Origin of the sequence: Bradyrhizobium sp. BRP19, from assembly GCF_020194195.1 — a bacterium.
Lineage (GTDB): Bacteria > Pseudomonadota > Alphaproteobacteria > Rhizobiales > Xanthobacteraceae > Bradyrhizobium > Bradyrhizobium yuanmingense.
Genome location: NZ_JADYVZ010000008.1, coordinates 225337 through 283007, shown reverse-complemented (window position 1 = coordinate 283007; position 57671 = coordinate 225337). Strand labels below are relative to the sequence as shown.

Annotated in this window: 47 protein-coding genes and 1 pseudogene (2 of these 48 only partly in view); 16 read left to right on the top strand and 32 right to left on the bottom strand. The window is 59.8% G+C overall.

Features of this window, described 5'->3' with window-relative positions; genetic code table 11:
* The 6 genes from I6F36_RS24510 to I6F36_RS24485 all read right to left on the bottom strand — a co-directional run.
* Nucleotides 1-1843, bottom strand: partial view of an NAD(P)-binding protein gene (locus tag I6F36_RS24510; RefSeq protein ID WP_225172370.1) — the 5' portion only. The gene continues 1097 nt to the left of window position 1, outside the view; the window shows 1843 of its 2940 coding nt (coding positions 1-1843); the start codon lies at nucleotides 1841-1843; its stop codon lies off the left edge, out of view.
* An 11-nt stretch (nucleotides 1844-1854) separates the two neighbouring features.
* On the bottom strand, nucleotides 1855-4059 hold the full coding sequence (locus I6F36_RS24505) for an NAD(P)-binding protein (protein ID WP_225172369.1): 2205 nt from the start codon (nucleotides 4057-4059) through the stop codon (nucleotides 1855-1857).
* Between the two features lie 27 nt (nucleotides 4060-4086).
* Nucleotides 4087-8115: an AAA family ATPase gene (locus tag I6F36_RS24500; protein ID WP_225172368.1), complete on the bottom strand. Its 4029-nt coding sequence runs from the start codon at nucleotides 8113-8115 to the stop codon at nucleotides 4087-4089.
* 354 nt (nucleotides 8116-8469) lie between these two features.
* The gene (locus I6F36_RS24495; protein WP_225172367.1) at nucleotides 8470-9366 is read right to left on the bottom strand and encodes a plasmid partitioning protein RepB C-terminal domain-containing protein; all 897 of its coding nucleotides are present in this window, start codon (nucleotides 9364-9366) and stop codon (nucleotides 8470-8472) included.
* A 3-nt stretch (nucleotides 9367-9369) separates the two neighbouring features.
* Complete coding sequence (locus I6F36_RS24490; RefSeq protein WP_225172366.1) at nucleotides 9370-10248, bottom strand: ParB/RepB/Spo0J family partition protein; 879 nt, start codon at nucleotides 10246-10248, stop codon at nucleotides 9370-9372.
* Nucleotides 10226-11815: a recombinase family protein gene (locus I6F36_RS24485; protein ID WP_225172365.1), complete on the bottom strand. Its 1590-nt coding sequence runs from the start codon at nucleotides 11813-11815 to the stop codon at nucleotides 10226-10228. The genes I6F36_RS24490 and I6F36_RS24485 overlap by 23 nt, the downstream gene beginning before the upstream one ends.
* Nucleotides 11816-11883: 68 nt before the next feature.
* Here I6F36_RS24485 and I6F36_RS24480 point away from each other — a divergent pair, with 68 nt between their 5' ends.
* Nucleotides 11884-12255 carry a hypothetical protein gene (locus tag I6F36_RS24480; protein ID WP_225172364.1) on the top strand — a complete coding sequence of 124 codons (372 nt, stop codon included), beginning with the start codon at nucleotides 11884-11886 and terminating at the stop codon, nucleotides 12253-12255.
* 293 nt (nucleotides 12256-12548) lie between these two features.
* Here I6F36_RS24480 and I6F36_RS24475 read toward each other — a convergent pair whose 3' ends face one another.
* From I6F36_RS24475 to I6F36_RS24465, 3 genes are all read right to left on the bottom strand, one after another.
* Nucleotides 12549-14204: a recombinase family protein gene (locus I6F36_RS24475; RefSeq protein WP_225172363.1), complete on the bottom strand. Its 1656-nt coding sequence runs from the start codon at nucleotides 14202-14204 to the stop codon at nucleotides 12549-12551.
* Between the two features lie 86 nt (nucleotides 14205-14290).
* The gene (locus tag I6F36_RS24470) at nucleotides 14291-14749 is read right to left on the bottom strand and encodes a hypothetical protein (RefSeq protein ID WP_225172362.1); all 459 of its coding nucleotides are present in this window, start codon (nucleotides 14747-14749) and stop codon (nucleotides 14291-14293) included.
* A gap of 303 nt (nucleotides 14750-15052) precedes the next feature.
* The gene (locus I6F36_RS24465) at nucleotides 15053-15310 is read right to left on the bottom strand and encodes a hypothetical protein (protein ID WP_225172361.1); all 258 of its coding nucleotides are present in this window, start codon (nucleotides 15308-15310) and stop codon (nucleotides 15053-15055) included.
* Nucleotides 15311-16000: 690 nt separating this feature from the next.
* Here I6F36_RS24465 and I6F36_RS24460 point away from each other — a divergent pair.
* Together I6F36_RS24460 and I6F36_RS24455 are read left to right on the top strand one after the other, a co-directional pair.
* On the top strand, nucleotides 16001-16819 hold the full coding sequence (locus I6F36_RS24460; protein WP_225172360.1) for an outer membrane protein: 819 nt from the start codon (nucleotides 16001-16003) through the stop codon (nucleotides 16817-16819).
* A gap of 1017 nt (nucleotides 16820-17836) precedes the next feature.
* Nucleotides 17837-18415, top strand: coding sequence for a hypothetical protein (locus tag I6F36_RS24455; RefSeq protein WP_225172359.1), 579 nt, complete (start codon nucleotides 17837-17839; stop codon nucleotides 18413-18415).
* A 1391-nt stretch (nucleotides 18416-19806) separates the two neighbouring features.
* On the opposite strand, the gene I6F36_RS24450 is transcribed toward I6F36_RS24455, so the two are convergent.
* The 7 genes from I6F36_RS24450 to I6F36_RS24420 form a co-directional block, all read right to left on the bottom strand.
* Nucleotides 19807-20625: a hypothetical protein gene (locus I6F36_RS24450; protein WP_225172358.1), complete on the bottom strand. Its 819-nt coding sequence runs from the start codon at nucleotides 20623-20625 to the stop codon at nucleotides 19807-19809.
* 23 nt (nucleotides 20626-20648) lie between these two features.
* A complete protein-coding gene (locus I6F36_RS24445) occupies nucleotides 20649-22271 on the bottom strand; it encodes a P-loop ATPase, Sll1717 family (protein ID WP_225172357.1) in 1623 nt (540 codons plus the stop codon).
* Between the two features lie 1206 nt (nucleotides 22272-23477).
* Nucleotides 23478-23987, bottom strand: a complete 510-nt coding sequence (locus tag I6F36_RS24440; protein WP_225172356.1) for an Lrp/AsnC family transcriptional regulator — start codon at nucleotides 23985-23987, stop codon at nucleotides 23478-23480.
* A gap of 56 nt (nucleotides 23988-24043) precedes the next feature.
* A complete protein-coding gene (locus I6F36_RS24435; RefSeq protein ID WP_225172355.1) occupies nucleotides 24044-24208 on the bottom strand; it encodes a hypothetical protein in 165 nt (54 codons plus the stop codon).
* A gap of 199 nt (nucleotides 24209-24407) precedes the next feature.
* The gene (locus tag I6F36_RS24430) at nucleotides 24408-24734 is read right to left on the bottom strand and encodes a hypothetical protein (protein WP_225172354.1); all 327 of its coding nucleotides are present in this window, start codon (nucleotides 24732-24734) and stop codon (nucleotides 24408-24410) included.
* A 36-nt stretch (nucleotides 24735-24770) separates the two neighbouring features.
* Complete coding sequence (locus I6F36_RS24425) at nucleotides 24771-25586, bottom strand: MetQ/NlpA family ABC transporter substrate-binding protein (protein ID WP_225172353.1); 816 nt, start codon at nucleotides 25584-25586, stop codon at nucleotides 24771-24773.
* 37 nt (nucleotides 25587-25623) lie between these two features.
* Nucleotides 25624-26967, bottom strand: coding sequence for an LLM class flavin-dependent oxidoreductase (locus I6F36_RS24420; RefSeq protein WP_225172352.1), 1344 nt, complete (start codon nucleotides 26965-26967; stop codon nucleotides 25624-25626).
* Between the two features lie 506 nt (nucleotides 26968-27473).
* Between I6F36_RS24420 and I6F36_RS24415 the strand changes: the two genes are divergently transcribed.
* Genes I6F36_RS24415 through I6F36_RS24400 form a run of 4 tightly spaced genes read left to right on the top strand, consistent with a single transcriptional unit; the run spans nucleotide 27474 to nucleotide 31198 of the window.
* Entirely contained in the window at nucleotides 27474-28400 is a 927-nt protein-coding gene (locus I6F36_RS24415; protein WP_225172351.1) for a TauD/TfdA family dioxygenase, read from the top strand.
* A gap of 23 nt (nucleotides 28401-28423) precedes the next feature.
* Complete coding sequence (locus I6F36_RS24410; RefSeq protein ID WP_225172350.1) at nucleotides 28424-29482, top strand: ABC transporter substrate-binding protein; 1059 nt, start codon at nucleotides 28424-28426, stop codon at nucleotides 29480-29482.
* Nucleotides 29479-30339 (top strand): ABC transporter ATP-binding protein, encoded by an 861-nt coding sequence (locus I6F36_RS24405; RefSeq protein WP_225172349.1) that lies wholly within the window; start codon nucleotides 29479-29481, stop codon nucleotides 30337-30339. Before I6F36_RS24410 ends, I6F36_RS24405 begins: the two co-directional genes overlap by 4 nt.
* Entirely contained in the window at nucleotides 30332-31198 is an 867-nt protein-coding gene (locus I6F36_RS24400) for an ABC transporter permease (protein ID WP_225172348.1), read from the top strand. Before I6F36_RS24405 ends, I6F36_RS24400 begins: the two co-directional genes overlap by 8 nt.
* On the opposite strand, the gene epsC is transcribed toward I6F36_RS24400, so the two are convergent.
* From epsC to I6F36_RS24370, 6 genes are read right to left on the bottom strand one after another with little or no spacing between them, the layout of a single operon-like run.
* Nucleotides 31195-32139, bottom strand: a complete 945-nt coding sequence (gene epsC / locus I6F36_RS24395) for a serine O-acetyltransferase EpsC (protein ID WP_225172347.1) — start codon at nucleotides 32137-32139, stop codon at nucleotides 31195-31197. The two genes, I6F36_RS24400 and epsC, sit on opposite strands and share 4 nt — an antisense overlap.
* A 6-nt stretch (nucleotides 32140-32145) precedes the next feature.
* Nucleotides 32146-32718 carry a flavin reductase family protein gene (locus I6F36_RS24390; protein ID WP_225172346.1) on the bottom strand — a complete coding sequence of 191 codons (573 nt, stop codon included), beginning with the start codon at nucleotides 32716-32718 and terminating at the stop codon, nucleotides 32146-32148.
* Nucleotides 32719-32765: 47 nt separating this feature from the next.
* A complete protein-coding gene (locus tag I6F36_RS24385) occupies nucleotides 32766-33998 on the bottom strand; it encodes an acyl-CoA dehydrogenase family protein (RefSeq protein ID WP_225172345.1) in 1233 nt (410 codons plus the stop codon).
* 15 nt (nucleotides 33999-34013) lie between these two features.
* Nucleotides 34014-35018, bottom strand: a complete 1005-nt coding sequence (locus I6F36_RS24380; RefSeq protein ID WP_225172344.1) for an NrtA/SsuA/CpmA family ABC transporter substrate-binding protein — start codon at nucleotides 35016-35018, stop codon at nucleotides 34014-34016.
* 17 nt (nucleotides 35019-35035) lie between these two features.
* Nucleotides 35036-35764 carry an ABC transporter ATP-binding protein gene (locus tag I6F36_RS24375; protein WP_145639705.1) on the bottom strand — a complete coding sequence of 243 codons (729 nt, stop codon included), beginning with the start codon at nucleotides 35762-35764 and terminating at the stop codon, nucleotides 35036-35038.
* Entirely contained in the window at nucleotides 35761-36633 is an 873-nt protein-coding gene (locus tag I6F36_RS24370) for an ABC transporter permease subunit (RefSeq protein WP_225133412.1), read from the bottom strand. Before I6F36_RS24370 ends, I6F36_RS24375 begins: the two co-directional genes overlap by 4 nt.
* Before the next feature lie 265 nt (nucleotides 36634-36898).
* Here I6F36_RS24370 and I6F36_RS24365 point away from each other — a divergent pair, with 265 nt between their 5' ends.
* The gene (locus tag I6F36_RS24365; protein WP_225172343.1) at nucleotides 36899-37984 is read left to right on the top strand and encodes an LLM class flavin-dependent oxidoreductase; all 1086 of its coding nucleotides are present in this window, start codon (nucleotides 36899-36901) and stop codon (nucleotides 37982-37984) included.
* 15 nt (nucleotides 37985-37999) lie between these two features.
* Here the strand turns inward: I6F36_RS24365 and I6F36_RS24360 are convergent, their stop codons facing one another.
* From I6F36_RS24360 to I6F36_RS24350, 3 genes are all read right to left on the bottom strand, one after another.
* Entirely contained in the window at nucleotides 38000-39340 is a 1341-nt protein-coding gene (locus tag I6F36_RS24360; protein ID WP_225172342.1) for an LLM class flavin-dependent oxidoreductase, read from the bottom strand.
* A gap of 44 nt (nucleotides 39341-39384) precedes the next feature.
* Nucleotides 39385-40350, bottom strand: a complete 966-nt coding sequence (locus I6F36_RS24355; protein WP_225172341.1) for an aliphatic sulfonate ABC transporter substrate-binding protein — start codon at nucleotides 40348-40350, stop codon at nucleotides 39385-39387.
* Between the two features lie 193 nt (nucleotides 40351-40543).
* On the bottom strand, nucleotides 40544-41944 hold the full coding sequence (locus I6F36_RS24350) for an LLM class flavin-dependent oxidoreductase (RefSeq protein WP_225172340.1): 1401 nt from the start codon (nucleotides 41942-41944) through the stop codon (nucleotides 40544-40546).
* Nucleotides 41945-42197: 253 nt separating this feature from the next.
* Between I6F36_RS24350 and I6F36_RS24345 the strand changes: the two genes are divergently transcribed.
* The 6 genes from I6F36_RS24345 (at nucleotide 42198) to I6F36_RS24320 (ending at nucleotide 47009) form a co-directional block, all read left to right on the top strand.
* The gene (locus tag I6F36_RS24345) at nucleotides 42198-43517 is read left to right on the top strand and encodes an O-acetylhomoserine aminocarboxypropyltransferase/cysteine synthase family protein (protein ID WP_225172339.1); all 1320 of its coding nucleotides are present in this window, start codon (nucleotides 42198-42200) and stop codon (nucleotides 43515-43517) included.
* Between the two features lie 35 nt (nucleotides 43518-43552).
* A complete protein-coding gene (locus tag I6F36_RS24340; RefSeq protein WP_225172338.1) occupies nucleotides 43553-44350 on the top strand; it encodes a MetQ/NlpA family ABC transporter substrate-binding protein in 798 nt (265 codons plus the stop codon).
* Nucleotides 44351-44375: 25 nt separating this feature from the next.
* Entirely contained in the window at nucleotides 44376-44627 is a 252-nt protein-coding gene (locus I6F36_RS24335) for a hypothetical protein (RefSeq protein WP_225172337.1), read from the top strand.
* Between the two features lie 61 nt (nucleotides 44628-44688).
* Nucleotides 44689-46317 carry an FAD-dependent oxidoreductase gene (locus I6F36_RS24330; RefSeq protein WP_225172336.1) on the top strand — a complete coding sequence of 543 codons (1629 nt, stop codon included), beginning with the start codon at nucleotides 44689-44691 and terminating at the stop codon, nucleotides 46315-46317.
* Nucleotides 46314-46634 (top strand): ferredoxin family protein, encoded by a 321-nt coding sequence (locus I6F36_RS24325; RefSeq protein WP_225172335.1) that lies wholly within the window; start codon nucleotides 46314-46316, stop codon nucleotides 46632-46634. The genes I6F36_RS24330 and I6F36_RS24325 overlap by 4 nt, the downstream gene beginning before the upstream one ends.
* 27 nt (nucleotides 46635-46661) lie before the next feature.
* On the top strand, nucleotides 46662-47009 hold the full coding sequence (locus I6F36_RS24320; RefSeq protein WP_225172334.1) for a DUF3088 domain-containing protein: 348 nt from the start codon (nucleotides 46662-46664) through the stop codon (nucleotides 47007-47009).
* 21 nt (nucleotides 47010-47030) lie between these two features.
* Here the strand turns inward: I6F36_RS24320 and I6F36_RS24315 are convergent, their stop codons facing one another.
* The 4 genes and pseudogenes from I6F36_RS24315 to I6F36_RS24300 all read right to left on the bottom strand — a co-directional run bounded on the left by I6F36_RS24315 (nucleotide 47031) and on the right by I6F36_RS24300 (nucleotide 51686).
* A complete protein-coding gene (locus I6F36_RS24315; protein WP_225172333.1) occupies nucleotides 47031-47855 on the bottom strand; it encodes an ABC transporter permease in 825 nt (274 codons plus the stop codon).
* Nucleotides 47848-48663, bottom strand: coding sequence for an ABC transporter ATP-binding protein (locus I6F36_RS24310; RefSeq protein WP_225172332.1), 816 nt, complete (start codon nucleotides 48661-48663; stop codon nucleotides 47848-47850). Before I6F36_RS24310 ends, I6F36_RS24315 begins: the two co-directional genes overlap by 8 nt.
* Before the next feature lies 1 nt (nucleotide 48664).
* Nucleotides 48665-49666 carry an ABC transporter substrate-binding protein gene (locus tag I6F36_RS24305; protein ID WP_225172331.1) on the bottom strand — a complete coding sequence of 334 codons (1002 nt, stop codon included), beginning with the start codon at nucleotides 49664-49666 and terminating at the stop codon, nucleotides 48665-48667.
* A 1392-nt stretch (nucleotides 49667-51058) separates the two neighbouring features.
* Nucleotides 51059-51686: pseudogene (locus tag I6F36_RS24300) on the bottom strand (tyrosine-type recombinase/integrase).
* Nucleotides 51687-51909: 223 nt separating this feature from the next.
* Here I6F36_RS24300 and I6F36_RS24295 point away from each other — a divergent pair.
* A complete protein-coding gene (locus I6F36_RS24295) occupies nucleotides 51910-52830 on the top strand; it encodes an alpha/beta hydrolase (RefSeq protein ID WP_225172330.1) in 921 nt (306 codons plus the stop codon).
* Between the two features lie 1171 nt (nucleotides 52831-54001).
* Here the strand turns inward: I6F36_RS24295 and I6F36_RS24290 are convergent.
* A complete protein-coding gene (locus I6F36_RS24290) occupies nucleotides 54002-54298 on the bottom strand; it encodes a hypothetical protein (RefSeq protein ID WP_225172329.1) in 297 nt (98 codons plus the stop codon).
* Between the two features lie 572 nt (nucleotides 54299-54870).
* On the opposite strand from I6F36_RS24290, the gene I6F36_RS24285 reads away from it, so the two are divergent.
* Nucleotides 54871-55146, top strand: a complete 276-nt coding sequence (locus tag I6F36_RS24285) for a helix-turn-helix transcriptional regulator (RefSeq protein WP_225172328.1) — start codon at nucleotides 54871-54873, stop codon at nucleotides 55144-55146.
* A 286-nt stretch (nucleotides 55147-55432) separates the two neighbouring features.
* Here I6F36_RS24285 and I6F36_RS24280 read toward each other — a convergent pair whose 3' ends face one another.
* Nucleotides 55433-56107: a transposase gene (locus tag I6F36_RS24280; RefSeq protein WP_225172327.1), complete on the bottom strand. Its 675-nt coding sequence runs from the start codon at nucleotides 56105-56107 to the stop codon at nucleotides 55433-55435.
* Between the two features lie 618 nt (nucleotides 56108-56725).
* On the bottom strand, nucleotides 56726-57671 hold the 3' end of the coding sequence (locus tag I6F36_RS24275) for a hypothetical protein (RefSeq protein WP_225172326.1). The gene runs 1019 nt beyond the window's last position; 946 of the gene's 1965 nt are visible here — the last part of the coding sequence; the start codon falls outside the window, past its right edge — the gene reads right to left on this strand; it ends in the stop codon at nucleotides 56726-56728.

Below are 57671 nucleotides of genomic sequence, written 5' to 3'. Positions count from 1 at the left end.
GATATTGAGCCGCAAAACGGGCTATGCCTTGCCGGTTCTCTGGATCAAAAAGCAAATTCCATTGGAATGAGCCCTTGCTTGCAGCTCCACTAGGCCACATCTCCGGAAGATTTCGGTGTATCCATTCCAGCGCATATTCTCGTGCGCGTTCGAGCTCCCGCTTCGGGAAGTCAGGATTTGGGCTTGCAGGCGGTGGTGATTTGGGTTCCGGGAAGCTGCCGACGAAGTATGCCAAACCACGAGGTCTCTCCTCGTGCCAACTTTCCATCGAGAGCATCAACGATAGATCACCCCAACTGTCCAAAGGCTTAGCGAATGCGGACAGGATCGTTTGGTCGCCACCCTTCCATCCTAATTGTGGGGTGGAAGCTGTTGTCCATAGCTGGAGCGCCATCGTAGGCGTCGTCCTGATTGCCTCTATCATTCTTCTCCAGGCGGGGAGATGGTGGACGAGTTCTGCGCATATTCGTTCAAGTTCGCCGACCGGAATTCCAAGTACGACGACATCGAAGTCTCTGCCTAATTCGAGGGTCTTACGATCTGCATCCCTCCAATCTGTCCACGCTGACTCAAGGTCGTAGTCCTCCATAGCGTGCCCATTGTTCAGTAGTTCGTATTTCGGATGGGCCGGCCACGTTGGCAGGGTGCCACCTGCGCCGTCCGGCATCGAAACTAAGGGACAATACGGGAAATTTCCGACAGTTGTCGCTTGGACGCCGATATCAATCTCTTCAATAATACTTGCGTCAGCAGAGAGGGTGAGGCGATCGACTCGATGGAAGAACTCGAATTTTACACCTCGCGCCCGCAACAGCTGATAAAGTGGGGCGAAGACGAGTTCTCCCATGGTCGCTTTCATAATATAGAAGAACGATCCCCGATATCCAAACACGAGCTTGAGCAGCACGCGCGTTCCAGTACCGGCGCCGACGTTTCGATTTCCGCGCAAGTATCCGAACACATAGTCATAGCAGCCGCGTACGACGGCGGAGCTGAGGGCGGGTTCGGAGCAAAGATGGGATCGCATCCACTCGGACCATTCCAGGTCGTCGATGTGATCAAAGCCATGCCATATCACTCCGTCGGCCAGCATTCCGAGCGCAATAGTGAACGCCAGTTCGATGAGGATGAACGCGCGTCTCAGGTCGTCTCGGGTGACAGCACTTGTGGCTTGATACTCGCGGAGCGCGCCCAGGGCGCACCTAAGGTTCTGCTGCAGTATCTCACTTTGCGAGAACGAAATGTCCCTGGGATCTTCGGGCAATTTGTCAGCTTCGACCCGCGCGGCTTCAAAGGATGCGACGAGGCGCTTCGTCGTCACCTGGACGGTCGGATCGAGAGGTGAGATGCGAAACTCAGCAGGAAAGTCTGCTCCCATGACATAGTCAGCTGACCTCCGGATCAGCGACTGAAGGTAGTCAACTAACGTGACGAACTTTCCGTCTTCGAACTTACCTGGCGTTCCGCTGTGTCGCGGCAAATCGAAGTGCCAAGGTCCCGCAGACTCTTCCATCAACGTGCAACGGTCGAGCGCACAAAATGCAGCATCTCGCGAACCAAAAGGAATGGCATAGCCAAGACGCCGCAGCCCGTCATAGCAGCGGTCCACAAGATAGAAGGAGTTGTCGTAGAACCCGGTCCATACGTGCAATCCGTGTTCCTCACCACGATAGCCGCAGTCGGGTCCTCGCCTTCCGACGGCGCCTTTTCCGCCAAGCCGCCAGCCCAACGTGTAGACTGTGATGTCGAAGCGCTCTCCGCCAGGGTCAAGTTCGATCAGTTCAAATGCTGCGCTCAGCGCAGCTATGCCTCCCCCAAGAACAGCAACTTTCCGTTTCGCCATGGAGAGCGCTCCTAAAGCGCTCTTAGGGAGAGCATGCCTAAAGTTGCAGCGCGTATGAAATCGCAGGGGCTTATACTCTCCTGTTCCAGGTGCAAAAAGCTCTCGCCTGGCACAGGGACAGCGTCTTGAGAGATCGCTCTCGCAGCCTGCATCCCCGACATAATTGCCGCCTCAATGCATTCCGTGTTTAGTCCACTGTTGATCCAAGAACCGCAGAGAAACAGATGCGAAAAACCCGATTCGTTCGCCCTTAAGCGGAAAGCGGTCGTGCCAGCGGCGGAAGCAACACAGCAATCTGATGGATTTACGTTTGCTCGGACGACTTGGCTGCCTAGTCGCTCTTGCCCTTTCTCGTTGGAAGGCGAGAACAGTACACCCCAGTCAAACTCACCTCGCTCAAGTACCGCATGAGGCCAGACTGACATTGCCTTTTCGAACCACCGGGTAGCGAGAGATGTTGCCAGCCGCTTACCCTGCTCTGGGACGCTGGCATCTGTTGGCGGCCTGCGATAGAGCTGGGTAGCCAAAACGTCACAAAAGTAATGCAGGGACTTGGCTTGTGTCGGCGGCTCATAGGCAAGTACCTGAGACATGTCCCCCCATACAGCAAGTGGTTGTGGAGCGCACACCATTGCAGGCTTCGGCGCGGTCCAACCGAGTTCCGCAAGGGCCCGCTCGCTCCAAACCTGAACTGAAATGCTCGGAACGAGGGGCAATCGCTCCGTCATGGTTCGGAAGCGCTCGTTGGCCTTGAGAAGCTGACAACATGGACCTGCCAAAGGATTCAGCTTCTTGAATGCGCCTAGTGGAATAGCAAGCACGGCCTCATCGAAATCACAGCCCTGTTGGATTGCAATTGAAGAGACGCTCTGGTCGCACCAGTGCGATTCCAGATCTACTCCGGCATCCTTGAGCATCTCTCCATCTTCGATCACAGACCAATCCGGGGCGGCGCTCCAGCTCAACACGCCTTCACATAGCCGCACTGGTTCGTAGTCATCCTGATCAATCCTGAGGTTAACCTGTCGATCGAAATGCAGGCGGACGATGGAAGTCATGTCGCTATCAATATCGATGTTTCTCAACTTGTGAAAAAACCGAAACCGGACCGCTCTACTCTTCAAGACCTGGAATAGCGGTGCCACCAGCACGTCGCCCATGCCCGCCTGCAGCTCCCACGCCAGGGCACCTTGGTAAGTGCCAAGCATACGCAATACCACTTGCACCGCAGTGCCTGCGCCATAGCTGGCGCGCCCTCGCTCTCCATCGGGATACTGAAACATTGTGTCATACAGAGCGAAAAGAGCCGGCGAATCATGGACTGAATCTTCCTTGGCGCCGTGCATTAGTAACCACTGCCGGAAGTCCAGCCGATCTAAATCCGCGATCGAACGCTCTCCTAAGAGAAGGTCGGTTATGAGCCCATTGGCGAGAGCTGAAGCTACATCGAGCGTCTGCGCTAGAACATTTCCTGTGCCGGTCTGCGCAAAGGACGTCCCTACAAGTGCCGAGGCCGACTCTCGAAGGGCATCAGCAATGCCTTGGACCTCTTCAAAATGCGACCAAACACGATCGCCATCGATGTGTTTACTCCACTCGGTCACTGCCCGAAGGTATTGGCCAACGCGCAGAGCCGATTCTGACGATGCAGTTTGCGCCGGGTCTTTGTTCAGTGCTGCCAGCAAAGAATGCTGTCCGATCGTGGCGCGGATCTGAGGTTCTCTTCTTGCGAGGTGTTCGTCCGATTGAAGCGCCCTCTCATAGGAGCTCGTAAAGAGCTGTATTATTCGAACAAGACTGTTCCAAACACTGAGGTTGGCTGTTCCGAAGCCAGGTAATTCGTCGTTTGTTGGAAACGAGACCCGGTGAAAGTAGGGTTCGCCATCTTCAAGAGCCCCGATTGGCGTGAAAGTCTGCGGCCGAACTGCCTCCTCCGCTGACTTTATTTTTTGGCCTTCCGGCGGGTCCCATTCCTGGTAGACATCCCGCAACAATCTAAATGCATTCTCGTAATATCCGAACCATATATGAAGGCCGTGCTCGACGTTGCGGCCGAATTCGTCTCTGCCACTCGCGCACTTTCCCCCCAGCCGCCAGCCCATTTGATAGAGCGTTACCTCGTACCTTTCTCGAAGTTCAGCAGTGCGCGTCAGTTCGAACGCGGCGCTAAGGCCTGCCAGTCCACCACCGACTATGGAGATACGCTGTTTGGCCAAAATAGCCCCCAAATCGGGAGTAAGTCTCTACTGCGATAGAGCGCAGCTGACGTGAGATGCGTCCGCCCTTGCGCCAATTTGTTCGAAAATGGATCTAGCTCGGTTTAAGTATGAGAGTCTCGCCGGATCGGAACTTGCCATCGAGTTTCCGATTTCATAGAGAGCCGTTGCGCGTTCGTGCATCATTCCAAGGCGTTCCGCTGCTGCGGCCGCCCGCTCCCACTGCCGTCGCGCGGAGCGCGAGCGCTGGAGCTTAGAATCAAGGCGCCCTCCCACTAAAAGTGCAAACGGACGGCATATTGGAGAGGTTCGAGCTAGCCGTGAAAGATGCCGGCATGCACTACTGGCCCGCTGAAGCGCTCGCGCACCCTCTGGCCCTGATCCGTTAACTTTGTCCAACGAAGCCAGCAGGACGTCAGCTACGCCTGCGGCGCCGTAAGCGTAGCCGCCCCACACCACGTCACATTCACTAAGAACGTCGAAGCCACGTGTCGCCGTTTCGGTTGCTTTATCTAATTCGTTCCGCTGCAAATGTGCGGCGGCGGCAATGCCGAGGCAGAGCAAGCGATCTGTGCGAATCTGCCTGGCTTCGGCAATCTCTCGCAGTAGCCGTAGGTCGTCGGAATTTGTTCTCCCCGCAAATGTATCAATAAGGACGCGCGCAGAAAGGCTCCAGGCACGTACCTGAGCAGATGATTTTTCCGAGATGTGCGAGCTCATACTCCGAAGTCGATGGTCGGCACTCGCGATGTCGCCCTGAAGAATCGATACAAAGATTGCCATGACCTCACTGTTGAGCGCGCGGGTGCGGTCTCCAAGTCTAGAGTAAAGCGCAGCCGCTGTGTTTGCGTGCAGCTCGGCACTGCTCCATTCGCCGAGCCCATATGACAGAACGCCGACTACAAGCTCGACACGAGCCTTCTCAGGCAATCCCCCTCGATCTTCCGCCAGCTGCAACGCTCGGCGACTATACAGGCGCGCCGCGCCGACGGCGCCTGACATCGCAAGACCGAGCGATAAGGCGCTGTAGCCTCTTATTGTTTCAGGAGCGGAGTTGGATTGCTCAGCAAGGTTGAGTGATGCCAACGTGCCGTTGAGTACGGCCAAGGAGTCATTCTGAAAAAAATATTCCTCGGAAAGATGCTCATAAATATGTGACGCCTGCTGTAAGCGGGTTTTCTCATCATCATTCCACCGGTACCCGGTTGGTCGCCATAGTCGGGTCCAAAGTTGAACTGAGCCATTATACATCGCAGCACGGACCTTCTGCGCTCTCGTCGCTGGAACGGGCATTCGAAGAAAGCTCATTGCTCGGCCGTAGTGCTCAGACGATCTCTCATACTCGGATAGCTCATGGTGAGCATCGCCGAGCATGATTTCCCAGTCGATTCGACGGGCCAAGCTTATGGATAAGCCCGCTTCCTCGGTGAGTTCAAGAATCCGCTCCAGGTATCTAATGGAATCCCGGTTGCCGTAGTTGTGAAGTGCCTGCTCTGCAGCGAATTCAAGATAGCGAACGGCTTCCAGTGGCTCCTCGGCCTGTTCCCAGTGGCGCGCAAGCTGAGCGTAGTACGGTTGCAATCCGCCCGACTGGGTTTGCTCGATTAAACTCGCAATTTGTCGGTGCAGAGCCTTTCGCTGCGCAAATGACAGCAGATTATATATTGCGTCTTGAGTTAGTGAGTGCCGGAACGCGTAGGTTGTTCCGGAGCCACTCCGCGGTCGACCAACAAGAAAGTCATTTTCGATTAGGTGCCCTATCGATTCAGGAATCGCCTGCGGGTGGGGCTGCTCCGGGACAACCATCTTCAGCATGTCGAGGCTAAACTCATCGCCGATGACGCTTGCAATTTTGAGAACGAGTTGGTCGGTGCTCGATAGCACGTCGACGCGACTTACAATCGCGCGTTCAAGAGTGGTTGAGAGTGCGATGCTTGCCTCGCGAGGTTCGAAAAATTGGCAGGTGCCATGAACAACGGCCAATTTGCCCGTATCTCGAAGGGACAGGACAAGCTCCTCGCAATAGAATGGGTTCCCGGCGGCATAGCGCTCAACAAAATCGACAAGAGACTGGGGGATCTCAATTGCGTGGAGGCGCTGGCGGATAACCTCGACAAGCGCGTCGCCTTCGAGAGGCTTTAATTCAATCTCGAGAGAAGGGGTAAGCTTTGACAAATCGGAGGTTAGCGCTGCCTGCGGAGTGTTCTTGCGTCTGGAGACGACTAGTAGGCAATCAGACAATCGCCGTGCGGCGACGTTCATCAGTTCGAGCGATGAGCTGTCGAACCAGTGGAGGTCCTCGAGCACCAAGATGCGTGACGAAGATCTTGTGATCAGCGCGAGTACAATTTCTTCGATCGCAGCTGCCCGCGCCGCACCAGTGATTTGCTGGGTAAGCTCAGTTTCGGAGAACCCAAGGGGTATAACTTCGTCGAGCAGAGGCAGCCAACTCAAAAGGGCAGGATCGTTTGCGAGCATTTTTGAAGCCAGGGCACGAGCTGCTTCAGCGTCTGTGTTTGGTTCAAATTTAAGAACTTGCCGCACGATACTTCGCCACGCGAAGAAAGGAGTGGACTTGTCTATTGCCGTTGCAAATCCCTCGAGGACTTGATGACCTTGCACCTCGCAAGAGAGAATGAAATCTGCGATCAGATTTGATTTTCCGATCCCTGGGTCGCCTAGGACCATTACGAGGTTCCCACGCCCGACCGCCAATTCATCGATGCATCGCATTAGACGCGCCCGTTCGGGATCTCTGCCGAAGACTCGGCCGACCGGGCTGCGTCGAATTGGAGTTGTTGGGGCGATAGGTCTAAAGCCGAGGATGGCTTTCGCGATGCCTTTGATGTGCAAGCGAGGAAGCACTGCGAACGCGATTCGCTGACCTACCGCTTCCGCCGTGGCGGCGTCGCATATAAGCTCTCCTCGACCTATGTCGGCTAGAAGAGCGGCGAGATTCATCGCCTGACCGTTGACGCCGTATTCCCGGCGGGTCCTTCCTCCATATGTGCCACAGAACAGCCGGCCGGTAGCAATTCCGATGGACGTAGAAACGCCGCGCGCAGATAGCAGCCGTCGGATTGCAAGTGCCGCTTCGACCGCTCGCAGCGGGTCTTCCTCGTGTGCAAAGGACGGAAGTCCAAATATGAGTGTGAGGCTCACACCCTTGTCGTCCATAATTACCTGGTGAAGGGTGCCTTCCAATCGCTCTGATACCGACTGAAGGTCCAACAGGATCTGCTGGACGCGCGACAGCAGTTCGGCGTCGAAACGGATATCGAGCAGTGAGACCCGGACAATCGTGAGTGTCCGAAACTCGCCAATCCAGTCACTATTTCCGGCGTCTAGTTGAACCCGTACGAATTCGGGGATTAGTTCGTCAACCAAAACGCGAGGAACTGCCGGTTTTTCGGTGTGCGGGGCCGAGGTTGGCACTCTCATCCTGGAAAGGCGAATTCCATGTGCGCTGATTTCGCCATCATACTGGCCGTCCAATATCTTGGCGGCGTTATCACAAAGCAATATGTCTCCGATGTTGGCTTTGCGATAAGCCGTTCCAACTCGATAGATGGGATCTCCAACTACAAAATAGTGCCACTTATCGTTTAGCCCGCCCACTTTGCAGAAGTGGACGCTACCAATATCAATTGCTGTGCGTTGGCTGATCTGGCCATGGCGTGCGACCAAGGTTTCCATTGTTTGGCGTAAAGCGAGCGCGCAACTCGCGGCTCGCAATGCAGCTTCCTTCAGATTATGGTCGTCCCAAAGCGCCAGAATCGCGTCCCCGGCGAAGGCTGCGATGTCGCCCCCATGATAATCAACGACATCCGTCAGTGCTGAAAAGTAGTCGTTGAGGAGATCACTGAGTTCCTCAGCGCCGCGTTTACCCACCTGCTCGGCCTTAGTGGTAAATCCTGCGAGATCAAACAGCAGGACTGCAGCCTTTCGCTCTTCAACCCATGGCTCATCAGTCCGATGGTTACCGCTGCGCAGAAAAGCGCTCACCCATTTTGGAAAGTAGGCGGCGAATTCACTTGCAGGGGTGCCCATCGGCATTAAACCCGGTCCAAGATTCGCGAGCGGCGCTGCGGGGCGCGCCCAATATTGGAACCCCAAACGCGACCAAAAGCAAGAACTATGCGCGCAGAACGGCCGATCCGAGCCGCGAGCAACCGGAGCGATATCGCCGTCCCGGCGCAGCAAGCCGCAAAAAGGCGACGGGTTCCATGACTTGGAGCCCTTGACCATTGCGCTCCCGCGGTTGAAGCGGCGGTCGCTTGTGCTGCCCGCGATCCGATCTAATCCGCGCAGCTAATCGGCCTGCAACGGGAGCGGGAGCTTGCGGCTAACTCTTCCATAACAACGCATACGCGAATGTCGCCAACTCGATTTAAGTTGCGCCCGAGGGCTTTAGGCCGCATTGGCCTCGGATTCGGTGATGCGCTGGAATTCAAACAGCAATTCCTGAAAGTGCTTGGCGAGATAGCCGACCACTCTGCCGTTGCGCAGCAGTTTTGAGACATAGCCGACCGCGAGCACCAGATCGAGGTGGTCGGTGCCGTAGGTCTGTTCGGCCACCTTGAATTCGCGGGCGAGTGAGGCCGATTCCCGCTCCATCAACGACAATTGCTCATCGGACAGGCCTTTCGGCGTGCGCGGGGTGTAGCCGGCCGCCAGCTGATTGCGCGGGGTCGCCGCCACCAGCGATCGCACATAGCTGTTGGAAAAATTGTTCATCGCGATCATGAGCTCGGCGGCTTCAATTTGCCTCAAGGGCGCGAGCTTGCGCAGCTCAGAGAAGGAGTTGAGGGTCAGATGCTTTTCTTTGAGCAGATCGACGGCTTCAGCGCAGATGCCGTCGAGCAGTTTGCGGCGCTTGCGAATGCTGGCGACGTCGACGTTGAGCGCCTTGGCAATCCGCCCCTCCGACACCCCGTTCTCGATCGCCTTTAGGATCATGCGGTGCTCTTGGATGATCGCGATGCGGTTGACGCGCTTGTTGTAGGTGAAGGCCTCATCTTCCGTCGAGATCAGGCATTCGACTTCGAGCAGCCCGCGGTCTCGCAAGACTTCCAGGCGCAAATGGCCGTCCAGGAGCAGGAATTTGCCAGAATGGTCGCGGCTGCGCGCCACCACCGGCGGTTCGACCAGCCCGATCTCGCCGACCGAGGCTGCGATCTGCCGGTACTTGGGCGAACGCTTCACCTCCTCGGACACCAGCTTTAAAGGCTGGATATCGGCCAGTCTGACTGTGGCGGTCCGTTCCTCAAAGCCCATCCGCACCGAAATATGGGGACGGCGTGCCATGACTTAAGCCTGCCCATGCAGCCGCAGCGCGAGGTTCTTGGGCAATGTATCGAGCTTTTCGTCTCCTAGAATCGAGAGAAATTCCGGCTCAACCAGGAGCTTGCGCAGCGCCTCCAGGATAAAGATCAGGCGCGCCTTGGTGCTGTTGGATTTGCGGATCAGCACGCGCTTGCGGTCGACGTCTTGCCGATAGGCGCGCAAGAGCGCGTTCGAGCTCAGCGGCGCCCCATCGGCTCGTCGTGGTCCGGTCTTGTAGCCTTTTCCACGTCGCCGGCGTTGCTCGATCAGCTTTTTGGCCGCAAGCAGCTTTTGGCCTCGCAGCAGGCGTTCCTCGTAGGCCTGCTGCAGTACGGATTGGATCTCGCTATCCTGTGCTTGCGAGATCATGACAGCAATGCTGACCGGCATCTGTCCCGCCTCAACGGCGCGCAGCAGCCGGTGCTCGCCGCTTTCCAACAGACTGCTGACGCCTTTGACGTACTCGATGCTGAGGCCAGTCTTGCGGGCGATGTCATCGAATTCATAGCCCCGCCCACGCAGCCCCTCGATGTCATGCAACAGGTCGATGGCGCGGTGTTGCCGCCGGGCGCAGTTTTCGACCAGGCTCATGATGGCGCTGTCTTCATTCGTGGCATCGACGACCACTGCGGGGATTTCTCGCTGCCCAAGCGCTTGATAGGCCTCCAGCCGCCCCTGGCCGCAAACCAGATCATAACGGGGTTCACCTTCGCAGCCCTTCCGTTTGACCGTGATCGGCCGCTTCAGGCCGAGTTCGGCGACGCTGGTCACAATCTCCTTGAAAATCCGGCGATTGCGGGCCCGCGGATTGACCACATCGATGGCTCCGACTGGAATGATCTCAATGGATTGGGCCGATCCCATAGCTGACCTCCATCAATTGCGACCGCGCAGCAAGTTCAAACAGCATGTCCAGCGTCTCGAAACGATAGGCATCGAGTGCCAAGCCATTATGTTCGGCGAGAGCCACTTGTTCTGCTTCCATTTCGAACCGGGGCAAGAGGTAATAGTCGAGCACAGCGCTGTTCATCTGGTTCATCCGGATTGCCACCGTGATGTCGGGCCGCAGGCCCGCATCAAAGCGGATTTTCCACCGGTAGGACCCCGCCATGGTCTCCTGGGATCGGACCAGGCAGAGAGAAGCGGTAAACTCGTCATTGACGGTGAGGAGGTCAGTTTCGGGGTTCTGGCGGACCGATCCCCCAATCTCTTCGATGCCGCGTATCGTTGCTGTGATGAAGTCGGGGTACATCCGACGCAGGGCGCGATTGATCTCGATATAGCGATAGTCCCGATCCGGACTGAAGCCGATAAGTTCGTAAGCCCGGATTAGACTGCCGAAGCGACTGCGGTAGGCGCTGCTGGACGGCCCAACCTCAAGTTCATCGATGATGATCCCGGAGAGATAGCCGTGCTGCTCCAAGAGGCCGCGCAGCACGTCGAGAAGTTCCTCGTCAGAGTAGCGCTTGCAGCGTTCGGAAATGATGGCTTGCGCGGATCTGAATGTGTCCTCATCAACGATGGGCTCAAAGGCCTGGTCGTGGCGGATCCAGCGCTCGGGCGGATTATAGACCCGCCGACCCTTGAGCTTGCACGAGCATCTATTCCACACATTGTTGCCGATGTACTTTTCGTTGATCAGAATTTGGTGGACGGTGGCTCTCGTCCAGGACCGACCAAGATCGGTGGTGATGCCTTTGGTGTTGAGGCAATCCGCGATTTCCCGTTCGCTCTTACCTTGCGCGACAAAGGCCTCGTAAATGAAGCGGATCGTCTCGATTTCTTGCTCGGGGCCTGGGATGAGCACAATCCGATCCGTTTGGATGCTTTTGTGTTCGCCCCGGACCAGCTCGGCTTTGGCGATGCCATTCTGATCAATCAGTTGCCGCCTCAACCCGTATCCCGCCGGCCCGCCCTGGCGATAGCCAAGCTCGATCAGCCGCCGTTGCCCGGCAAAGACCTTTACGGACAGTTCCCGGCTGTACTCACCCGCCATCGCGCGCTTGACGCCTTTGACGATGGTTGAGACCGGGCTCCCGTCATTCTCAAATTGTTCGGCGCAGTAACGAACTGAGATACCGGCCCGCTTGCAAATGTATTCATAATAGGCACTTTCATCGGCATCTTGGAAGCGCCCCCAGCGACTGACGTCGTAGACGAGGATGGTCGCGAATTCGGCGGTGCCATTCTGGACATCCTCGATGAGCTGCTTGAGAGCCTGGCGATCGTCGAGATTGAGGCCACTCTTGCCACTATCCTCATAGGTCTTTTCAATCCGAAAGCCGTGACGTGCAGCGTACTCGCGAATAGCTTGTGACTGGTTCGCCGTCGAATATTGCTGATGGTCGGTCGACATCCGAACGTACTCGGCAGCAGGTTTGCCGGCCCGGGTCTCGAGTTCAGCGTCTGAATGAGACGTGTCCTGCAACATCGTCGCCCCACTAGCGTCAAGAATGTATGGCCAAGTCCTTGAAACTATAACTTAGCTCGGGGGGAAACATGTTTCCGAAAACGGGCAAGAAGTTTCTAGCTGAGGACGTGCCGGCCTCGTCGACATATGCAAGCTTGATTGCCGATGTCCTCAAGTCCGAGCTTGGCAACTCGCATCAAGCGCATAAGACGTTGATGCGATGGACGGGCGCCAACGAAAGAACAGCTAAGAATTGGCTTTCGGGCTCGAACGGTCCAAGCGGCGAGCATCTGTTGCAGCTCATGCGCAACTCGGATCGGGTGTTCGAGTTCGTCTTGAGGCTATCGCACCGTCCCGCATTGCTATGCAGCCGAAGGCTCGAGGAGGTGAGGAACAGCTTGCAAGTCACAGCTGATCTGCTCTCGGAAGTTATCGAGATCCAGGACAGACACGCCCCGTAAAGCTCCCGAGACCCGTCCCTCTAGTTGGATCCAGTTCTAGGGGCGCAATCCACAACGCAGCTGAAAGCAGGGCCGTCGTGCGAAGATCGAAAAATTCGTAAAATACGAAACACTGCTTGCGCCGTCGGGCAAAACAGTGGTTTATAAGGCGCTGGCTCACCGATTGAAAGGAACCAGCGGCATGGCTGATGAAGTCGAAGCATCTACTGAGTTATCTAAAATCGCGAAACTCAATGGGGACTTCCGAAGGAACTACGGAACAATACTCGGCGCATTCCTCTACCTTCGATCAATTAGTGCCGCGCGCGGCCGTGCTTGGTTCTGGACAGGCCTGCTTTCGGCTGTTTGCTCGGCGGTGATAACTTGGGTCGGAAGGCACGGGCTTGCCTGGTTATCCGCCGGATGAGCGCTCGAACGAGCAAGTCAGGGCTTTTGAAACAGGTGATGTCTCGGCGTTCGCGGGCTCTGTCAGAGAATCTAATTGTTCTTTTCACTTTCCCATCGGTCGGCAGCAACACGTAATCAAGCACGTCCTTGTTGTGCGCTGCTAGCCTGATGGCAGCAATCCACCCAGCGGGCACATGCGTATCGCATTGAATGGTCCAATGTGGCGAATGGGTCTCCTCCATTCCCGGCGTCCAGCGCGCAGCTCTAATCGAAACGCAAAAAGAGCCATTCACGCGGAGCGAATCTGTCCAGCCGCCAGTGCTCGTCCGACAACCCGCCTTTCGAACGGCGGCTTCAATGCGAGAAGCGAGCCTTGTCTTGAGCTCGGACCAAATAGGCCTCGACTCTAGAAATTCGTAGTTTCGCTTGGGAGTATAGCCGAGCAATCGATATAGGTTGCGCATGCTGCCGAAATGGACCTGACACGTGGCCACGCACGGTAAGCCCGGTGTACGGTCTATGATGCCCACACTCAGCTTCCCCTCTTTAAGCAGGGTTCGCCGCAAGCGAACGAGCATCTCCTCTTCCGTAAGATCAACCCGCCGCTCGCGAATGAACTTGGCGACCTTCGCGAAGGTTGCGCGGTCAACAATTGGCTCAAGGCAACCCTCGGCGCGGATCCACTGTTCGGGAGGATTGCTTGTTCGAGTTTGGCGCAGCTTGCATGATCGCCTATTGAAGACCAAATTGCCTATGTAGCTTTCGTCCCGGAGAATGGCCCCTACCATCACGCGCGTCCACGGTGTCCCCGGACGAGTCGGCACGTTCCTTCTGTTCAGCTCCCACGCCACGACTGTTTCACACTTCACCTCAAGGAAGCGCTTGAATACCCACCTTACGGTGGCCACCTCTCGCGGGTCGCCGGGCCGTACTCGAACGTGATCAGCGGCGAGATACTTTCGCTGCCCCCTCTTCAGAACGCCCTTCGATTGCTCGTTCTCATCAACAAGCTCCCGCACCAATCCATAGCCCAGTTTGCCGCACGGCTTGTAACCTAGACGAGCAAAGCGGCATTGACCCGCGTAGACTTTGACTGAAAGCTCGCGGCTGTACTCCGCCGCCATCACTCTTTTGATGTTCTTGACGATGCTGGCCAACATGGTGCCGTCATTGTCGAACTGCTCAGCGCAGTATGAGACCTTGATGCCCGCTCGCTTGCACATGAACTCATAGTGCGCGCTCTCATCTACGTCTTGGAAGCGGCCCCATCGACTTACGTCATAGACGAGGAGGTGACCAAAGTCGGCGTGCCCGTTTTCGACGTCCTCCATCAACTGAAGGAGGCCTGGCCGGTTCTTAATGAGCAATCCGCTCTCACCTTCGTCCTTGTAGGTGCGCACAAGAGTGAGATTGTGAGCGTGCGCGTAAGCGGCGATCACCGCAGCCTGGTTCTGAATTGAGTAGTGCTGCATCTCAGTAGACATTCTGACGTACTGAGCCGCTCTAACGCCGAGAAGAGCCTTCGGCAGGTGAGCCTTGTGAACGACGAGCGCATTGCTCATTCGCCACCTCCATTTAGCCCGCCCCGCCCGCACGAAATCGAACTTCCGCGTTCACGAACATTCAAGCGCAATTTGGGAGGCGGCTGCTAGTTGGCAGCAGCCTCCGCTACATACGCTTCGTATGATTGTCCAAGGGCGCTCTGCGTAAATAGGATTTCCAAGGCTACAATCTCGGAATAGCCGCTCGTCTCGTCTCGAGTATTGATCAAGTCAACCATGGTCAGGCCCGCCCCCGTGTCAAAGTTGGAAGCTGGTGCACCGGGAATGCGGATGAGCCCTTGCATGCTTGGGCCGCGCGTTTGAATAGCGACTTTGATTTGTGACGCCCTACGTGAAAACCGCTGCTCGGATCGAAGCGGGATCCGCTGCCACTGATCAATGTCGCCTCCGGTTTGACGGATGTAGCTCGGGCGGATCGTTTGATCGATTGCAGCAAGGGTCGGGACAGCGAGCAGGGACATCGTAGCGGTGAGTGCAGCCGCACGGAATGTGATGAGACCGAGGCTTCGCGCCTCAAGGATTGGTCGGCTTCTTTTTCGTATCATGTGAGCGATCCATTAACGTCCGAATGGCTGCCCCTTTCGCCGCAGCATCTCCGGACTCCTCAGCGACCCGTTCAGGCGTACACTTCGTTGAGGGCGGGTTTCCGCACTGGCGCGCAAGCGCTTCCCAACCGACACACTTTCCAGATTGGTTTCGGTAGCCCGGACCTCCATTGTCTCCGCAGGCTGCGAGTGCCGACGGGGCATGGAAGAGTTGCACGATGATGAATAGTGAAACAACCTTGGAAATCACCTTGGACGCTCCACATCGCGACCGACAAACTACGCTAGCTCCACAGCGCGGCACTACTGCTGCTTCATTCCAAGTTGCTCTGCGCAAACGCTGCCAAGCTGGACACCTGTAGGGATGGGCCCGTAATAGAGGCTTTTGTCCTTGTCCTCGGTATCGAGACTCTTGATCGTTCCGTTCGGCGCCGCAACGACGTTGACCTTGCAAGCGTACGGCAGCGAACTTCCTGATGCGCTCGATTGGCCATCACGGGAAACCGAAAACGAACTCCCAGACGCCAGTTGCCAGCTATACGCAGTATCGCCGCTATTCATCTTGAAGCTGCTGGCCGGTGGCCCCCACCGAACGGCAAGAGCATCAACATTCTGCCCGACGTAATCTTGGCCTAGCTTGGCGCGTACATCTGCGCCTGTTGCGTAACATCCCCCTAGTGCCACACAGAGTATGGCAAAACTCAGCCGACGCATTTCTTCCCCCCAAACGGACATATCCAAGCGCAACTGGTGCGCGAGATCAAGGGGCGGCGCTAGTTTTGAGGAGCGGGCGCTCTGGGGGATACCCGGCGACCAGCCCAAGTTGCTGGTCTGTACCCAGTCTCTCCGGACCATTTAGGCTTCGCGGACCGGCACCCGGTCATCGGGGCCGCGCGAGCCCGAACTTGGTCCCAAGTCCACTCTATGGGCCTCTCGCGCAGCTTCCGAGGTGAGGAGCTCTAACCCAAGTGAGCGATGAGCATACTGGAAGGAGCGGCGGCCACCCTATTCTTGCAGCGACTCACCGCCGCGGGATCTTGAAGGACGGCTCTCCGGTCTCAACCATCGCTTGTTCAAGAACACGTCTATTGAGCGTGGTTCTCGGAACTCAAGGGCGAGGGACGTGGCGGCTCGGTTTCCTTGGTGACAATCATTGGCTGCTTCAGCTCGCCAATTCTATCTCTCTTTGCTAACGCTTGTTGTGTTTCAGGGTTGGCGCGTCGCCATGCGACTCAGAAGAAGAGGGACTAAATGAACAAGTTTGTACTGTCGTTGCTGTCAACGGTTGCTCTCCACTCAGTTACGGCCCAAGCAGCGGATCTTGCGCCCGTCCGTATGCCACCCACTCAGGTAGGCACCTGGACGGGACTGTATGTCGGCGGCAACGTTGGATATGGGTGGGGCCGCTATGACGCGTCGAACGCCACCGGTACGATCGTGAACTCGAATGGCGGTTCGGGTATCTATGGCTTCAACGTTGAATCTCGGAATGGCAATGGAGTCACTGCAGGTCTGCAAGCCGGATACAATTGGCAGCTCGAACAGACAGTGCTCGGCGTCGAGGCCGACTGGCAGTATCTCAACTCGAAGGCAGGCACGGCCACCTCGGCTATTGCAGTTCCCGTCTTCATCGGCGGCAACTTCAGCGGCAGCACTTCCATCGAGACAAGCTGGTATGCGACCTTTCGCGGCCGGGTGGGCTATGCGTTCGGGCCGGCGTTGGTCTACGCGACTGGCGGACTTGCGTTAGCCGACATTAAAGTGAGTTCCAGCGCCACGGGCAGCATTGTCACAGCCCTTTTCCCCCCGACCTTGGGACCGCTGGGCTCTATGAGTGCTTCAGACAGCTCCGTCCTGATCGGGTATGCGGTCGGAGGCGGATTGGAATATGCTTTGGGAGCAGGCTGGTCGATCAAAGGCGAGTATCTGCACATGGGCTTTGGCACCAAGGGCTACAATTTGACCGGCTCGCTACAATCGCCGGCCGGATTGACCGGCGTCATAACAACACACGTCGACATCAAGCCGAGCTTCGACATCGCCCGCCTCGGTGTGAACTATCGCTTCTAGTGAGTGGATAAGAAATTTAGGAAAGGGGCATTAGTCCCCCCTCCAAAGGCAGCAGCCTTAACCCTCAGGCAGGCACTCGGGACAAGCATCGCCGATTCCATCGCGAAAGTCGGCGATCGCCGTGGCGGCATCCTCCGGCGCAATCTCTGCCGGAGGATGCTCTCGAGCCAATTCGAGAGCGGGTTCACGGCGCGTGCGGATCGCCTCGGTCTTTGCCCCTCGTGCTGCTCGCACTAGTGAATGGCACCGGCCGGCCGTCCTTCCTTCGTCATCAGCATAGAATCGCTCCTGCCTGGACGAAACCTTCCGCCCAGTTGATCGCCCGGGCCGTTAGCATGAGCAGGGATTCGAAATCGATAGTGCTGAACTTTTCAGCACCCTATGGAGAGAACCTGAAAGAGAGCGAGAGAGCAATTTTCTTTCGAGATTCTCTCCCTCCGCCATCCGGCAGAAATGATCTCGTACTTGGAGTTGCAGACAAGCCAGAAACTCGGCCGTTTTCCCGCTTTTTCGCGGGCGGAGAGCTCCCACCGGTCATCCAACAAGGGCCTGAATGAAGCCGGAGAACCGAATTTTCTCCGAATCTTTGAACCCGCAAAATCGGTCTAGTACGGGAGTTCTTGGAAAATCAACGGCTTGACTGCGCGGCGGTTTGAATCCGTTCCCCTCACCCAAGTTTGCGTCGCGAGGGCGGGTACACGCTGAGGCCTATTGCAGGTTCCACGACTCGGGTAGGTCGCGTAACTCACCCGATCACGATTTCCGAGAATCTCATTAGCGCACTGAGTAATGCAAGCCGCGGCCTGACACCTGTCTAGACACATCGTATGGCGTTATTCCCCCCGCCCGCTCCCTTGAACAAAGAGCTGATTTACTTCTGTGACGAGTCTTCGTTTTTGGAATGCGAAGAAAAAATGGCCGTGGCCGCTCTAGCCGTCCCGCGAAGGAATCTCAGCGAAATATTGACGCGCATTGCTGCGGTGCCGCCCCCTGAGGGCTCGCTATCGCGAGGAAGAAGTGAAGTGGCAAACGACAAAGAAATGGAATCTCGCAAATCGTAAGTCGTTGGTCGATTGCCTCGCGCGGCTCGTCGAAGAAAGGCTGGCGCATTTTCACATCCGCTTTGCAGACTTCTCAGTCTACGATCACGATGGGCCAAGGCGGCAATTCGATACGGTAAGTAAGATGTTCTATCAGTTGCTTCTGCATCGAGCGATCCGCCACTACGGGACTGAGTTTAAGATGTTGATCCGGCCCGATAACGGCGGCTGTACTGAGGAGCTCATCAATTTCAAAGGTGCGTTGGTTGCCGAAGGCCGGCGGCGATACGGTGCGCATCCTGAGTGCGTTCAGGATATTTCATGCGCAGACTCGAAGCGCGAACTGGTGCTTCAACTATTGGACGTGACTATGGGAGCGCTTACTGCAATCAAGAATGACAGGCACCTTCGTCCAAGTGCTTCGGAGGCTAAGAAAGAATTGTCCCACTATGCTCTCGACAAGCTGGGCATCAAGGACATCCACAACAACTACGACAACGGCAGAACGCTATCGGTCTGGAATGTCATTCCTAAGAGGCGCGGCCCAATAGGCTAGATTGCTGAAAGCAATCGGTTCGGAAGCCCCCGACTGTTCGCCTATTGAGCGCGTGAATCATAGCGAATCTCGCTCGATTTTCAATAACAGCTAAGTGTTTGATTAGACTCACTTCGGTATTGATGTCGATCCAGTGAACGAAGAGTTGCTGGGTCAGTGCTCCTTAGTCACTCCCTCGCTATAACCGTGTCATGGAGTCTATAGTGAGTGAGGCCCTCGTGGCTCACGGTTGCCACCCGATGAGTTCAGGCTATCCACTGAATTCCCGTTTAGACCACAGCTCTCGCGGCGGCTCCACGCAGCATGGATCTGTGGTTGTCCCAAGACCTTGTTGTTGCGTCCGCCCCGAGTCCTTCTGATGGCGTGGTGCTTTCGAGCATCCTCAAGAATGGAGAGCGTCCCGAAGACTGGATCCAGAACCTAGGCAAGAAAGAAGGGAAAAGACCTGGTCTTCATGGACAAGGTCGGGAAAGGTAAACTTCTATTACCGGCTGAAGTCCCACTGCGTTGGAGTAGATGAAGACGGAGACGAGATTAGTGTCGTCCTGGCGGCGGATCGGCCCTCGGTCGGTTCGACCGAGGGCCGATGATGCGCTGGCGGTGCCCCCGACGAGCCGTCCGACAAGCTCGCAGCGACGCTGCGGGTCGTTCGGGAGCGGGCAGGAAGCATCGCGGGCGAGCCGGGCGATCCCGTCGAGGAGATCGGGCTGGCCTCGAAGGACGTATTGGAGGCATTGAACATCGACCGGAAGCGGAGCGGCCTGGGCGAGCTTAAAGAGCGCACGGCCGTCCCTCGGCTCTTGGCGAAGTTGGTGGAAGCCGGTGAGTTGGTTGAGTCGGGAGATAACAGACGGACGAATACAGACTGAACTATTAGCGTAAGGCGCGTGGCGGAATAGGTTTCCTTCGCTGCGCGCCGTTCCTTGTTCAAGAAGCCGCGTTTGCGGCTTCGCCTTTCTCCTTCTCGATTTTCCGCAAACGCTCTGCTGTGAGTTTTCCATCCCATAGCGTTATCGCCTCAAAACTTGATACCAGGAACAACACGAGAAGCAGTATGGATGCGATAAGCAAGATGTAGGGAGCCGCGCCGCCTAGCCCACCCCACGAAGTCCGGGGAGGGCGTGCGCTGTAGCGGCGCGCTGCAAGCAAATGTCGATACCGTTATTGAGTTGAGCCGGGACAAGACGACGGGAGTCGGAAAGATCAAAGCGGGTTCGAAGTTTCGTATCGGTGATCCGGCAAGGGCTGCAGCCGGACGTTAAGCCAGATCCGCAAGTCGCTCGATACCGTGGTCGGCCCGCAGCAGAAGCTCGCGAAGGCCATCAGCAAGCTGAAGGCGACGTGGATTGCGCCGACGTTCTATGCCGATTAACGGGATAGAGCGGTCAGAGTCAGGGGGCGTCAGGTTCTTCTTCCTCCTTTGGGGGCTTGAATTCTGCGATGGCTCTCCTGACGCGTGACTCTTCTGCCAATCTTTGCTTTTTCTGCATGTCCTCTTCGAGAATGAAGATGGTCGAAGCCTTTAGTATCGGGAAAAATTTAAGGCACTCGTTCTCGCTGAGCTGATGAACACCGAGGCTCACGATAGAGTAGATGCGCCTGTTTTCGACTAGGAACTGCGGGAGATGATCTTTCAGCATCTCAATTTTGTCGCCCATCCTGGCTGCTCTAAACGCAGTCTCGTCCCAGCCCTCAAGATCCTTATACTCGAAGAATCTCGATTGGATGAGTCGCTCAAAAATTCGACGTAGGTAGACGAACGCGCCGATCCCCACACCGTGGGAAGCCAGACCTATCGCTTTGTGGAATTCAGCCCGATCTGCACGATTCAGTAGCTTTGAATAGTCCTTGCTCTCATCAATAGCGATGTCGGCGAACGATGGAAACTGTCCGATTTTCTGAATCGCCTCCTTTTCAATCAAATAGTAGAACACAACGCGGTGCGAATTGAAGCGGGTACAGCGTATTGCAAATTCGCCAGTAGCGCTCGAAGTGGGAAAACTGAAATCCAAAGGCAGTCTTCCTGCCGACTTGCGGAACGTCCGGCGCTCTCCGCACCTGGAACAAAACCCATCGAGCCTTAGCTCGTCGTCAAACAGTTGATCTAAGCCATGCTCCGTAAGTGGGAGAGCATCATATAGGGGAGTCTTAAAGAAAAGTTTTTCAGGGAAGAGGTCGCCAAACTCGCCGCCAAGGTCAGGTTCATCCATTTCAATTCTCACTGTGGCGAGCGCTAAGGAGCGTCGTGCCGGATCTGAATGCGGAAGGAACCCCACAACATGGGATGGATTCTAATCCGAGTGTCATCGGTGATCTGAGCTAGGGGCAGCAGCGGCTCGTCAATGTGAGAGTACAGATACCTGGTTCCGTTCCTCAGTTTCACTCCGACAGCTCCGACTCGGTATAGAATGCCCGCTATCTCCTTCAGAAACTCAAAAGCCGTTGGGGGAGCTTTGTCGCAGTGCGTTTTGGCCGCCTCGTGAAGCGGGTCTCGTTCCATTTTTTCATCGGAGAAGATCGCTAGCGCGAGATCATCCGCGTCTTTGCCTTCGGCGAGCTCTGTGAGGGTAACAATTGGCTTTTGCTTTTGGCCAATGAAGTCTAGCAGGCGGCGGATTGTGGGAAAGGCACTCGACCACTCCTGCTCCAGTGCGTCGCGTCTGATGCGGGAGAATTCGATCTCCGCTTTGCGGATAGTAGCGCCCGTCACCTCGTAACTTCCTTCAGCAGCCTTTAGGCATTCATTGACGAATGCGATGATGTCGCGAGGCCGCATGAGTGTGCGCTCTACCATATAGTCGAATGGATGCGTGTTCCCCACATTGTACGGAAACACGTCATCGAAATAGATGGGAGCTTGAGTGTACTGCTTGCGAAACAGTTTCTGAACGCGACTGTCGATTAGCTCGCGAAGAAGGGGCTTATTCCATTTGAGGTGAACGAAATAGTCGTCTAGTTTCTCGCGCTGGAAGCTAATGTCCTTGGTCTCTTGGATGACGCGCTCCAGCACGTCGGATCGCAACGAAACCAAGATTTTGAGTGCGGTTATCCGGCGGAATGACTTGAGTGTCTCGATGAGGGCGCGGATCAGTTTAAAACGAATGGAAACGTCCACCCAGTTCTCGTCGAGCCGATCGATCATTATGTAGTAGCTGGTCTCGTCGAAGACCTTCTTTTCCTCTCGCTCCAACTCGGCAAGAATGTCAATGACCCCAGCCAGTTCTGCCAGCTGATCGGCATGAATTATCTTCCGTACGCGGTGGACGAACTCGGATTTTTTGTCCGCGCTTAGGCGCTTTTCATATTGTCCTCCTGCTTTGAATTTCTCGATCTCTCCGCCGATCTCCGCCTTAACTTGATTTTCAACCTTCTCGGTCAGCTCCTTGATGTTCTGGTCCATCGTGATCCAGAATTTACCCTCCCAATTTTTCAGGTAATTGATGGAGCGCTTTTTCCGGTCATCCCGTGAGAACCGGTCCAATATACGGTCGAAGACACCTTTGGACGCGGTTTCATTCTCAACATTGAAACGCAGGCGGATGAACTCAATGCAGAGTACATGCTTCCACAGGACCTGAAACGTCAGGTCCAGATCCGCGCCGATGGCTTGGAGGAACCTCAGGACGTCGGAGTTGGTGACGTAGCTCATGGCCATTTCAGTAGGATCTATGGTAACCGAGTGGCTGACCTTGGCGCCTATAAACCTAAGGATGGCGGTCTTGCCGGAACCGGTGCGGCCGTTGACCACCATGCCGCGGGATGCGACGTTCATGCAGAGATCAACGGGCGGGTAATGAACGAAGCAAGGAAGCAGAAAGTCATCGTCAAATTCGGCGGCGTTCGTGCCGATAGACATTCCAGCTTGCAATACGATGGGATTTGTACGCTTACTGGACTTCGCCATTTGTCCCCGCGAATCAGTTGGTCGCCGACTTTCTAGATTTGCAAGTGCGATTGATGGTTGCAAGTGACCGCTGCTGAATTCCCAAGGGCTGTGCGCAGGTAATGCGCGCTGGAGATCTTGGAGTCGGCTTCCCCGATACGCTGCGGGACGCTTATTGCTCAGAAGTAGTGCCGCCACCCCGTCGTCCGCTCCAATGACGCTCAGAAAAACCGTGAGCGAGGTCCGTAAGATCTCCGACTTTCTTTCTGTCCTGCCTGTTTGCTGCACGAAGGTCCGCCCCTGGCAGTTTCGTTCAACACGTGGCTGATGTATTCCGGTTCGTCCAAGGTCCGCCGTCTTCAACGAACGCTGGACCGAGGCCTCATACCGGCCGCCTTTTCAACAAGCTCTCTACGCGGGCCAAGTGCACATGGCGCTCGGCACAATACTCGTCGTTCTTTTGGAGTGTCCTAACAGCCTTCCGTTTTTTGTCCCAAAACGGCGCAAAGGTGTTCGCGCTGTTTGCGGAGGACCTTCACTTTCGATTGCTGTAGGGAGGCCCGATCGGCATGTGGATGATATGCTCGGCACCCTTTGCCGAGATGATGTTCTCCGCTTCACGTCGGCCGAAAACCTGGATAGTCTGTACAGTGAAGACGTTGGGCCGCGTGTTCGACGAAGCCTCACGTATGCGGGACGAGGTCTATTTCGCGATCCGCTCAACCTGACGGCCAGGCGAGGCCCATCCGCAACAGGATATCTTTCATGGAAGGATGTCTTAGCCTGCGTGGTAGGCGCTGCTTCTAAAGCCGGCGCTGTCATGCTTGTTCATTATTCGTGCGGATCTTCCAGTGATAAGCTGGTCGCAAAGCTTATCAGTCTGTTCCACAACATCCGATTTGCGAACTCCAATGTGGCGCCGTTATCCATGCCGGCCACAAAAGGCTCTTGTCTTCGCGAGCGGACAGCTCTCTCGCTTGGAGCTCGCTAGGCTATGAGCCGGAATTCGACCCTCTACTCCAGCGAGCCGACATTAGAAGGCGCCGCGCTCGAACCTCACCATCAAGCGAAAAGACTGAGCTAGTATTATTTTGCCCACCGGCATGAGCATCCAGTCAAGGGTACGCTTTCGCGCTAGACGGTCATCTCGAGCAATTACAGGTTCAATTGCTGGCGTGTCTAGTCGGCGGGCACGGGTGGCACCGGCAGCGCCGTGATCGACTTGATCTTTTCCATCGCGAAACGCGAGGTGACGTTTTTGAGCGGGACGGCGTGGATCAGCTTCTTGTAGAACACGTCGTAGCTCGGCATGTCCGGGATTACGACGCGCAGCATGTAGTCGACGTCGCCGGCCATGCGGTAGAATTCCATCACCTCCGGCATGGCACTGACCGCCGCGGCGAAGCGTTTCAGCCAGGCGTCGGAATGGTCGGAGCTTTCCACCGAGACGAACACCGAAAGGCCGAGGCCGATCTTGTTCTGGTCGACCAGCGCGACGCGCTTCAGGATCACACCGTCGGCTTCCAGCCGCTGGATGCGCTTCCAGCAAGGTGTGGAGGACAGGCCGACGCGGTCGCCGATCTCCGCCACCGACAGCGAGGCGTCCTCCTGAAGCACCGTCAGGATCTTGCGGTCGATGGCATCGAGGCGACGGCCGGCCTCGGCGAGCTGCAGCGCAGCGTCGGTCATTGTCTGATTACCTTTGTGTCAGTGGAAGCTCGTGGGGCGCTGCTTGGGCAGGGTTTTCAGCCGTGGGGCCCGAACAGGAAGATCTCGTAAAGGTCGTCCCGATTGCCGTCCTGATCGTCCTTCGGGCCCCCCGTCTGGGGCCGCAGCGAGCGCCGGAACCATTCGCGTGCTTGGTCGAACCAGCTGGCGAGACTTGAATGCAGCGAGATGACGTAGCTCATGTTCACTCCGGACAACATTGTAGGGCGAGAACGCGACAAAGCTAACATGAGCGGTCACATGTTGAACATCGCCAGCCGTTGGCCACGTTCAGTTTGATTGGAACGTACTGAGACTGTCATTGGTTCGAGCAGGAAATTCCATGGAGCGTTTTCGCAAGGAACATTTTTCATTCAGTGTAGGGAGCGCGGAGGTGTTTGATCAGTCATTCGCGAGCAGTGCGAGCACGTCGGCGTGCTGTAGACGCACAGTGGAACCGGCGTTCAGGGGCCTGCGGCAGGAGTCCGACACCAATGGCAGCATGGGCAGGCCCATGCTGCCGAACGATGCATACAGAAGGCTGCGGTCGGCGCGCTCGTGCAGGTGCGATCTTGTCATCAGGCCAAGCACGAACAGGAACGCGATCAGCAGCATCAGCGTGAGGATCAAAGCTTCATGCCAGCCGGTACGATCGGTTACCGCTCGCGCGTCGGCCGCTCGCTCAACGGGAGAACGAAGGCCGGTCCATTCCAGTGTGAACTCGAACATGCTGACGCCCCGTGTCACTGCTGTTCCGCGATCCCCTCACTTCATGTAGTCGGGCAGGGTGAACCCGTCATAGAAGCTGTCGGCCAGGATCGCCGTCTTGAACGTCGGCGATTTGTAAGCGGCGACAATGTCCTGGGCCCATTCGGCATGGGCGTTGGCCTTCTTTACTGCGAGCACGTTGATGTAGGGCGTCGTCATCTTCTCCAGTGCGAAGGCATTGGTCAGCTTCAGACCGCTGAAGATTGCAAAATTACCCTGGACAGCGGCGAAGTCGACATCGTCGAGCGCCCGCGGCGCTTGTGCGGCCTCGAGCGGCACGATCTTAATGCCACCCGGATTCTTGATGACATCGAGCTCGGTGACATCGACCGGCTTGCTGTCGCGAATCTCGATCAGGCCGAGATCGCGCAGCACCCACAGCGCGCGCTGGAGGTTGACGGGATCGTTCGGCACCGCGACGCTGGAGCCCGGTTTGATTGGCGTGCCCAGCGGGTGCTTCTTCGAATAGAGGCCCATCGGGGGCGTCGGAACGTGGACGATGCCGACGAGATCGGTCTTCTGGCGCTCGTTGTAGGATTCGAGGAAGATTGTGTGCTGCATCACATTGGCATCGATCTCGGACTTGAACACTGCGTTGTTGGCTTCAAGGCCGGTCGAGAACTCGACATAGCGGATCTTGTAGCCCTTTTTCTTGAGCTCGGGCTCGACGCCGATCTTGAACTCGTCGATGTACGGACCTGGCACGAAACCGACTCGCAGCTCGGGCTTCGAGGGCTGCTGCGCCAGGGAGTTTCCGGCGGCGAGCGGGGAGAGAGCCAAAAGGCCGGAGAGTAGGAACAATGCGGTCTTCATGTCTTCTTACGGTTTCCAGTTTGGAGGGGGAGCGGTGTCAGGCGATCGCCTTGACCTGGTTGGAGTAGATGCTGGCAGGGCGGGCGAGGCCGTAATGCTCGCGCAGCGTCGTGCCGGTATAGTCCTCGCGGAACAAGCCGCGCTTGCGCAGGATCGGGACGACCTCCTCGGCAAAGACATCGAAGCCGCCCGGCAGCCAGGGCGGCATCACGTTGAAGCCGTCGGCCGCGCCGCCCTCGAACCAGGCCTGGATATTGTCGGCGATCTTTTCCGGCGTGCCGGCAATGACCCAGTGGCCGCGTGCGCCGGCTAGGCGCTGGACGAGCTGGCGGATCGTCGGCTTCTCGCGATCGACGATGTCGACGACGAGCTTGAAACGGCTGGCGACGCCGCGCGCACTGGCGGTGTCGATCAGATGGCGCGGCACCGGGCCGTCGAGATCGTAGCCGGTGAGATCGACGCCGATCATCTGGCGCAGCTGCGTCAGGGAATATTCCGGCTGGATCAGCTCATTGAACTCGTCCTGGAGGCGGTCGGCCTCGGCTTGCGTGCTGCCGATGAAGGGGCTGATGCCGGGCAGGATCTTGATCTCGTCGGGGCCGCGGTCGAAGGTGCGGGCCTGCCGCTTGATGTCCGCGTAGAAGGCTTTGGCGGAGTCCAGCGTCTGGTGCGCGGTGAAGATCGCTTCCGCAAAGCGCGCGGCGAAGGCGCGACCATCGTCGGAGGAGCCCGCCTGCACATAGACCGGCCGGCCCTGCGGCGTGCGCGAGATGTTCAACGGGCCGCGAACCCGAAAATGCTTGCCGACATGGTCGAGTGTGTGGATCTTGCTGGTCTCGGCGAAGACGCCGGAAGCGGGATCGTTGACGAGTGCGTCGTCCTCCCAGCTGTCCCAGAGCCGCGAGATCACGTCGAGATATTCGCGGGCGCGCTCGTAGCGCTCGTGGTGAGGCGGGTGCTCGGGTAATCCAAAGTTTTGCGCGGCCTGTGGCGCGCTGGTCGTCACGATATTCCAGCCGGCCCGGCCCTTGCTCAGATGGTCGAGCGAGGCGAACATACGCGCGAGATTGTAAGGCTCGGTATAGGTGGTCGATGCCGTCGCGATCAGGCCAATACGCTTCGTCACTGCGGCGATCGCCGCCAACCAGGTGATCGGCTCGAAGCGAAAGCGCTGGGCGTAGCGGACATTGTCGGCAAGAGCCGGGCCGTCGGCAAAGAAGATGGCGTCGAACTTGCTCGCCTCGGCGCGCTGCGCCAGCTCCTGATAATAGCTGATGTCGAGAATGCGCTCCGCCGACGATCCCTTGTAGCGCCACGCGGCTTCGTGATGGCCACCGGGATAGATGAAGAGATTGAGAACAAGCTGCCGTTGATTGCTCATGTCGAAACGCCCCGTATGCGGCCTGCGCAAAATCTATGTCGGTGCTCGCATTATTGTCGATGGAATGAATTTGCGTTGTTGAGTTCGATGCGAGCATGAACTTTCGGGAAAGCCTGCAAGTGGAGATCGCACGTGGCGCGACCCCCAGTGGATTGGAGATGCGCGCGTCCAGGCGGCCATTGAAGCGGCGGCGACACCGTGGTTTACGCCAAGAGCGGTTCTGCGTTTTTCTGTCGCTGTTTTCGCGAATGCAACTATTCCCCGCACTGTTCAATTTTTGGAAGCCATTTCCGAAAGCCGTGAGCTAGCATTCCCTGACTGAGCACCAGGCTGCATCGATGCAGCCTCCACGGAAAGGTCCCGCCAGACGGGATTGCCGTCTGAGCAGACGGCAGTCTCGCAAGAGGATCGATCGCACCATCACTGTCCTTCACTCCGTCATCGTAGCAGCGATCGGCGCACGGCGGAGCCTTGTCCAAATGGATCGCGGTATCGGGGAAGATGACATGACTGACGGAATCACCATCGACAACGTCATTCCGCGCGCGGATATCGTGAAACGGTCGGCCCGTATCGGCGCCGAAATCAGGAACATCAAGCTTTCGGGCGATCTGCCGGATCGAACCATTGCAGCGATCAACCAGGTGCTGCTGGAGCACAAAGTCATCTTCTTCCGTGACCAGAATCATCTCGACGACGCCGAGCAGGAGCGTTTTGCCCATCGGCTCGGCAAGCTGGTGCCGCATCCGACGGTCGGCGCCACCAAGGGCACGGCCTCGATCCTCGAGCTCGACTCCGCGCGCGGAGGCGGACGGGCCGACCAGTGGCACACTGACGTCACGTTCGTCGACGCTTATCCGAAGATCTCGGTTCTGCGCGGCGTCGTGATCCCCGAGTTCGGCGGCGACACGATCTGGTCGAACACGGCTGCCGCCTATCTCGACCTGCCTGCTCCGTTGCGAAAGCTCGCCGACGAGCTCTGGGCGGTGCACAGCAATGCCTATGACTATGCGGTCAAGACCCGTGCGAGCGAGGCCGACCGGAAGCAATTCAAGGAGGTCTTCACGGCGACGGTCTACGAGACCGAGCATCCCGTCGTCCGCGTTCATCCCGAAACCGGCGAGCGCACACTGGTGCTCGGCAATTTCGTCCAGCGCTTCGTCGGACTGTCGAAGTACGACGGCCAGAAGCTGTTCGACTTGTTCCAGTCGCACATCACGGCGCCGGAGAACACGGTTCGCTGGAGCTGGCGGCAGGGGGATGTCGTCGTCTGGGACAAGCGCGCGACCCAGCACTACGCCGTGAACGACTATGGCGATCAGCACCGCGTGGTCCGGCGCGCCACCATCGACGGCGAAGTACCTGTCAGCATCGACGGACGGAGCAGCGTCACGCGCATCAAGGTGGCGAAGCCGCAGGCGAAGGCGGCCTGAAAACGAGCAATGGAGTGAACACGATGAGAATTGCTATCTCCGCTCTGCGCCGGCTGGTTGCCGCGCTCGGTGCAAGAAGCCGGCAACTTGGCCTTGCGGCTCTAGGTCTGACGAGCCTGGTCGGGAGCGCTGCGGCCGACCCGCAGCTTGAGAAGACCGAGATCCGCTACCAGGGGTGGGCAGGTCAGGTGACCTTCATCGAGCTGGCCGATGATCTCGGCTATCTCGCGCCGCTCAAGCTCAAATGGGTTGGCAACACCATCAGCGGACCGCAGGACATCCAGACCGTCGTCACCGGCGATATCGACATCGGCGGTGCGTTCTACGGCGCGATCATCAAGTTGATCGCCGCCAAGGCGCCGATCAAGGCGGTGGTCGGCTATTACGGTTCGGACGACAACACCTACAGCGGCTACTACGTGAAGGAGGATAGTCCGATCAAGACCGCGCGGGACCTGATCGGCAAGAAGGTCGCGGTCAATACGCTGGGAGCGCACCATGAATTCGTGCTGCGCGAGTACCTGGCTCGCAACGGCCTGACGCCGGCGGAGGCGAAGCAGGTGACGCTGGTTGCGATCCCGCCGGTCACCGGTGAGGAGGCGCTGCGGCAGGGGCAGGTCGAGCTTAGCACGCTCGGCGGCGTCCTGCGTGACAAGGCACTCGAGCGCGGCGGCATTCGGCGGCTGTTTGCAGATACGGACGTCTTCGGGAACTTTACCGGAGGGGCCTATGTGCTGCGGGACAAGTTCATCAAGGACAATCCGAATACGTCCCGCAAGCTGATCGAGGGCGTGTCTCGTGCCATCGACTGGGCTCAGACAACACCGCCGGAGGAGGTCCGTGCCCGCTTCGAGCGCGTCATCGCTGAGCGCAAGCGCAACGAGGACGCCACCCCGATCAAGTACTGGAGGAGCACGGGCGTCGCGACCAAGGGCGGCGTGATCGGCGATGCCGAGCTCCAGGTCTGGATCGACTGGCTGGTCAGGGATGGCCTCTTGAAGCAGGACCAGCTCAAGCCGTCGGACCTCTACACCAACGCGTTCAACTATTTCCGCCCGGGCAAGACCGCGGAGGCCAAATGACGACGGCCAAGATCCGCTTCGAGCACGTACGCAAGGACTTCCTGGTCCGCGGCAAGGATGGCGGGCCGGCGCAGCGCTTCACCGCGCTCGACGACATCACGCTGGATGTTCGGACCGGCGAATTCCTGGCGCTGGTCGGGCCGAGCGGCTGCGGCAAGTCGACCTTGCTGGACCTGCTCGGCGGCCTCACCACGCCGAGCAGCGGTCGCATCCTGCTCGATGGCAAGGTCATCGAGGGTCCGGCGCGTGACCGCGGCATCGTGTTCCAGCAATATGCGCTGTTTCCTTGGCGCACGGCTGCGCAAAACATCGAGTTCGGGCTCGACATTGCCGGCCTGAAGGCGAGGGAGCGACGGGCGAGGGCGCTGCACTATCTCGACCTGGTCGGGCTGTCCGGGTTTGCCGACCGCTATCCGCACGAGCTCTCCGGCGGCATGAAGCAGCGCGTCGCGATCGCCCGCAGCCTTGCCTATGATCCGGAGGTGCTGCTGATGGACGAGCCGTTTGCGGCGCTCGATGCGCAGACGCGGGAGACACTGCAAGGCGAGCTGTTGCGGATCTGGCGCCGCACCGGAAAGACCATCCTGTTCATCACGCACGGCATCGACGAAGCCGTGGTCCTTGGTCAGCGCGTGGCGGTGATGACCTCGCGCCCCGGCCGCATCAAGCAAGTCATCGATATTCCCGATGAGCTGCACAGCGAGACGGAGGATGTGCGATCGCTTCCCGCGTTTGGGCATGTCAGGCACCAAGTGTGGTCCTTGCTGCGCGACGAGGTCTTGAAAGCGCAAGGTTTCCAGGCCGCGGCATCGGATGGCGAGCGCGTGGCAAAGGCGAAGGAGCTCGCTCATGTCTAATCTGGAGATCCTGACGCTGCTGGAACTGGCCGAGGGCAGCGCGAAAGACCGGGCCAGGCAACGCGCCGGCATAGTTGCCGCGGCGACGGGTAGCCTGGTGCGATGGCTTGCCATCATCGGACAGCGATCCCTGCTGTTGCTGTTGTTCCTGGCCCTCTGGGAAACGGCGCCGCGCCTCGGTCTCATCGATGTGACCTTCCTGCCGCCGTTCTCCGAGGTGATCGCCGCGGGCTGGCAGCTTGCACAGAGTGGGGAGCTCTACGACCACGTCGGCGCAAGCCTGCTTCGGGCCTTGAGCGGTTTCCTGATCGCCATTGCCCTGTTCGTGCCGTTGGGTGCGTTGACGGGATGGTATGTCGGGCTGGGCAATCTCCTGAGCCAGATCATCGAGATCGCGCGCAACACGGCGCCGCTGGCGCTGTTGCCGGTTTTCATCCTGCTGCTCGGGATCGGCGAGCTCTCGAAGGTCACCATGGTGGTCTACAGCTGCGCCTGGCCGCTGCTGCTGAACACGATCGCTGCAGTCCGCCAGGTCGATCCGCTCCTGGTCAAATCGGCACGGACGATGGGCGCGACGCCGAGCCAGCTGTTCCGGAAGGTGATCCTGCCGGCGTCGCTGCCGACCATCTTCGTCGGCATCCGCTTGGCAAGCGCCTCGGCGATGCTGGTCCTTGTCGCGTCCGAGATGGTCGGTGCCAAATCAGGGCTCGGCTATCTCATCATCAATAGCCAGTACAGCTTCCTGATCCCGCAGATGTATTTCGGCATCCTCGGCATCACCGTGATCGGTCTCACCTTCAACGCAATCCTCGAGGCACTGGAGCGTCGCCTGATGCGATGGAAGGCGCCGGCCGTTTAGCCAGGCTTGTTGCGGGCGGTCGCCTGCGTCACGATGCTGTTCGGCGGCACGTCCTGCGTCACCCAGACGTTGCCGCCAACGGTCGATCCCCGGCCGATGGTGATCCGCCCGAGGATGGTGGCGCCGGCATAGATCACGACGTCATCGTCCACGATCGGGTGCCGGGCGTCGCCCTTGATCAGATGGCCGTCATCGTCGGTCGGGAAATGGCGCGCACCGAGCGTCACGGCCTGGTAGATGCGGACATTGTCGCCGATGATTGCAGTCTCGCCGATCACGACACCCGTGCCGTGATCGATGAAGAAGCCGGAGCCGATGCTTGCGCCGGGATGGATGTCGATGCCGGTGCGCGTATGGGCGATCTCAGCGATCAGCCGCGCAATCAGCCGTGCTCCGAGTTGGTGCAGGATGTGCGCCAGCCGGTGGTGGATGATCGCGGTCATGCCGGGATAACCGATCAGGATCTCCGGAAAGTTCCTGGCGGCGGGGTCGCCGACGAAGGCGGCGCGGAGATCGCTGATGATCAGCCCGCGCACGTCCGGGAGCTGGGAGGCGAACCGGCGTGTCAGGTCGATTGCGTCGTCGCGCCGGAAGCCGGCCGTGAGCTCGTCACCGATAAAGAGCGCGGCGCGGTGGACCTGCTCGCACAAGCCGTCGAGCGCTATGCTAAGGCGGTTACCGACGAAATAGTCGATGTTCTCCCCGTCGAGGTCGAACTGGCCGTAATGGCGCGGGAATAGCGCTTCGGTCAGGCCGTCCAGGATCGCCTGAAGGGCTTCGCGCGATGGCGCCCGGCGGGCCTCGCCATCCCGGCGGATACTATGGGTTTCCTCGCGGGAGACGCGGAGTGCGGCGACGAGCTGCTCGAGATGCCAGCGCTTCTGTGTCGGGCTATCGAGCCCCTTGTCGTCTGAGGGCTCGCGGGCCAAGTCGTGCTTCATGCCGCTTCACCTGACATGCGCCAGCGGAATGCTGATCTCGGCCAGCAGATCGAGGTCGAAATCATGTTTAATCTCGATGTATTGACCATTCCAGTATACAAGCCCCGACAGCTGGGGCGACAGTTCGAAGCTCGAGATGCTGCCGACGATGATCCCATGCGAATATCGCTCGATGATCTCGTCGACCTGGCACTCGACCGTCGCCAGCGAATTGCCGAGCAGGGGAACGCCGGATAGCCCGGCCGTCCAGGCGACGCTTTCATAGCGCTGGGCCCCCTTCAGCCTGCCATTGCTGAATCGGCTCGCGAGCTCCTGCTGGTCGGCTCCGAGAATGTTGACCCCGAACACCCTGTGACGCTCGATCGGGGCAAAAGACGAGGCCTGCCGGTTGACGCTGACCAGCACGCGCGGCGGACTTGCGCTGAGCGACGTCAGCGACGTGACCGTCATTCCCGTGATGTCGTCGTCGCGGCCGGCCGTGATGATGCTGACGCCACCGGCGAGGCGGCGCATCACGGCGCGGAACTGGTGTTCGATCTCATTGCTGTCAGTGACCAGATGGATGTCCGACTTTCCCATGTCTGTCTCTCCTTGCGTCGGACCGTCGAATGAAGGCGCCGTCTTGGCTAGAAGAAGCCTTTCGCCGGCAACGGCGTGCCGCTGATTTCGTACTGGCCGATCGAGCGCGCCTTGTAGGTGGTCGGATTATGCGACGACAGCGTGCGCGCATTGCGCCAGTGCCGGTCGAAATTGGTGACCTTCTTGGTCGCCGACGCGCCGCCGACGTCGAACAGCAGGCTGCCGCCGCGGATGGCGAAATCGTCCGCGACAATCTTGGCCTTGGCCGAGAGCAACGCGGCGGTGTGGGCGGCTTCCACGGCGTTCGATGCGCCCGCGTCGAAGGCATCGGTCGCGACGTCGAGCGCCTCGGCGGCCGCCATCACCACCGTTTCGGCCGCAAAGGCCCCGCTGGCGATCTGGCCGACGGTCTGCTGCAGCAATGGATCGTCGGTCGGAGCTTCGGCTGGCGCATAATAGAAGGTACGCTTACGCGAATGGACGAGCGCGGTGGCGTCCCGCAGGGTCGCGCGCGCGATGCCGGCAACGATCGCGGTCAGGAACAGCTGGGCGAACGTGTTTGAGTATGGCACGCCGTAGCCAGTGTCGGGTGTGTCGAAGACGATCTCCTGGCTTTTGACCTTGACGTTGCGGAAATGGGTCGTGCCGGTTGCGGTGAGCCGCTGTCCGATCCCATCCCAATCGTCGACCAGCTCGATGCCCTCGCGCTTGATCGGGACGATGGTCGCGCCGCTGATGCCATCAGGATCGGCGGCGCGGACGAGCACGTAGTCCGAATACAGCGTGCCGGTGCTGTAATATTTGGTCCCGTTCAGGAGGTAATCGCCGTTTCCGTCAGGCGTGAAGGTCGTCCCCGGCGTGACATTGCCGACGCGGGGGCTTTCGAGCTCGGTGGTGGCAAGCCCGATAATTGCGCCCTGCGCGACAGCCTTCTGCCACTCGCGGCTCTGCTCATCCTTTGGCGTACGCACCAGCCGCTCCACCACGCTGAAATGGTTGCGCAAGATATGCGCGACATTGGCGTCGGCCTCGCCGAGGCGGATCACGAAAGCGAAGAGATCGCGGATCGTGCTGCCGGCGCCGCCGGCGCTTACCGGAAGCCGCAACGCGCCGAGGCGGGCGCGGCGGATGAGATCGATGATCTCGAAGGGCAGCACACGGTCGCGTTCTCGCGCGCTCGCACCTTCGGCGATCTGGTTGAGCAGCGCTTCCAGCTCGGGCGAGCCGGTCTTGAGCGGCTCGGATGTGCCGAGGGAGGGGGCGAATACGGTCTTGTTCATCGTCTGACCTGTCAATTAGAGCTGGGCGAGATGGTCGGTGACCTTGACCGGCTCGGGCAGAACCTTGCGGGCGACCAGCCAGTCGGCGGCCTTTTGCAGCTCGCTGATGAAGCGCTCGTCGTTGACCGCGAAGTAGCTATACTTTCGTTTCAGCGCGATGAACTGATCGCGAACCTCGTCGCTGTACTTGCCCGCCTTCTGCGCGATGTACTCGGCCTCCTTCGCGTTCTCCGAGATCCACTTGCCTTCGGCCCGGAACGCATCGTTCACGGCGCGCACGAGGGCGGGGTTGTCGGTCGCGAATTTGCGGGTGGTCAGGTACGAGGTGTAGTCGATCTGGAAGTCGAGATCGCGACCCTCAAGGAAAATGTCGTGCGCCTTGTATTCGAGCCGGGCGATATCGACGCCGGGGCTCCACATCGACCAGGCGTCGACCTTGCCGGAGGCGAGCGCAGGTGCCGCATCGGGCGGATTGAGATAGACGAACTTGACCTTGGAACGGTCAACCTTGTGCTTCTCGAGCGCGGCCACCAACAGGAATTCGCCGAGGCCGGAGCGGTTGACCGCGACCGACTTGCCGACGAGGTCCTCGACCTTGTCGATGCCGGAGCCGTCCTTGGCGATGATCGCCGTGGTGCGGGGGTCGTAAACCACGAACTGAGTGAACACCAGCGGCGAACCGGCGATGATCGCGGCCAGCGCCGGCGTCGTGCTGCCGCCGAAGCTGAAATCGGCGCTGCCGCCGGTGACCGCCTGCAACGTCGGCGCGTGGTTCGGGAAGGGCCCGAGCCATTCGACCTTGATGCCGTCCTTGGCCAGCACCTTCTCGAACTCGCCGCGTTCCTTGGCGATCAGATTGAGACCGCTCATGCCCCAGGTCAGGCGAACCGTATCCGTGGTGCGGCCAGTTGCGGCCTCGGCAAAATCGCAGATGTTCAAGCCGGCGAGGGCGCCGACGCCGAAGGCCGTGGTGCTGAGAAAGCTGCGGCGGGACGGCTTGGCGATGGAAGAGTCGGACATGATGGCCTTCCGTTGAATTAGTGGGTGGAGTGCGAATTCACGCCGAGCTCGGCAAGGAGCTCGCTGCGCGAGATGGGTGTCGAGCCGTTTCGTGCGACGCGGTGCTCGTAGGCGATGGCGCCGTTCCGCATCACCAGGATGCGATCGGCCAGAGCAATCGCTTCGTCGACGTCGTGCGTGACGAGCAGAACGCCCGGCTGATGATTGGCGACGAGCTCGCGAACCAGCTCATGCATGCGGATGCGGGTGAGCGCGTCCAATGCTGCAAACGGCTCGTCGAGCAGCATAAGCTCTGGCTGCTGCACCAGCGCGCGGGCCAGCGCGACGCGCTGGGCCTGTCCGCCGGACAAATTGCGCGGCCAATCGTCGAGACGGTCGCCGAGGCCCACCTCGGTCAACGCTTCGGCGGCGCGTTCGCGTGCGTCCGGCACCTGCAAACCAAGCGAGACGTTGCGCCAGAGGCTGTCCCAGGGCAGAAGCCGGTGCTCCTGGAATACCACCGCCGGCCGGCGCGGCGCGACGATGCGCCCGCCTTGGATCGAGTCCAAGCCGGCGAGCGCCCGCAGCAATGTCGTCTTGCCGCAGCCGCTTTCGCCCAGCAGGGCGACGAACTCGCCCCGTTCGATGCGCAAGTTCAGCTTTTCGATGACCACGCGGCTGCCGTAACTGCGAACGAGATTGCTGACGACGACGGCCGGGCCGGTTTCGAATGAAGCGGGCGACAGTGGAGCCACGTGAGCGTTCATCGTGCTGCCCCATAATTCGGATGCCAGGCGAGAAGGCGCCGTTCGAGAAAGCGTGCAATTCCATCGGCCGCGACGCCGATGAGCGCATAGATCACGATGGTCAGCACGATCACGTCGGTACGCAGGAATTCGCGCGCGTCCATCGCGAGAAAGCCGATGCCCGACTGCGCGCCGATGGTTTCAGCGACAACCAGCGCAAGCCATGCCGTCGCCAGCGCATAGCGGACCCCGGTCAGGATCGACGGCAATGCACCGGGAAGGATGATCCGGCGGATCAGCTGAAACGAGCTCAGGCCCTGGACGCGACCGAGCTCGAGCAATTTGGGATCGACCTGGCGGATACCGAGCACCGTGTTGATGTAGATCGGGAAGGTGACGCCGAGGGCCACCAGGAAGATCTTTTGCGTCTCACCGACACCAAGCCAGACGATGACCAAAGGCAGCGCTGCGAGGAACGGGATGGCCCGGATCATCTGCACGCTGCGGTCGATCAGAGCTTCGGCGATACGGGAGAAGCCGACGAGAATGCCGAGGCCGCCACCGATGGCCGTGCCGATCACGAATCCTGCCGCCGCCCGCAGCAGGCTCACGCCGAGATCGTTGAGCAGTGTGCCCGTGGTTGCAAGCTTGAAAGCGGTGCGGATGACCTTGCTCGGTGCAGGCAAAACTTGCGGCGAGAGCCATCCGGCCTGCGCCAGCCATTCCCAGATGACGACCAGCACCACCGGCGCCAGCCACGACAGAAGCTGAAGGCCGCGAGTGCCAAGGTTTCTTTTCGTGGCGGCCGGAGCGAGTGCGCCGCCGCCGCCTTGCGATGACGGCGCGCGGTCCGCACCGATCACGGTGCGGTCGATGCCGCTCAGTTCCATATTGCTCAAGACGCGAGACCTCGTTTCACGCACTGCATGTGATGCAGAAGGCGCGACGGCAATCACCTGCCGTCTTCACAAAATGTCCCACGAAATCGGGCTGGCAGAAATAGAGCGGTATTTCAATTGTCGTCAGATCCGGAGTGATCTGCTGTCGTCGCCGCGTGGATGCGCGACAAAGAAAATCTTTTGACGCGCGTCTGCTTGAACTTGCGCCAGCGATTGGCGAGAACGCTCAAAGTCGAGAGAGTTACGGGAGAGCATGATGACGGCTGCACCTCTTCGCTTCGGCATCTGGGCGCTGGTGCATGGGCCACGTGCCGCGCATCAGGACCCGGAGGAGCCCTACGATGCCTCCTGGGAGCGCAACCGTGATCTCATTCTTGCAGCCGAAGAGCTCGGGTATGATTCGACGCTGATCGCGCAGCACACGATCAATCCGCATCAGGAGGATCTCGATCAGCTCGAAGCCTGGAGTGCTGCTGCAGCGATCGCAGCGCTGACCAAGCGCATCGAGATCATCGCCGCGATCAAGCCGTATCTCTATCACCCCGTGGTGTTGGCGAAGCTCGCGCTCGGGATCGAGAACGTCAGCTGCGGCCGGTTCGCCATCAATCTGGTCAATGCCTGGAACCGGCCGGAGCTGGAGAAGGCCGGAATCGGCTTTCCGGAGCATGATGCCCGCTACGCTTACGGCAAGGAATGGATCTCCGTCGTGTCCCGCCTGATGGAGGGCGAGCGCCTCAATTTCAGCGGCGATCACTTCAACGTCACGGACTATGCGCTGCGGCCGACCAGCCTGTACCGCAAGCGCCCGGCCATCTATGTCGGCGGGGAATCCGAGCCGGCGCGCGATCTGGTCGCCAGCCATGGCGATGTCTGGTTCATCAACGGCCAGCCGCTCGATGATGTTGCCGGCTTGATCGCGGATGTTGCGGCGCGGCCGCGAGGTTCCGCGCCGCCATTGCGCTTCGGCCTCTCAGCCTTTGTCATTGCGCGCGAAACTCGAGAGCAGGCACAGGCTGCGTATGAGCGGCTGCTCGACCTCGCGGCCAAGGATGCGCCGATGAAAGCGATCCAGAAGCAGAATACCGATCCGAAGGTCGTGATGATGCAGACGATGCAGAAGACGGCGCGGGTCGGCAGCAATGGCGGTACGGCCGCGGGGCTGGTCGGCAGCTACGAAGAGGTCGCGGCGCGCATCGAGGCGTTCCACACCGCCGGGATCGAACTCTTCATGCTGCAATTCCAGCCGTTCGAGGCAGAGATGCGGCGGTTTGCAGAGGAGATTATTCCCCGCGTTCGAGCGGGGCAATCAACTGGTCCTGCTGCGAAGCTGGCCAGTCGATAGGGTAGCTGGTTGCGATCAGGCCGAGGCGACGGCGGGCGGCTGCTTTGCGTAGCGGCTCGTCGGCCGTGCCAAACCAAAATGGTCGCGCAATGTCGTGCCCGTATACTCGGTCCGGAACAGACCGCGCTTCTGAAGGATCGGCACGACGGCATCGACGAAGGTCTCCAGGCCCGTGGGCAGAACGTCCGGCATCAGGTTGAAGCCGTCCGCAGCGCCTGCCTTGACCCAGGCCTCGATATCGTCCGCGACCTGCTCCGGCGTGCCCACGATGATGCGATGGCCAACGCCGCCGCCGAGCGCGCGGATTAGTTGGCGGACGGTGAGATTGCCGCGGCGGGCAAGGTTCACGGTGCCCTGGAACATGGTGTGATTGGCATTCGCCGGAAGCGGCAAGGGATCCGGAAGCGGCTTGTCGAGTTCGAGCAGGGCAGGGTCGATCTGAAGCGTGCCGGCGAGACGCGCCAGGCTGTATTCGATCGGGACCAATTCCCAAAGCTCATCCTGCCGCCGCTTTGCTTCGGCTTCCGTGCTGCCGATGACGGTCGCAAGTCCCGGCAGGATGACGATGGAATCACCGGAGCGGCCGTAAGCCGCGGCGCGCGCACGCAGATCGCGCGCATAGGCAACGCCTTCCTCGATCGACTGCGCAAGTGTGAACACGGCCTCCGCATAGGCGGCGGCGAAGTCGCGTCCGTCATTGGAGCCGCCGGCCTGCACCGTCACCGGTCGTCCCTGCGGCGAGCGCGGTACGTTCAGGGGGCCGGCGACTGAATAATGCGGGCCGCGGTGGGCGATTGGATGGACCTTCGACGTATCGACGAACCTGGCGCTCGCCTTGTCGCCGACGAAGGCGTCGTCCTCCCAGCTGTCGAACAGGGCGTGGACGACCTCCGTGAATTCCTTGGCGCGCTCGTAGCGGGCCTTGTGCTCCAGCGCACCCGAGAGGCCGAAATTGCGGCTTGAAGCGGCATCTGCGGTGGTGACCGCGTTCCATCCCGAGCGACCGCCGCTGGCATGGTCGAGGGATACGAAACGCCGCGCAATATTGTAGGGCTCGTTGTACGTCGTCGACACCGTCCCGATCAGGCCGACATGCTTTGTTGCGGCCGCCACCGTCGCCAGGATGATGGTCGGCTCCAGCGACGTGAACGACCGGTAGTCGATGCGATCATTCACGGCCGGCGAATCCGCCAGAAAAATCGCGTCGAGCTTGCCGCGCTCTGCAATCTGCGCCACCCGGACGTAGTGCCCGAGGTCGAAGAAGGCGCGCGGATCACTGTCGGGCAGGCGCCAGGCCGACGGATAGACGCCGGAGTGAAGCAGGTTGACGTTCAGGTGCAATTGGCGTGGAGCCATGGGATTCCCAAAATTCAGCGGCCTGAGCCTCAAGCGGTCAGCAATCAAGACCCTTTCGGCGACCAGATCTTGATGGCCGTGGTGTCGAGCTTCACCGGGATCAGGCCTTCGGCATGGAACGCATCGGCAATGCGCTGCTGCTCCGACAGGCCGGATCCGGTGACCGCCCCCACCTGGTAGGACCGGTGGCTGTTGGCCTCCTCGACGATCGCCGCGTCGATACCCCAGAGCCCGGCCAGCAACGTGGCTGCGTCCTTCGGCTGGGCCTTGACCCATTTTCCGGTTGCGGCAAGCTTGGTGAAGATCACATTCAGCACCTCGGCATGCTTGTCCGCATAGGCGGCCGACGCCAGGTAATAGCGCTTGTAGCTCGCAAGGCCTTTGCTGCCATCGGACAGGATCCGGCCTTTCGTCTGATGCAGGGCGCTGGTCAGGAACGGATCCCAGGCAACCCAGGCATCGACATTGTTGCTGACAAACGCCGCGCGACCATCCGCCGGCGTCAGATAGGCGGGCGTGATGTCCTTGAAGTTCAGCCCCGATTTCGCCAGCGCAGCAAGCAGCAGATAGTGGCTGCCGGCGCCCTTGGTCACCGCGATCTTCTTGCCCTTGAGATCGGCAACGGTCTTGATGGTTGTAGACTGCGGCACGACGATCGCCTGCGCTGCCGGCGAAGCCGCTTCCTCGGCGACATAAGCAAGCTTGGCACCGGCGGCCTGTGCGAAGATCGGCACGGTGTCGGCAACATCAGCGCCGAAATCGATGCTGCCGATGTTGATGGCTTCCAGCAGCGGCAGGCCGCTGGTGAACTCGTGCCATGATATGGTGACGCCGAGCGGCGCAAGCGCCTTTTCCAGCTCGCCGTTCGTTTTCAGGATCGCCGTCAGCGTCGAGGATTTCTGATAGCCGATACGGATCTCTTCGGACATCGCGGGCTGAACGGACGCCATGGCGAAGATGCCCAGTGTAGCTGCGGCGAGGGTCCGCAGGCGGGAGATGAAGCAAGACATGACAATGATCCTGAAGCTAAGCCGCCTTGGCGACGCGTTTGACAAACTGCAGGCCGCAATGTGCAGGCAAGCTAGGCCCTGTTGCAATTTCGGAATGCGGTGCAGTTAGAGAAGGAAGCGTCTCTGGCCGGACACAATCTGAGGAAGGAATTTTCCAGGCGGTGCAGCTTGTTGTCTGAAATCAGCCCGCCCGCTATTCGGCGGCATCGGATCGCAGCGGGTCGGCTGAGCGTCGAAAACCCGCGCCGGGATGCGTCGTGTGGAGCCGTGGGCCGCGTCCCGGGAATAGCTTTTCGCGCAGCGTGCCGTTGCGATAGGCGGTCTTGTAGACGCCGCGCGATTGCAGCTCCGGCACAACGAGATCGACGAAGGCGTTCAGCGATTCCGGCGCGACCAGGCGGAACAGGTTGAAACCATCGACGTCGGTCTCGTCAGCCCAGGCAATCAGCTCATCGGCGACGTCCTGCGGCGAGCCGACCACGAAGGGCGACCGGGCGCCGGCGCGGCTGAGCTTCGCGAGGTCGCCGACCTTGACCGGCCGGTCGCTTCGAACCGTGAAATTCTCGACCATGGATTGGATGGCGTTGCTCTCGACATACTCGATCGGCTGGTCGGGCCGATAGGTCGAGAAGTCGATGCCGGTCCACCCCGACAGCAAGGCGAGCTGGCCGGTCTGGTCGACATGTCGTGCGTAGTCCTCCAGCAGATCATTCGCCTCGGCCCGTTTCGGCGTCACGATCACGGTCGCGCCGGCGAACAGGCGGATGTCGTAGGGATCACGGCCATAGGCCTTGGCGGCTTCGCGTATCTCGCGAACGGCACGCGCAAGGATCGGCTTGGTCTGGCCGTTGAGAAAGATCGCTTCCGCGTGCTGAGCCGCGAAGGCGCGGCCGCGCTTGGAGGTGCCGGCCTGATACAGTAGCGGCGTCCGCTGCGGCGAAGGCTCGGCGAGATGGATGCCGTCGACCTTGAAGTAGGGGCCTTCATGCAGAACGCGGTGGAGCTTTGAAGGGTCCGTGAAGACGCGGCTGCCGCGATCGCGGCGAACCGCGTCGTCCTCCCAGCTTCCCTCCCATAGCTTGTAGGCAGCGGTGAGAAAGTCCTCGGCCGCGTCATAGCGGTCGTCGTGGGCGCGGCCGGCCGGAAGACCCATGCCGCGCGCGCCGCTATCGAGATAGCCGGTGACGATGTTCCAGCCGATCCTGCCTTTGGTCAGGTGGTCGAGCGTCGAAAACCTGCGCGCGAGTTGATAGGGGTGCTCGAAGGTCAGGTTGGACGTGATGCCGAAGCCGAGATGGCTGGTGACGAGCGCCATGGCGGACACGAGCAGCGTCGGGTCGGCGTTGGGCAGCTGAACAGCGTGCAAGGCCGCAGCATCGGGATTGCCGCCATAGACGTCGTACACGCCGAACACGTCGGCCAGGAAGATGCCGTCGAGCAGCCCGCGTTCCGCGGTCCTGGCGTAGTCGACCCAATAATCAAGCGTGTTGTAGTCGATGGACGCATCGCGCGGATGAGACCACAGGCCGGCCCAATTGTGGCTTGGTGCCGTCATGTTGAAAGCGTTGAAGCGGAGCTCGCGCGGTCTCGTCATGGTTTGGCCCGATGGTTCATCGCGAAGCACATCCGCTCCGCGTGATCATTTTTAACATCTTGCGTAAGCGAGTTTGTTTCCAATTCGGCGAAGGCGCGGAAACAAACGCGTTGCGAGGTGGCGATGATGCAGCACGTGCATCGCTATTTTTGCGACCCGCTCGACAGAGGCGGAATCCGGCCGCATCATTTTCATCGACGAGCACGGCTTGCCGCGCATCACGCGCGCTCTCGAGATCGAAAGGGAAAAGCAGATGGCCTTGGAAACTCGGAATTTCGAGACGCTGGCGTTGCACGGTGGATCGTACCGCACCGATCCCGCCACCGGCGCAGTGGCGGTTCCGATCTACCAGACCACCTCATTCCAGTTCGAGAACGCCGATCATGCCTCGCGCCTGTTCGCGCTGGAGCAACTGGGCCCGATCTATACCCGCATCGGCAATCCGACGCAGGAGGCGTTCGAGACGCGGCTTGCCGCTCTGGAGGGCGGGGCGGCCGCTCTTGCCGTCGCGTCGGGACAGACGGCCTCCGCCTTCGCAATCTTCAACATCGCGCAAGCCGGCGACAACATCGTGTCCTCGACCGATCTCTACGGCGGAACCTGGACGCTGCTCTCGCAGACCCTGAAGCAGTTCGGCATCGAGGTGCGGTTCGTCGATCCCGCCGATCCCGAAAACTTCCGCCGCGCGACCGACGCAAAGACGCGGGCCTATTTCGGCGAGACGCTGCCGAATCCCAAGCTGAACGTGTTCCCGATCAAGGAGGTCGCGGATATCGGCCGCTCGCTGGGCGTGCCACTCATCCTCGACAATACGGCCTCGCCGTTGATCGCACGCCCGTTCGAGCACGGCGCAGCGGTGGTGGTCTATTCCACGACCAAGTACATCGGCGGCCATGGCACCGCGATCGGCGGCGCCATCATTGACGGCGGCAATTTCGACTGGGCCGCGCATGCGGAGCGCTTCCCGCTGCTGAACAAGCCGGATGAAGCTTATCACGGCGCGATCTGGACCGAGGCGGCGAAGCCGCTTGGCCCGATCGCCTACATCCTGCGGGCTCGCGTCAAGCTGCTGCGCGACCTTGGCGCGTCGATCGCGCCGCAAAACGCCTTCCAATTCATCCAGGGCCTCGAGACCTTGCCGTTGCGCATCCGCCAGCACAACGAGAATGCGGTGAAAGTCGCGAACTTCCTCGCGAAACATCCTTCGGTGTCGAACGTAATCTTCCCCGGCTTGCAGAGCGGAGAGAACAAGCGCCGGGCGGATGCCTATCTGAAGGGCGGCTACGGAGCCCTCGTTGGCTTCGAGCTGAAGGGCGGCGTCGAGGCTGGCCGTCGCTTTATCGATGCGCTCAAGCTGTTCTATCACGTTGCCAATATCGGCGATGCCCGGTCGCTCGCCATTCACCCGGCGTCGACAACGCATCAGCAATTGACCGCAGCCGAGCAGCTCGCCGCCGGCGTCACGCCAGGCTATGTCCGCCTGTCGGTCGGCATCGAGCATCCCGACGACATTTTGGCGGATCTCGGCCAGGCGTTGGCGCAGGCCGACGCCGGTGCACGCAAGGCCGCGTGAGATGCGTCATCTGGATTGGAATGGGAATTGAGACAATGAATATCCTACGTCGTACCACCCAGGCCGCCGGCCTTTGGCTCGCATTCACGGCAGCCGCCTTCGCCGGCGAACCGCTGAAGATTGCGACCAGCGCCGGCCCGGTTGCCCAATTGGCGTCCTTTGCCGCCAAGCTCGCCAAGGAGAAGGGACAGGACGTCAAGATCGTCGAGCTGTCGGACTGGGTGGCGTTGAACGAGGTCGTGAACAGCGGCGAGGTCCACGCCAATCTGTTCCAGCATGCGACCTATCTCGCGCTGCAGAACAAGCAGCGCGGTTTCAATCTGGTTCAGGCCGACAAGGTCGGCGTGATCGCGCCGGTCGGTCTGTTCTCGAAGAAGATCAAGACGCTCGACGAGATCAAGTCCGGCGACAGCGTCGCTATTCCAAACGAGCCGCTCAACGGTGCCCGCGGTTTGATCCTGCTGGAACGGGCTGGGCTGATCAAGCTGACGCCCGGAAAGGGTTTTTCGGTCAGCAAGTTCGACATCATCGAGAATCCAAAGAACCTGAAGATCGTCGAGCTCGACCCCGCCCAAACCTATCGTTCGCTGGACGACGTAACGCTGGCGCTCGTCAACATCACTTACCTCATTCCGGCCGGCGGCGATCCGAAGTCCGCCCTGATCATCGACCGCACCGCTGACGATGGCCTCGTGCTGCGCTTCACGGCCCGGCCCGACAAGAAGGACGATCCGCGCCTGAAGGCATTCATCCAGGTGTTCAACTCGCCGGAGGTGAAGCAATTCATCGAGGAGAAGATCCCGGCGTTCATTCCGGCGGGGTTCAGCAGCTAGCGTACCTTCGAGGAACAGCTTTGGCATGATCTATGTCGTCGACGTGAATCAGATGAGCTTTGCCTTCGTGGCCGGTAGTGAGAGCCACGCTTCGGAGATCGTGAGATCGCCGGCGTTTGTGCAGGCTCTGGGGCGCTTCTTCCTGAATCGACAAGGCTCCGGGTTTTCGAACCATCGCCCGCGTGCCGCAACCGTTCAGGAACTTGCTCTCTTCAACGACATGTCGTCCGAGTTCGCGGATGCCACGGCGGACGTCCTGGTTGCCCGCGTAGCGTAGCTTTGCAGCGATTGCGCGTGGCGGCCGAAGGGTTGAGCAGAAATGAGGTTGGAGACGAGTGATGACGAAGCCACCTGACCGTGCCGAGAAGCTGTCGAGTTCGGCAGGATCCGTCGTCTTCGACGCCGATGTGCTGGTGCTCGGTGGCGGTCCCGCGGGCACATGGGCCGCGATCAGCGCCGCCGAGCATGGTGCGCGTGTCGTGCTGGCGGACAAGGGGTTCTGCGGCACGTCAGGCGCGACTGCGGCAGCCGGCACCGGTGTCTGGTATGTCGACCCCTCTCCGGAGCGCCGCGAGGCCGCGATGGCCAGCCGTGAGAAGCTCGGTGGCCACCTCCAGGACCGCCGCTGGATGGTGCGCGTGCTGGACCGGACCTACGTCCAGAGCAACCAGCTCGCCGAGTGGGGCTATCCTTATCCCGTCGATGACGAGGGCAAGCCGCAGCGCAATTCGCTCCAGGGCCCGGAATACATGCGGCTGATGCGCAAGCGGACCAAGCAGGCCGGCGTGACCATCCTCGATCATTCACCCGCGCTCGAGCTGCTGGTCGACGGCAACGGCGTGGTGGCGGGAGCTACGGGCTTGCGCCGCCAGAAGGGGGATCGCTGGGCGGTGAACGCCAAGGCCGTGGTGATCGCCACCGGCGGGTGCGCCTTTCTCAGCAAGACGCTCGGTTCGAACGTGCTGACCGGCGATGGCTATCTCCTCGCTGCGGAAGCGGGCGCGGAATTCACCAGCATGGAGTTCTCGAACGCCTATGCGATCTCGCCGGCCTTCGGGTCGGTGACCAAGACCTTGTTTTACAGCTGGGCGAGTTTCACCGACGAGCAAGGCAGCGTCATTCCCGGCGCGTCGTCGAAAGGCGGACGCTCCGTGATTGCGCGCGCGCTCCGTCAGGGTCCCGTGTACGCCCAGCTTGACCAAGCAGATGCCGAGACCCGGCGGCATATGCGCGTGTCGCAGCCGAACTTCTTTCTCCCGTTCGACCGCACCGGTATCGATCCCTTCACGCAACGATTCGCGATCACGTTGCGCCTCGAGGGGACCGTTCGCGGCACGGGGGGCTTGCGGATCATCGACGACAATTGTGCGACCACGGTTCCGGGTCTGTACGCCGCAGGCGATGCCGCGACGCGCGAACTGATCTGCGGCGGCTTCACCGGTGGCGGCAGCCACAACGCCGCTTGGGCGATGTCGTCAGGCTATTGGGCCGGTCAGGGTGCCGCGGAGTTCGCGCGCCAGCTGGGTACGACAAGCAGGCGCCAGTCCTTCCGGCGCGGCACTGTTGGTCTGCGCTCCGGCAATGCGCGGCCATTGCAGGGCGGCGCGCTCGCGCGGAGCGTTCAGGACGAGGTGTTCCCCTACGAGCTGAATTACTTCCGCGAGGCCGGGCGACTGGGTGGGGCGCTCCGTCGGCTGGATGCATTGTGGTCTGATGCCTCGGCTGCCGGTGCGCCGGACGAGCAGGAGCTGCTACGTGCACGCGAAGCGGCCGCCATGCTCGCGACCGCGCGTTGGATGTATCGCAGCGCGCTGGCGCGTCAGGAAAGCCGGGGCATGCACCGTCGCGACGACTACCCCGAACAGGACGACCGTTACCTCCATTTCGTGACGACCGGCGGGCTCGACGACGTCTGGACATCGGCGCGCCCAGTGGGGTCTAAGCAATATGCGGAGGCCGCGGAATGATCGAGGTCATCGATGCCGAACGGTGCACGGCCTGCGACATCTGTGTGAACGTGTGCCCGACCAATGTCTTCGACAAGACGGACGGCATTCCCAGGATCGCGCGCCAGAGCGACTGCCAGACCTGCTTCCTGTGCGAGCTCTATTGTCCCGAGGATGCGCTGTTCGTCTCGCCGTTCGCCGACGCGCCGCAGGCGGTCGACGTGGCCGCGTTGAAGGAGGCGACCCTGCTGGGCAGTTATCGGCGAGCGGTGGGCTGGGTCGAGGAGAGCCGGCACCTGCGAGCGGCCGATCGGAGCTATCGGCTGTTCGGCCATTGAGATTCATGTCGCCTCTGGACGCCTGCCATGAGCGGAGATCGCCTCTTTCTGTTGAAGCCGGGATTTGAAGATCCCGAACGGCCGGGCCGCTTCTTCGTCTGCCCGCACTGTAACGTGATCGAGGGATTGCTGGCGTCGTTTCCCGGATTGGCAACGCAGATCGAGGTGCACCGCCTGCCGTTCGCGCGTCCGCGAACGCCCCTCGTCGAAATCCTGGGCGAGCAGCACCAATCGCTTCCGGTTCTGGTCTTCGATGAAAGCCGGCCGGTGCGCGAGGACGCAGGCGTTGCCAACGGCCGGCGCTTCATCGATTCCTCGGAACGCATACTCCGCTATCTGACCGATCGCTACGCATTCCCGTGTGTTCACCATTAGGATCAATCGGGATCCCCAGCACTAGGTTTGCACCTGCCCCCAGCGCTGAACCGTGATCCGCGTCAGGCTCCGGAAGATCACGCCCTCTACGAGGAGGCCGATGAAGATCACGGTCAGCAGTCCTGCAAAGACGCTCGCCGTCTCCAGCTGTGCGCGGCTGGTGTAGATGAACCAGCCGATCCCGCCGGACCGCGCGCTGACGCCGAACACGAGTTCCGCCGCGATCAGCGTGCGCCAGGCGAACGCCCACCCGATCCGCAAGCCCGACAGGATCTGCGGGAAGGCCGCGGGCACCAGGATCTCCGCGACGAAGCGGCCGCCCGATAGGCCGAGGTTGCGGCCGGCCATTCGCAGGGTCGGCGGCACCGCGAGGAATCCACTATAGCAGGCGAGCGCCACCGGCCACAGAACGGAGTGCACGATGACGAAGATGAGGCTTGGCGTTCCCACGCCGAACCACAGCAATGCGATGGGCAGCAGCGCGATGGCCGGAAGCGGATTGAACATCGACGTCAACAGGCCAAGAGCCTCATTGCCCCAGCGCGACAGCGCGGCGAGGGTCGTCAGCACTGCTGCGATGGCAACGCCCAGCGCATAGCCGGTGATGAGGACCCGCAGCGAGGTCAACGCGCGGTTCGGCAACTCGCCCGACAGGACGGCAGACCATAGCGCCGACAGCGTCGCGCCCAGGGTCGGCAGCAGAAGCGCGTTGTCGAGCCAGCGTGCATAGAGCTCCCAGGCGAGCGCAAAGCCGGCGAGGATGATGAATCGTCGCCAGGGCGTGCCTGCAAGCGCACGCCATAGCGCCGGCGTATGAACGAGTTTGGGGGCCGCGATGTCAGACATGGTCGATTCCCGCTGCGGAAAACACGGTCTCCTGGATCCGCCGCTCCAGCTCGCCAAAACCTGAGCTGCCGCGCACGCGGACTTCCGGCGGGACATCGAAGGTGGCGGCCAGCCGTCCCGGGTGCGGCGTCAGGGCCAGGATGCGGGTTCCGACGCGGATCGCCTCGTCGATGCCATGGGTTACGAACAGGGCGGTGTTGCCGGTCTCCTCACACAGCTTGAGCAGTTCGTCCTGCATCTGCCGCCGCGTCAGGGCATCAAGTGCGGCGAAGGGTTCGTCCATCAGCAGCAGTGCCGGCTCCAGCGCAAAGGCCCGCGCGATCGCGACGCGCTGCTTCATGCCGCCGGACAAGGTGTGAGGGAAAGCGTCGACGAAATTCTTCAGCCCGACGCGCTCGAGCCAGCGCCGCGCAATACCTTCTGCATCTCGCCGCGGCAGCGATTTTCCCCGCTCCAGGGCATAGCGCACATTGCCGAGCACCGTGCGCCAGGGCAGCAACTGGTCGAACTCCTGAAACACGGTCATGCGGTCGGGCCCCGGAGCTCCGATCCGCCGGCCGTTCATACGGAGCTCGCCCGCGCTTGGCTTGAGGAAGCCGCCGACGGCACGCAATAGCGTGGATTTGCCGCAGCCTGACGGGCCGAGCAGCACCAGCCGCTCCCCGGCCGCGATTTTGAAGCTGACGTCTTCAACGGCAGTCAGGATACCGTCCGGCGTCGGATAGCTGATGCTGACGTGATCGAGCTCGAGCAGCGTCGGCGCCGCCGTATCGCCGACGAGGCCGGTCAGTCGCGGCGCGACGTTCATGTCAGCTTCCCGGTTTCTCTCCGAGCCCCGACCAGAACAGGTCCCGCCACGAGGCGGGTGCCTGCTTGATCAGGCCGACCTTGGCTTCGAAATCGGCGAACTTCTGGGCTCCCTCGGGCACGGTGGTGAAGTTCACGTCCTTGTCGCGGATGATGCTCTCGACGAAATCAGGCGCAAGCTTCGAACCTTCCGCCTTGATGTAAAGCGCGGCCGCTTCCTTGGGATTGGCCTTGATCCAGTCGTTGGCGCGGTCGAGAGCGCGGACGAAGGCCCGGATCGTCTTCGGGTTGTCATTGACGAACTTCGTGGTGGAATAGACCACGTTGAAGGTGTGGGGACCGCCGAGCACGTCGTAACTGTTGAGGACCTGATGCACCTTGCCGCTCGCCAATTGCTGCTGCGAGAACGGCGGCGAGGCGAAATGCGCCGTAATCTCCGACTGGCCCGACAGGATCTGCGCCGTCGCGTCCGGATGCGGCATGCTGACGGTGAGCTCGTCCAGCTTGTCGTATTTGCCGAACGCCTTGTCCGCCGCCATCTGGAGGACGATCGGTTGGAAGCCGACCTTGACCGAGGGAAGCGCGATCCGGTCCTTATCGGTGAAATCCGCTAGCGTCTTCTTGGGATTGTTGGTGGTCAGGACGTTGGCCATCGAGCCGAGCGCCGCGATACCGATGATCTTGGCCGTGGTCCGCGTCTTGTCCCAGGTCAGAATCATCGGCGTGCTGCCGGCCGTTGCGAAATCGAGGCCGCCCGAAATCAGCGCCTCGTTCATGGCCGCCGCGCCGGACAGCCGCAGCCATTCGATCTTCGGCGGCGCAATGCCGAGCGACTTGGCTTCCTCCTCGATCAACCCCTTCTCGCTGGCAACGATGAGCGGAAGATAGGCGATGCCGAACTGCTGGGCGATGCGAAGCTGCGTTGTCTCCGCGCGCACGCCGTTTGCGCCGCCCAGCGTAATGATCAGCGCGAGCGCCGCCCGCAAAAGCCTCGATCTATTCATGTTGACGTCTCTTGAATTCCCATTTGTCCGACGGCTCACCACGAGCCATTGCGGCACACTTCAGGAAATCAATCAGCCGGTCCAGTGAACTGATGTCGCTGCGCCATTTTCGAAAGAATCGTACTTGCTCGCCGCGTTTGACGGGAAGTCCGTTCTCTGATCGGGCCGGATGAAGGAAGTCTGTTCCTGGACGAGCTTCTGAACGCGGTACGATTGTTCGAGACTTGCTCTCGGGCAATATGCTTGTCCGTACGGATCGTCATTCAATCCAATCGAGAGGTATGCCCGACAGGTGACGAGTGAGATTGCGAATGATCTGCCGAGCATTTCGCCACCAACCGCCGAGATCAGAAGCAAACGCTCCGTTGGAATCCTCCCTCGGTCAACACCCTAACCAGATATCGCAAAAATGGCGCCAGCTGTCCTGCGAGGGTGGGCAGGAAATAAATAGGCTCCCAGATACGTTTTGAAGATTTAAGGTCTGTTTAAGTATTTGAAAATGCTTATTCGCGCCCAATGATTCACTTCATTTGCTGTCCAAAATGCGGAAAAAAGCAACCGAGATAGAAAAAAAACCTGCGAATGAGAGTGGGGCCGGTCCGCGCCAACTTTCAGCGTGAACTTTTGACCCACCCTCCCTGTCAACCCGACTGTCAACCGTGTCAACCTTCTCAACCTAACTTTTCAGTACCTTTGGCTAGCGCTGTGGCGGGGTGCGAATTACCCGCGGTCGGTCGGGAAGCCAGAGGGACCCGTCAAACAAAAAGGGCCGACAGCGATGAAGCGATCGACTGGCTGGATGCAGCAGAGCTTGGGGACGAAACATTCACTGAGGGCAGCGGCGGCGGCTACCAGGCATGGCAGCACCCCGCCTAGACGGCGCACCGGGCCGGTTCTGACTCAATAGCAGACCAGTCGTGAAGGGCTTGGCATGAGCAGCTTTTGACCCGGAGCGGACGTTGAAACGTGCATCCGTTTGCCTATCGTGCAACCGGTCGCCACCTTTTTCAAAGGCGTGATAACCCACTCCAGATTGCTTCACAGGTTGGGCTTTTGCGCGGCTGTATTTCCACTTATCGAGATTGTTTCGAAACACTCGATTATCTGGTCTTGAGTTTACTACTTGCTCTACCTCGTTCGCACGTAAGGCCAACCGCTGAAATTGCGGCCACCTTTACGGGGGGCGTTTCCGATTTGCTCATTTCAAAAACTCGATAGTGCAAAAAGCAAATTCAACCGCAACTTCTGCGCGAAGGCAAGGCGCCACCAAGCTCAGGCCAGGATTTTGCGCGGCATCTCAACATTCGTCCGTGGGCGCTGCCGTCAGGTCTGGGTTTGGCCCGAAGCCGTCTGTGAGGGCAGGGCAGAGAGCGTCTGCTCTGCCTCCCGAAGTCAGACGTCGACTTGTTCTGCTATCGCGAGCGCGTCGTCGACCTCGATGCCGAGATATCGAACGGTGCTCTCGATCTTAGTATGCCCCAGAAGGAGCTGCACGGCTCGCAGGTTGCCGGTTCGGCGATAGATCAAGGTCGCCTTGGTCCGGCGAAGGGAATGCGTCCCGAACAGGTGCGGGTCCAGTCCGATGTCGGCCAGCCAGCGGGATAAGAGGCGGGCATACTGGCGGTTAGTCAAATGTCCACTTAGCCGCCGGCCCGTGAACAGGTATTCTCCTGACTTCTTGCCTGTAACCCGTAGGTAATCGTCGATTGCCTGGGGCGGGTCGATTCAGTCAGTTCAAACTTAACCGGCCGGCCAGTCTTCTTCTGTCGGACGTCGCGCGGTCGGCCGCATACCCGCCCGGCGCACCAACTTTCAAGGCTACGACGTCGCAGCCGCGCAGCTTGCTATCGATGGCGACGTTAAACATTGCTAGGTCGCGTGTGCGGCCTGCGACCTGGAGCTTGGTTCGGATTGACCAAACGTGCTTTGGACGGAGCGGCGGCTTTGCGCCGACGATTTTCCCCTTGTTCCAAGGAACGTGCTTCGAGACGGCAGAGACGGTGGTTGGGGTGTCGGTCATGTTGACCTCCTCAGCTAGTGAGGCTGGTCATTTTCGGTCCGGAGCACTTCCAATCCCACGTCGGCTTTCAGACGATTAGAGACGCAATAGGTACTAACGAGAGCGAGGACAGGACCAGGTTTGACCCCCAAGCGGACATACGTTGGTTACAGACTTACGAGAGTTACCAGTGATCCGAGCCCATGCTACAACTTAAATGACATGAATCGCCTAAGTGCATGGCATGCAGGGGATTTTTTTCATGAATGTCCCATTGGGGCTGTTTGCAGCGACAATCTTGCTCTTGGCTGTTTCCATAGGCCCGACGTTTGGCGAGGTTTTGCCGTTTGGCTCGGTCGGGTATCATTATTCGCAACCGATCGAGCCGACATTCTCCGACATTCCTTATGCGACCCAGTCGCCGTTACAGAAGCTCGATCTGTACCTGCCTGCGGAGAAAAGCGGGCCGGCACCGTTGGTGATCTGGATTCACGGCGGCGGCTTCCGTGTCGGTGACAAGCGCTCGATGCCTCGACGCAACTTTGGCCCGGCACCCAAACCAGCCGGGCCAGACGGGCCTTACCAAATACAAGTCCCGGACGTCGCCGCGTTGACCCGCAAGGGCTATGCGGTCGTCAGCCTCAACTATCGCCTGGTGCGGCGCCCTGGTGATGCGTTTGTTGCCTTCGCCCTTCCGGCGGTTCAGGACGGCAAGGCCGCCGTACGCTTCCTTCGTGCTAACGCAGAGAAGTACGGGCTTGATCCTGGAAAATTCGCGGTCTGGGGCAATTCAGCGGGAGGCTTTATCGCCGCGATGCTGGCCGTTACTGGAGACGAGCCGACTGTCTTCGACGATCCGGCCCTTGGCGGTTCAAACAGCACCGCCGCCGTCCAGGCGGCCGTCGTCTGGTACGGGGCAATTGAGGTTAGCAGTTTGAGTCTCGCCCATTACATTTCGGCGGCAAAAATCGTCCCGCCAATCTTGATCGCACATGGCGATGCTGATTCCAGCGTCCCCGTCAGAGACGCGATCCGGATCAACAATGAGCTGCTCAAGAAGGGGGTAAAATCCTCCCTCACGATTTTGCCAGGTGCGGAACACGAAGATCCAGCCTTCATGGCACGCAAATGTTGCCCACGTTCAACTTTCTCGATGCCGCTTTAGGTCGATGACTAAGCAGTTGACATCGCCTTTTGGCCCATCGCCGAAGATCCGATCGCCACCCTGTTTGACGGCTCATTGAGGTAAAGCGGACAAAGGTCCGGTAGAAATGAAAACCCCGCCGTCGCCGGCGGGGTTTTGTTTGCCTCTGAAATAGGGGACCTACTTTACCCCGATTAGCGGACCAACTTATAGGGGACCAACTTTACCCATGGCTGCAATGGACAACTATCCGCGCACTTCACAATCGCGCAAAGCCATACGCGTGTATACTCTCGTCGAGCCGCACTTGATGCACTATATGCAGATGCCATTCCGCACCAGCGCCAAGCGAGTAGGGTGCTCCAAGGCGGAGCAGGGTGCACTGGCGACCGAAACGTTCGCATTTCTCGGTCCGTCAAGCTCGATTCCCACGGGGAGTGTTCAGACCGTTCAGACTGGACGATAGCTACCCGGAAAACGAGGCTGCCTCACGGATATCGCGCTCGAAAGGATGGTCCACGCAGAAGAACAAACCTGACGGACGGGACGACCTCGGACCGTCATGGCATCAGGGTCGACGAGCGCTATCTGAAGAACCAGCCGAATCCTTTCGGACCCAGGCACGACGAGCGCGAACGAGGGCAGAAGGTGACGTGCAGCACTGCTGCGAGATGGCGCATGTCGGCCAAGGAACCTCACCGGCCAGCAGGCTGATGGCGTACTGCAGCGTGCCCGTGCCGCCGCGACGAGCCGCATTGGCGGCGGCGTCGTTCTCGCTAACGCAGAGAAGGATTCATTCTTATCTGCAATGGCTCATTTTCCGCTGCAGTACGCAGCCTTGAACTCAGGCGCGCTAATCTTCGGGTCGAAGCGGATCCGGTGCAGAGGATCAAGCGCCTCCTTGTTCGACATGATGCTCGTCGTTCCGCGGGCACCAATTCGCGGATCACACTATCGGATTTGACATCGAGCCGTTACTCGATTGACAGGAGCAGGCTCGAACCCAGTCGGAAAAACTCAGATCCAATCCAAGTCGACAACCAAGACCAAATCTATGGAGTTAGATTCGCGTAAGGAGGCATCTCCGAACAAGTGTCGGCGGTCGGATGCCCAGGCAAGCTCGGAATCTGCTCGTCGCGTCAACCGCTCCAAACGATTGTGCGGCTTCAGCCTCCGCAACGTTCCCTGGAGATCAAATGGCAAGATCGATGTCTGCCGGGACGTCTCCCTTGCGCCTGACAAGGCGCGCGCCGAAATCGTCCTCGAGTGCCAGACGCGACAACGCGAGCTCTAGAAGGTCGGTATCGGAACATACGTGAGCCCGCTTCTTTGCAGCTTCTATCAGGCCTGCGGGTACCCGGCCGGACAAGCGCATCTTCTTTGCCCCCCCGAGCAGCCCGACAGCGCGCGCCTGTTCGAGCACGAGCCGGTTGCGCTTAAGCGCAATGTGCTCCTTGGTCTCTGTAGACGTGCGGGTCCGCGTAACCATAGCAACCTCCAGCGTTGAGCAAAATATAACAATTGTTCAATGTCAGTGCAGGGCCGGAATGAGGGCTTGTCCGGCGACCTCTGTGCAGCATGTTGAGTAACGGATCCATGCGGCTCATATCACTGCCTATCGGAGGAGCCGTGACAGAGAAGGCCCGGCCGGAGCTCTTCGGTCCTTGAGCCATGCGCAGCTCGCGGTCTTCGTCATGCCATATCAGCTTGACGTCGCAGAACTAGGTTTTGGACAGCACTATGGCGTTCGTCGCCAGCCGGCAAACGAAACGCGGACGACGAATCAGTAGCCGCGCGCCATACGGCCTCAGCCGCGTTCTGCGCATAAGTTACCTCTGCCGACCTGCGGCCCGAGACTCGGGCCCAAGGGCCTGCGAGAGACGAGCTTGGCCCCTGGGCCAGCGTCCGCCGATCGAGGCCAAGGAGGAAAATCGGTGCACAGGGCACGCAAAACCGCATTTCATACGCTATAGCGTGTTTTGTCGGAGCTTCCGAAATGCATCATCCTGCCGGATGAGGCGTCGGACTCCGGCACAAACCAGGCATTTGCTTGCGCTTAACGTGCAGGATCTTCGGCTGCGCAAATCATGGTCGCAGTACGACCTCGCCGATGAATCGCAGCTGCGCCAGGCGCTAGTCAGCAACATCGAGGCCGAAAAAGCCAATCCCACCCTGCTGTCCCTACACAAGATCGCCTCAGCGCTCGGCGTCCACGTGGCGGAGCTGATGCTGCCGCAGGGCACCGTGCTTGCGCAGGGGGCGAAGCCGGCCGCCACGGTCAGGAAAAAGGGCGCCAAGAAGAGACCGGGTCGCCCGTTGAAACCGCTGCCGCGCTGAGCGCCTCGGCGAACCTCTACCACCAGCCGTATTTGGGGCGTGCACGGTTTTGAGAACGTCTGGGCGGTCCCCACATGAGGGGGCCGATGCCCCCGAGCGGCCACAGTGCGTTGGTCCATCCCGCTATCGGCTGGGTCCCGATTGTCACGTGGAGGCGGCGGCTGCTAGGTCGCCGCAATCGTCTTATACTTCCCAAGAGCCGAGTACGGGTAGCGCGAACTCTGCGAGGTGCGATGCGGCTCTGCAGCAAAAACGCGCGGCCGCACGCTATTCGCTTGGTCGCGCATCACGCTTCTAGGATCTTCGCCGTTTTTGAAGGGCGTCCGGGTCCTCGATCAGGAAGTTTCACGCCGTACGCGCGGGCGATGTCCTCCGCGAAGTCTCGGTTTCCCATCGGGCGACCTGTCCCGACCGCGGTGCGGATCCTATTGGCCGCATCGCACGTCGTCCCTTTTTCCAGGAACGCCTCCCAGGCATAGACGCGACCGGCGAGGGCCGCGGGCTCGATGATGCCCGAGCATTGGGAGAGATGCGCGCGGTAGCTAGACCATGGCCAGAGAGCGACGTGCCCGCACAGGTTGGCGCGAACCGGATTGAGCAGAATGTAGCGGATCGCCTCGAGCAGATGCTGTTCATCGAGCGCTGCGGAATAGAAGCGGCTTTGCCAGAGCGCGCCGGCGCGCTCTCGCCTCCGGTTTACGAGGTTCGCAAAGCTGCGAGATGTTTCGCCCATGCAGCGGCCTAGGCTGTCGGGCCTGGAGGGGGTCAGGATCAGATGGACATGGTTGGGCATAAGGCAGTAGGCCCAGATCGCCGTGCCGCTGCGCTGCGTTTCTTGCTGCAGGATGCGCAGGTAGCTTCGATAGTCCGCCTCGTCAAAGAATACGCGTTGACGCTCTAAGCCGCGATGGGTCACGTGGTGGGGGTGACCCACTGCAATCAGGCGGGCGGTACGCGGCAAGGGGCCCTCGGTTTAAGCTGTCCCTATTTTTACCTTCTCATCCCGGGTCGCCGAAGTGAAGCGCTCGGCTGTGATTTGCGGACGAGTTTAGTTCGATCCCAATCGCCGGCATTCAATCTAAGGGCGCTCAATTTCTGCACGCAATTCGGTACACGGACGCTTTATCGAAGGCCACTCGGCAACGTAAGGAACTGATTTCACGAGACTATTTGTATTCTCAGCGAGATGCGCACACTTTTGCTAAACCACGTTGCAGCCGTGGAAATTGTCTCGTTTCTACCGATTTAGGGCCATTTGGTGGGATTTGAGGGCTCAAAGATCATCTGTTTCGATCCTCGTTCGTCCGGTCCAACCATTTGCTGCACAAAATTCCGTACACGGCAGGCAAAAAAACCCTCAAATGTGGCGGTCATTTTTTGGCCCCAGTGCGGTCATAATTGGCGTACGCCCAGGGCCATTTGCTGAGTTCTAGCGGAGTTGGATGAAGCTGCGTGGGTTACCGTTGCCACAATTCAGCGCGGCGCTCAGCGCCGCCCGCCGGAGGCAAAAAAGCGGCCCGCCGCAAGGCGGGCCTCCGTCAAACAGACGCGGCGATGTTGGATAAAGGGAGAGTACAGCCTAGGCTGCGGGCTTGAGCATTCGGGCGCGTAGCTTTCGGATGCTCCAACGTGGCAGCAACACCCCGAAATCCTTTCCGAGACGCACAATGAATAACTCGAGACGCTCGGAAAGCGAGCCGCGCGCCTCCTTGCACACTATCTCCTTCTGTCGGTGGTATTCTTCACCGGAGGGGGGAGGGAAAGTATGCCGAGCCGACAAGCCGACCTTCCAATCCTTGTGCACCTCCCCAAACAGCGCCCTTGGCAAATGAAGAAGCCGCGCCCCATCAAGCACGCGCAGCTTTCCCTCATCAATCAGCGTCATTAAAAAGGCTCCGTCTGATGACAAAAGCGTCCGCCTCAATGCGGGCACGTCGTCCACATTGTCCCAATTGATCCGTGCAATCTTCTGCAGTCGGCGTCGTTCCGCCGCATCGAGAGGGACCAGAGCCTTGGTCCGGCTGATGCGCCCCCTAGGTAATCCGGGCAGTCTCTTTCCATCCCGCTTGAGGCTATGCACGTAGTCGCGAATGGCCATGTTCGGAATGAAAACCCGCAAGCGGCGCCTTATGTCGCGCAATAGCTCGGAATAACCAAGCTCCGCACCACGACGTTCTAGCTCCCGCAAGAACAGCAACCGACGTTCCTTTTTCTGTGACGCGGTGGGTGTCTCCAGCGCCATGGCAAGGTCACCCTCGCGGTGGAGACCCAGCAACTCGCACGCACGGCTGTGCGAAATGCCAAAGAGACGAGCGGCGTCATCAAGTAACAGACTCTGCTTCAGGATCAGATCAAACACGAATGATCCGTGCTGCTGCATCAGCTTTAGCCTTTGTGCCTCTATCCCCTCGGGAAGCCATTGGTAACCAGAGATTTGCTCCAGCCGATGGATTTCGGCCACCACCAGAGACGGCCGTATGCGAGTTCTCTCGACGGGGATTTTCGATGGCACACCGGTATGAAGC

What these genes read in the sequence shown, in the direction of transcription:
- I6F36_RS24360 (WP_225172342.1), bottom strand. Translation starts at nt 39,340, where the DNA reads ATGGCTCCACGCCAATTGCACCTGAACGTCAACCTGCTTCACTCCGGC.
- I6F36_RS24365 (WP_225172343.1), top strand. Translation starts at nt 36,899, where the DNA reads ATGACGGCTGCACCTCTTCGCTTCGGCATCTGGGCGCTGGTGCATGGG.
- I6F36_RS24400 (WP_225172348.1), top strand. Translation starts at nt 30,332, where the DNA reads ATGTCTAATCTGGAGATCCTGACGCTGCTGGAACTGGCCGAGGGCAGC.
- I6F36_RS24440 (WP_225172356.1), bottom strand. Translation starts at nt 23,987, where the DNA reads ATGACCGACGCTGCGCTGCAGCTCGCCGAGGCCGGCCGTCGCCTCGAT.
- I6F36_RS24380 (WP_225172344.1), bottom strand. Translation starts at nt 35,018, where the DNA reads ATGTCCGACTCTTCCATCGCCAAGCCGTCCCGCCGCAGCTTTCTCAGC.
- I6F36_RS24420 (WP_225172352.1), bottom strand. Translation starts at nt 26,967, where the DNA reads ATGAGCAATCAACGGCAGCTTGTTCTCAATCTCTTCATCTATCCCGGT.
- I6F36_RS24390 (WP_225172346.1), bottom strand. Translation starts at nt 32,718, where the DNA reads ATGGGAAAGTCGGACATCCATCTGGTCACTGACAGCAATGAGATCGAA.
- I6F36_RS24475 (WP_225172363.1), bottom strand. Translation starts at nt 14,204, where the DNA reads ATGAGCAATGCGCTCGTCGTTCACAAGGCTCACCTGCCGAAGGCTCTT.
- I6F36_RS24415 (WP_225172351.1), top strand. Translation starts at nt 27,474, where the DNA reads ATGACTGACGGAATCACCATCGACAACGTCATTCCGCGCGCGGATATC.
- I6F36_RS24295 (WP_225172330.1), top strand. Translation starts at nt 51,910, where the DNA reads ATGCAGGGGATTTTTTTCATGAATGTCCCATTGGGGCTGTTTGCAGCG.
- I6F36_RS24405 (WP_225172349.1), top strand. Translation starts at nt 29,479, where the DNA reads ATGACGACGGCCAAGATCCGCTTCGAGCACGTACGCAAGGACTTCCTG.
- I6F36_RS24480 (WP_225172364.1), top strand. Translation starts at nt 11,884, where the DNA reads ATGTTTCCGAAAACGGGCAAGAAGTTTCTAGCTGAGGACGTGCCGGCC.
- I6F36_RS24375 (WP_145639705.1), bottom strand. Translation starts at nt 35,764, where the DNA reads ATGAACGCTCACGTGGCTCCACTGTCGCCCGCTTCATTCGAAACCGGC.
- I6F36_RS24290 (WP_225172329.1), bottom strand. Translation starts at nt 54,298, where the DNA reads ATGGTTACGCGGACCCGCACGTCTACAGAGACCAAGGAGCACATTGCG.
- I6F36_RS24325 (WP_225172335.1), top strand. Translation starts at nt 46,314, where the DNA reads ATGATCGAGGTCATCGATGCCGAACGGTGCACGGCCTGCGACATCTGT.
- I6F36_RS24425 (WP_225172353.1), bottom strand. Translation starts at nt 25,586, where the DNA reads ATGAAGACCGCATTGTTCCTACTCTCCGGCCTTTTGGCTCTCTCCCCG.
- I6F36_RS24370 (WP_225133412.1), bottom strand. Translation starts at nt 36,633, where the DNA reads ATGGAACTGAGCGGCATCGACCGCACCGTGATCGGTGCGGACCGCGCG.
- I6F36_RS24465 (WP_225172361.1), bottom strand. Translation starts at nt 15,310, where the DNA reads ATGAATAGCGGCGATACTGCGTATAGCTGGCAACTGGCGTCTGGGAGT.
- I6F36_RS24435 (WP_225172355.1), bottom strand. Translation starts at nt 24,208, where the DNA reads ATGAGCTACGTCATCTCGCTGCATTCAAGTCTCGCCAGCTGGTTCGAC.
- I6F36_RS24495 (WP_225172367.1), bottom strand. Translation starts at nt 9,366, where the DNA reads ATGGCACGCCGTCCCCATATTTCGGTGCGGATGGGCTTTGAGGAACGG.
- I6F36_RS24335 (WP_225172337.1), top strand. Translation starts at nt 44,376, where the DNA reads ATGATCTATGTCGTCGACGTGAATCAGATGAGCTTTGCCTTCGTGGCC.
- I6F36_RS24470 (WP_225172362.1), bottom strand. Translation starts at nt 14,749, where the DNA reads ATGATACGAAAAAGAAGCCGACCAATCCTTGAGGCGCGAAGCCTCGGT.
- epsC (WP_225172347.1), bottom strand. Translation starts at nt 32,139, where the DNA reads ATGAAGCACGACTTGGCCCGCGAGCCCTCAGACGACAAGGGGCTCGAT.
- I6F36_RS24485 (WP_225172365.1), bottom strand. Translation starts at nt 11,815, where the DNA reads ATGTTGCAGGACACGTCTCATTCAGACGCTGAACTCGAGACCCGGGCC.
- I6F36_RS24355 (WP_225172341.1), bottom strand. Translation starts at nt 40,350, where the DNA reads ATGTCTTGCTTCATCTCCCGCCTGCGGACCCTCGCCGCAGCTACACTG.
- I6F36_RS24500 (WP_225172368.1), bottom strand. Translation starts at nt 8,115, where the DNA reads ATGCCGATGGGCACCCCTGCAAGTGAATTCGCCGCCTACTTTCCAAAA.
- I6F36_RS24320 (WP_225172334.1), top strand. Translation starts at nt 46,662, where the DNA reads ATGAGCGGAGATCGCCTCTTTCTGTTGAAGCCGGGATTTGAAGATCCC.
- I6F36_RS24350 (WP_225172340.1), bottom strand. Translation starts at nt 41,944, where the DNA reads ATGACGAGACCGCGCGAGCTCCGCTTCAACGCTTTCAACATGACGGCA.
- I6F36_RS24330 (WP_225172336.1), top strand. Translation starts at nt 44,689, where the DNA reads ATGACGAAGCCACCTGACCGTGCCGAGAAGCTGTCGAGTTCGGCAGGA.
- I6F36_RS24410 (WP_225172350.1), top strand. Translation starts at nt 28,424, where the DNA reads ATGAGAATTGCTATCTCCGCTCTGCGCCGGCTGGTTGCCGCGCTCGGT.
- I6F36_RS24445 (WP_225172357.1), bottom strand. Translation starts at nt 22,271, where the DNA reads ATGTCTATCGGCACGAACGCCGCCGAATTTGACGATGACTTTCTGCTT.
- I6F36_RS24450 (WP_225172358.1), bottom strand. Translation starts at nt 20,625, where the DNA reads ATGGATGAACCTGACCTTGGCGGCGAGTTTGGCGACCTCTTCCCTGAA.
- I6F36_RS24345 (WP_225172339.1), top strand. Translation starts at nt 42,198, where the DNA reads ATGGCCTTGGAAACTCGGAATTTCGAGACGCTGGCGTTGCACGGTGGA.
- I6F36_RS24305 (WP_225172331.1), bottom strand. Translation starts at nt 49,666, where the DNA reads ATGAATAGATCGAGGCTTTTGCGGGCGGCGCTCGCGCTGATCATTACG.
- I6F36_RS24315 (WP_225172333.1), bottom strand. Translation starts at nt 47,855, where the DNA reads ATGTCTGACATCGCGGCCCCCAAACTCGTTCATACGCCGGCGCTATGG.
- I6F36_RS24430 (WP_225172354.1), bottom strand. Translation starts at nt 24,734, where the DNA reads ATGTTCGAGTTCACACTGGAATGGACCGGCCTTCGTTCTCCCGTTGAG.
- I6F36_RS24490 (WP_225172366.1), bottom strand. Translation starts at nt 10,248, where the DNA reads ATGGGATCGGCCCAATCCATTGAGATCATTCCAGTCGGAGCCATCGAT.
- I6F36_RS24385 (WP_225172345.1), bottom strand. Translation starts at nt 33,998, where the DNA reads ATGAACAAGACCGTATTCGCCCCCTCCCTCGGCACATCCGAGCCGCTC.
- I6F36_RS24460 (WP_225172360.1), top strand. Translation starts at nt 16,001, where the DNA reads ATGAACAAGTTTGTACTGTCGTTGCTGTCAACGGTTGCTCTCCACTCA.
- I6F36_RS24310 (WP_225172332.1), bottom strand. Translation starts at nt 48,663, where the DNA reads ATGAACGTCGCGCCGCGACTGACCGGCCTCGTCGGCGATACGGCGGCG.
- I6F36_RS24340 (WP_225172338.1), top strand. Translation starts at nt 43,553, where the DNA reads ATGAATATCCTACGTCGTACCACCCAGGCCGCCGGCCTTTGGCTCGCA.